Raw genomic sequence first — 57,671 nt, forward strand, 5'->3', positions numbered from 1 at the left:
CCACCCGCGAGCGCACCTCGGCAGCCGGCGAGGAACTGGAAGAATTCCTCATGGCGCGCGACGCCATCGAAACCTCCTTTCTGGTGCTCGGTTTCAGCTTCTCCGGCATGGGTGAGAATGCCGCCATCGCTTTCCCGTTGCTCAAGGACTGGTCCCTGCGTGACGCCACGCAATCGCCGCAAGCCGAATCGGCCGCGGTGAACGAGCGCTTCGCCAACCTCGACGACGGCGCCATGATGGCCGTGCCGCCACCGCCGATCGAAGGCCTGGGCAACTCCGGCGGTTTCGCCCTGCGCTTGCAGGATCGCGCCGGCCTCGGCCGCGATGCCCTGCTCGCCGCTCGCGACGAGGTGCTGGGCAAGGTCAACGGCAATCCGAAGTTCCTCTACGCCATGATGGAAGGCCTGGCCGAGGCGCCACAACTGCGCCTGGTGATCGACCGCGAGCAGGCGCGCACCCTCGGCGTCAGCTTCGAGTCGGTCAGCACCGCGCTGTCCACCGCCTTCGGCTCATCGGTGATCAACGACTTCGCCAATGCCGGGCGCCAGCAGCGCGTGGTGGTGCAGGCCGAGCAGGCCGAGCGGATGACGCCGGAAAGCGTGCTGCGCCTGCACGTGCCCAATGACAGCGGCAGCCTGGTGCCACTGAGCGCCTTCGTCACCACGCACTGGGAACAAGGCCCGGTACAGATCGCACGCTACAACGGCTATCCGACGATCCGTATTGCCGGCGACGCCGCGCCGGGCGTGAGCACCGGCGAGGCCATGGCTGAACTGGAGCGCATCGCCGCCGACCTGCCGGCAGGCATCGGCTACGAATGGACCGGTCTGTCCTATCAGGAGCGGGTCGCCAGCGGCCAGGCCGTGATGCTCTTCGCCCTGGCCATCACCGTCGTGTTCCTGCTGCTGGTGGCCCTGTACGAGAGCTGGGCGATACCGCTGGCGGTGATGCTGATCGTGCCGGTCGGCGCCCTCGGCGCGGTGCTGGCGGTAACCGCCATCGGCCTGCCCAACGACGTCTACTTCAAGGTCGGCCTGATTACCGTGATCGGCCTGGCGGCGAAGAACGCCATCCTCATCGTCGAGTTCGCCAAGGATCTGTGGGAAGACGGCTACTCGCTGCGCGATGCCGCCATCGAAGCAGCACGCCTGCGTTTCCGCCCGATCATCATGACCTCCATGGCCTTCATGCTCGGCGTGGTACCGCTGGCCATCGCCACCGGCGCGGGCGCCGCCAGCCAGCGCGCACTGGGTACCGGCGTACTGGGCGGCATGCTCAGCGCGACCCTGCTCGGGGTGATCTTCGTGCCGATTTTCTTCGTCTGGGTGCTGTCGCTGCTGCGTACCAAACCTCAGCAAACCGACAACCATCCCCTGCACAAAGCGGAGTAATGCGATGACCTCTCACCTCATGCTGCGCCCCGCTCTGCTGACCCTGGCCGTCGCCCTCGGCGGCTGCTCTCTGGCGCCTCACTACGAGCGGCCGGAGGCGCCGGTCGCAGCCAACTGGCAGGTGGCCGACGCCAATGGTACCCGCGCACAAGCGCTGGACTGGCAGACCTTCATCGTCGATGCCGACCTGCGCCGCGCAGTGGATACCACGCTGAACAACAACCGCAGCCTGCGTCAGGCGCTGCTGGATATCGAGGCGGCCCGTGCGCAGTACCGCATCCAGCGCGCCGACCGTCTGCCGACGATCAACGCCAATGCCAGCGGCAACCGCCAGCGCCTGCCGGCCGACCAGTCACAGACCGGGCGCTCGGAAGTCACCAGCGTCTATCAGGTCGGCCTGGGCCTGGCGGAGTACGAGATCGACCTGTTTGGCCGCGTGCGCAACCTGTCCGAGGCGGCGCTGGAGACCTACCTGGCCACCGAGCAAGCCACCCGCGCCACGCAGATCAGCCTGATCGCCGAAGTGACCCAGGCCTATCTGACCCGCGACGGCGCGCTGCGGCGCAAGGCCCTGGTGGAACAGACCCTGGACAGCCGCCTGGCCTCGCTGGAGTTGGTCAGCAAGCGGCGTGAAGTCGGCGCCGCCACCGCACTGGACTACCAGGAAGCGGTCGGCCTCGCCGAGCAGGCCAAGGCCGAACGCGAGAGCACCGAACGCCAGCTGCGCCAGGCGGACAACGCCCTGGTGCTGCTGCTCGGCACAGCCGACGCCGGACGCCTGCTGCCGGCCGCGCCGCGTGACGCGCTGATGCTGCTGCAGGACATCGCCCCCGGCACCAGCTCCGAACTCATCGAACGGCGCCCGGACATCCTCGCCAGCGAGCACCGGCTCAAGGCGCGCCATGCCGATATCGGTGCGGCGCGTGCGGCGTTCTTCCCGCGCATCAGCCTGACCGGTTCGCTGGGCAGTTCCAGCACCGAGCTGTCCGGCCTGTTCGAGGGTGGCTCGCGGGCCTGGAGCTTTGCCCCGACGCTATCGCTGCCGATCTTCGCCGGCGGGCGCAACCGCGCCAATCTGGATCTGGCTGAAGTGCGCCAGGACGCGGCAGTGGCCAACTACGAAGGCACCATTCAGACCGCCTTCCGCGAAGTGGCCGACGCCCTCGCCGCCAGCGACACGCTGCGCCGTGAAGAAGCCGCGCGGCGTGCCCTGGCTGAGTCCAGCCGAGCGGCCGAAACCCTGGCCGAAGCCCGCTACAGGGGCGGAGTGGATGATCATCTGCGCTACCTGGATGCCCAGCGCAGCAGCTTCAACGACCAGGCCACGCTGATCCAGATAAGCACCGACCGCCAACTGGCGCTGGTCGACCTGTTCAGAGCATTGGGCGGCGGTTGGCAGCGCTAACCTGCTCGCCTGCCACGAAAGACAACGCCACGCATAAGCGTGGCGTTGTCTTTCTGAGAAACGTATCGCGGCGTTCAGCCAGAACCCAGAAGGTCGTTGGCATCGAGCAGGCGCCAGGCGATTTCCGGCCTTTTCTCCATGGCCCGGCGGATCGCCGCCGGAATGCTCTGGCGCGTCTTGCGGCACAACCCCGGATGCGCGTCGAAGCGCATGTGGATGCCACGCATGCTGCGAACTTCGCCATACGCCGGTTCGATGTGCAGGCGTATGCCCAACTGCTCGTACATGCGCCGCTGCATGCGCTCGAGTTCATCCAGGCTCTGCAGGTTCTCCAGACGTTCGAGCAGGCGCTGCTCCTCCTGGCGGGTCAGCAGCAGGACGCGCGTGTCGGCGCCCGGCCTGTCCAGCAACTCGTCGCGCTGACAGTCGCAGGCACCCGGTGGGCAGGGGTTACGCAGGGGCAATGGTGAATTCATGGACCCGATCATAGCCATAGCCAGGCGTGCTGCCCATCCACGCCTATCGTCTGGCTTGTCAGCACCGCAGACTCCGTTAAGCTCACAGCACTTTCCCCGATACAAGGAAGAACCCATGCTGCGCCTCACCACGTTCGCCGCTGGCCTGCTGCTCTCGGCCAACGTCTTCGCTCTATCCCTCTCTGATCTGAGCCAGCAGGACGCCAGCGGTGGTCTCAAGGACGCGCTGATCCAGGGCGCCCAGGTGGCCGTCAAGCAACTGGGCACGCCCGGCGGCTTCAGCAACAACCCGGACGTGCGCATCGAGCTGCCGGGCAAACTCGGCAAAGCCGCCAAGACCATGAAGATGATGGGCATGGGCGCTCAGGTCGATCAGCTCGAAGCGAGCATGAACAAGGCCGCCGAAGCGGCTGTACCGCAGGCCCAGGCGCTGCTGGTCGACGCCGTTAAGAAGATGACCGTGGCAGATGCCAAGGCGATTCTCAGCGGCCCGCAGGACTCGGCCACACAGTACCTGAACAAGAGCAGCCGCGAGCAGATCCGCGCCAGGTTCCTGCCCATCGTCAAGCAGGCCACCGACCAGGTGGGTCTGGCTCAGCAATACAACGCCTTCGCCGGCCAGGCCGCCAGCTTCGGTGTGGTCGATGCCAAGAGCAGCACAGTGGAAAGCTACGTGACCGAGCAGGCCCTCGATGGCCTGTTCGAGATGATCGCCAAGCAGGAAGCCAACATCCGCCAGAACCCGGCCGCTGCCGCCACCGGCCTGGCGAAGAAGGTATTCGGCGCACTCTGAGAAAAGCTGCAATTTCCTGCGCCCCGGTGGTCGTTGGCTATCGGGGCGTTTTCTTTTCCGTCAGGGCAGGCAGAGCCGGTCCAGCGCCGGACGCGCGAAGAGAAAGCCCTGCATGTAGCGAACGCCCAATTCGCGCAGGGCATCACGCTCCCCTGCACTTTCGATTCCCTCGGCGATGATGCGGATATCCAGCCGACTGGCCACCAGCACGATACCGGCGACTATCGCCTGGCGCACCGGGTCCTGGTCGATACCACGGGTCAGTGCCATATCCAGCTTGAGCACGTGTGGCTGGAATTCGGCCAACAGGTTGAGCCCTGAATAGCCGGCGCCGAAATCATCGATGGCGGTGGTGAAGCCCTGTTTGCCGTACTCGGCGAAGATCCGCTTGAGGTGCTCGGCATCGTGGATCTGCTCGCCCTCGGTCACTTCGAACATCAGCCGCTCGCGCGGGAAGTCGAAGCGCTGCGCCGCCTCCAGGGTGGCGCGGATGCAGGTCTCGGCGCGATACACCGCGTTGGGCAGAAAATTGATGCTGAGCAGACAATCCGGCACATCGAGCAGCCCGAGCGTTGCCGCCTGCTCGATGGCCTTGACCCGACAGGCCTGGTCGAAGCGATAGCGGTTGCCATCGTTGACCCGCCCCAGCACCTCGCCGGCCGACTCTCCGTTGCAGCCACGCACCAGGGCCTCATAGGCGAACGGCCGGTGTTCCTGTACATCGACGATCAGCTGGAACGCCATAGTGAAGTCGAACCCCAGGGCCTCGGCGTTACGACATTCGGCGCAGCCTACGGCGCGAAATGGCTGCGGAAAAATGCTCTGGCTGGCGATACCCATCGACGCTTCCTTATAGAACAAGACTTGGTGACCCTCCATTGTCAGCCTAGTCAAAATCTGAAGGAGGCGACCTGTTTTTCCAGAGACAAGGCCAACGTTTGCAGCCCCTGCGCCGTGCGCGAGGTTTCGGCCACCGCCTCGCTGTTGTGCATCGACATCTGCGCGATGCGTTCGACGTTGCGCGCCACGTCCTGGCTGGCCACGGTCTGCTCGCGCAGCGCCAGGGAAATCTGATCGACCACATCGACCACGCGCCCAGATGCCTGGCGAATGGCGACGATGGCATCGCCGGCCTGGCTGGCCTGCTCCACGCCGCCACTGACCTGCTGCACGCCCACCTCCATGTTGCTGACCGCGTTGCGCGTTCCCACCTGAATTTTCTTGATCATCTCGGTGATCTCCTGGGTGGAGTTGGCGGTGCGCTGCGCCAGCAGGCGCACCTCGTCGGCCACCACGGCGAAGCCACGCCCCTGCTCGCCGGCCCGCGCCGCCTCGATGGCCGCGTTGAGCGCCAGCAGGTTGGTCTGATCAGCGATTTCCTTGATCACGTTGACGATCGAGGAGATCTGATCCGAATGCTGGCCCAGCTCGGCGATCTGCGCCGCCGCGCCCTGCACGGTGTCGGCGATACGCTGCATGCTGACGAGGGTTTCCTGGATGACCGCGCCACCCTCGGCCGACTGCCGGCCCGAATCGCTGGACAGCCCATGCGCCTCGTTGGCGTTGTCAGCGACGTGATTGATGCTCACGGTCAGCTCCTCCACCGTCGCCGCCATGCTCGAAGCCGCTTGTGATTGCTCCTGAGTGGAGACGGACAACTGGGTGGAAGCACTGGAAATGTTCTGCGCCGCCTCGACCAGCTGGACGGCACCGGCACGGATCTGCCCGATCATCTCGCGCAGGCGCTGCTGCATGGTGTCGAAGGCATCGAGCAGCACACCGATCTCGTCGCTTCCGGCACGCTCGATCCGCGAGTCCAGGCGCCCCTGAGCAATGTCTCGCGCCACTTCGACAACCTGTTGCAGGCGCCCGGCGATGCTGCGCGAAAGCAGAAAGGCGACACTGACGGCCAACGCAGTGGCGATCAACCCGCCGACCAGCAGAATCACCAGTGACAGGGATTTGGCGGCATTCATCGATCCCGTACGCTGCTCCAGCAACGCGCGCTCTTCGGCCTGGACCTCACCCAGGATGCGGCGCATGGCGTCCATCCTGACCTTGGCATTGCCCGCCGAGATCCGTTCGACCAGCGCATCGAAGTCCCGTGACGCGGTACTGACCTGGCGCCGCAATTCGATATAGCCATTGATGTCCTCGCTCAGCCACTGGTCATGCAGCGCCTGCAGTTCGTCGAAGCGCCGCTGCTGGGCGGGGTTGTCACGGGTCAGCTGGCGCACATGGGCCATATGCTCGCGAAAGTCCTTCTCGCCGGTCTGCATGGGGCCTAGGAACTGATCACGCCCGGTGATCACGAAGCCTCGTGCACCGGTTTCGATGTTGATCAGACTGGCCAGCAAATCGCCCGATTCGATGATCACGTCATAGGTATGAATGTTCAGCCGCACCGCGCGCTCGACCTGGTCGAAGCCGCGCCAGGTGGACAGCACCAGCAGGAGAATGATCAGCAGGACGACGCCGAAACCCGCGTACAGCTTCTGGGAGATATTGAGATTGGCAAGCATGTGAACCTCTGAGTCGTCAGGGATGAGCGGACAGAGGTGCGTAAGTCGACCGCACCGGCTGGCAGTGCGCCATTATGCATATCGATACAATAACTGTACAAACAAAATCTTATGTACAACTTTTGCCTGCTCCGGCAGCCGGAAAAGAAAAACCCCGCCGGGCTTTTGGCCGGGCGGGGTCTTCGCAGATGCCGTTGCCGGTCAGGCGCAGGCGGATTGCATCTGGCGATGCGTATCGATGAGGTGCTGCACCACGCCAGGATCGGCCAGCGTGGAGATGTCGCCGAGTGCATCGTATTCGGCGGTGGCGATCTTGCGCAGGATACGGCGCATGATCTTGCCCGAACGGGTCTTCGGCAGGCCAGGCGCCCACTGGATCACGTCCGGCGTGGCGATCGGGCCGATCTCCTTGCGCACCCAGTTGCGCAGTTCCTGACGCAGCTGCTCGGAGGGTTCCTCGCCAGCGTTCAGGGTGACGTAGACGTAGATGCCCTGGCCCTTGATGTCGTGCGGCACACCGACCACAGCGGCCTCGGCCACTTTCGGGTGGGCGACCATGGCGCTCTCGACCTCGGCAGTGCCCATGCGGTGGCCGGAAACGTTGAGCACGTCGTCGACGCGACCGGTAATCCACCAGTAGCCATCTTCGTCACGGCGCGCACCGTCACCGGTGAAGTACATGCCCTTGAAGGTCTTGAAGTAGGTATCGACGAAACGATCGTGGTCGCCGAACAGGGTGCGCGCCTGTCCCGGCCAGGAGTCGATGATCACCAGGTTGCCTTCGGCCGGCCCCTCGATGATGTTGCCCAGATTGTCCACCAGCGCCGGCTGCACGCCGAAGAACGGACGCGCCGCGGAGCCCGGCTTCATCGGGTGAGCACCCGGCAGCGGAGTCATCAGGCACGCGCCGGTTTCGGTCTGCCACCAGGTGTCGACGATCGGGCAACGGCTCTGACCGACGTTCTCGTAGTACCACTGCCAGGCCTCAGGGTTGATCGGCTCGCCCACCGAACCCAGCAGACGCAGGCTGGAGCCATCGGCCCCTTCGACTGCGGCCTTGCCCTCGGCCATCATGGCGCGAATCGCGGTCGGTGCGGTGTAGAGGATATTGACCTTGTGCTTGTCGATGATCTTCGCCACGCGGGTGACGTCCGGGTAGTTCGGTACGCCTTCGAACATCAGGGTGGTGGCGCCGTTGGCCAGCGGCCCGTAGATCAGGTAGGTGTGTCCGGTGACCCAACCGATGTCGGCGGTGCACCAGAACACCTCGCCGGGGCGGTAGTCGAATACGCGCTCGTGAGTCAGCGAAGCGTAGGTCAGGTAGCCGCCGGTAGTGTGCAGCACGCCCTTAGGTTTGCCGGTGGAACCGGAGGTATAGAGGATGAACAGCGCTTCCTCGGCGCCCATTTCCTTCGGCGCGCAGACGCTGCCGGCGACCTTCATCAGGTCTTCGTACCAGATGTCGCGGTGCTGGTTCCACTTGATCTGGCCACCCGTGCGGTTGACCACGATGATCTTCTGCACGCTGTTGGTTTCAGGGTTGGTCAGCGCATCGTCGACGTTGGCCTTCAGCGGCACTTTCTTGCCGCCACGCACGCCCTCGTCCGCGGTGATCACTACCTTGGACTTGCAGTCGATGATGCGACCGGCCAGCGCCTCCGGGGAGAAGCCACCGAACACCACAGAATGGATCGCGCCGATCCGGGCACAGGCCAGCATGGCGACGGCCGCTTCTGGAATCATCGGCATGTAGATGGTCACCACGTCGCCGCGGTGCACGTCCTGGCCGCGCAGAGCATTGGCAAGCTTGCACACTTGCTCGTGCAGCTCGCGGTAGGTGATTTCCTTGTGCTCGGACGGATCGTCGCCTTCCCAGATGATCGCGACCTGATCACCGCGCTCTTCCAGGTGCCGGTCGAGGCAGTTGTAGGAGACGTTCAGGGTGCCGTCGGCGTACCACTTGATATCGACGTGGTGATCGTCGAAGGAGGTCTGCTTGACCTTGGTGTAGGGCTTGATCCAGTCGATCCGTTTGCCCTGCTCGCGCCAGAAACCCTCGGGGTTGACCACGGACTGTTGGTACATGGCCTTGTAGGTGGCCTCGTCGGTCAGGGTCCGTGCAGCCACTTCAGGGCGCACAGGGTAAAGAGACGCAGCACTCATGGAATCACCTCGGCGGGTAGTTGTTTTTGTATGCTGCCTTTTGTATCCCCCGCCCCTTCGTGAGGCCATTCGACCATGGTCTTACCGCTCTAAGACCATGGTCTTGCAACAGTTTCCGGCGCTTGCCAAGCCAATTCGGCAGCGCCAGGGATACGTCGACACGGCGCAAAAAACCCGGCACTAGGCCGGGTACAGAGGTAGACGCAGAGTCAACGGCGGGTAAAAGACCGCCCCGGGTGCGTGGGCCCGGGACGGTCATGGGGCTCACCGTTGATTGGCGGCCTGCGCGGCCTCGATCACATCAAGACCGATCTCCGCTTCGAACTTCTTCCAGGCCGGGCGCACCGCATCACGCCAGGCGGCGCGCTGCTCGGGCGTCAGGGTGATGATCTCGCTCTTGCCGGTATCGAGAATCGCCTGGCGCGCTTCGGCGTTCAGCGCCTCGGCCTGTTTGTTCACCTCGACGGTCACCTCGTCGACGATCTGCTCCAGCTCGCTACGGATGTCCGCCGGCAGGCCGTTCCAGAACTGGGTATTGGTGATCAGCAGGTAGTTGCCGATGGCATGGTTGGACTCGGTCATGTACTTCTGCACCTCGAAGTACTTCTGCGAGTAGATGTTCGACCAGGGATTGTCCTGGGCGTTGACCACACCGGTCTGCAGGCCCTGGTAGATTTCGGCGAAGGCCATCTTGCGCGGCACCGCGCGCAGGGCGCTGTACTGCGCGGCCTGCAGGTCGGACGGCTGCACGCGGAATTTCTGCCCACGGGCGTCGCTTGGCTCCACCAGCGGCTTGTTGGCGGTGAGCTGACGCATACCGTTGAGCCAGTAGGCCAGGCCGGTGATGCCCTTGCCCTCCATCGACTTGAGCAGCGCCCTGCCCTTTTCCGAGGACTGGAAGCGCTGCGCGGCAGCCACGTCATCGAACAGGAACATCAGGTCGAACAGCTGCAACTGCTTGGTGTACTGCTCCAGCTTGGAGGGTGCCGGCGCCAGCATCTGCACCTCGTTCAGCAACAGCGCCTCCATTTCCTTGCCGTCGCCATAGAGTGACGAGTTGGCGTAGACCTCGACCTTGACCTTGCCGGCCAGGCGCTCCTCAACCAGCTTCTTGAACATCAGCGCGCCCTGGCCCTTGGGCGTGCTGTCGGCAGTGATATGGGAGAACTTGATCAAGATCGGATCGGCTGCGTGGGCCGTCAGCGCGCCGAGCAGTGCGCAACCGGCGAGCACACCGGCCAGGCCACGGCGGACGAATGAGAACTTCATGGAGAGCTCCTGTTGTTTTTGTCTGAGCGTCGAAGGAGAAACCCTTCGATTGGCCCGGACTCTACTGCGCCCTTGCACAAGCTGAAATTCATATTTGAACAAGCGAGCCTTCGGCATTCACGAAGGCAGCGCCGAAGGCCCCTCTACCCATGAGCTGTTACGCAGATGATCGAGCATCTGCTTCGCGGTCAGCGAAAGGTTGTCCTGGTTACGCACCGCCACCTTGAGTTCGCGCCGGGCCCAGGGGTCGTACAGCGGGATCACCCGCACATCCAGCGCCGGCAGGTAGGTGCGCACCGCCAGATCCGGCAATACGCCGACACCCATGCCGGTGTGGATCATCCGGCAGATGGCCTCGAAGCTGCGTACCTGGATGCGCAGGCGCAAGGCCACACCCTGGCTGTGCGCCGAGTGCTGCAGCAGGCTGTGCAGGGAAGCGTCCTGCTGCAGGCCGATGAAGTCGAAGCCCACCGCCTCGCGCAGGAACAGGCCGTCGCGTTCGGCCAGGGGATGCTCGCGCGGAGTGACCAATACCAGCTGGTCGTGGCGGTAGGTGAACACCTGCAGATCCTCGGCCGGCACATGCCCGGCGAAGATGCCGATATCGGTCAGCCCCTCGCGCACGGCGCGGATGGTTTCGCTGCTGACCCGCTCCTCCAGGTCGATCTTCACCTGCGGGTGAAGGCGGCTGAAGCTGGCCAGGTCCTCGGGCAGGAACTCGATCACCGCCGAGGTGTTGGCATGGATGCGCACATGACCCTTGACCCCCTCGCTGAACTCGCTGAGATCGGCATTGAGCTGTTCGAGGTTGTCCATCATGTTGCGCGCGTGGTGCAGCAGCGCGTGGCCGGCCGGGGTCAGCTCGACGCCCTTGGGCTGACGATAGAGCAACGCGATGCCGAGCTGGTTTTCCAGGTCGCTGACGCGCTTGCTCACCGCCGCCAGGGCCAGGTGCTCGCGCTCGGCGGCGCGGGTCAGGCTGCGTTCGTCGGCGATGGCGACGAACAACTTGAGGGTGACGAAATCGATGCGGCGCATGGGTTCTCCATTTCGTGCCTGGCGAAGCGAAGCTGCCAGAAGGCTGATTTACAGCATGCCACTTCGCGATACGCGAAGCCCAGCTTGGCCATTGAGCAATTGTCGGCATCGCGCCGCTGCGCCATTCTGCGCACCACGAGAAACGCACAGGCAAATCGGGTGCAGCCATGACTCAGAGCAACACCAGCAACATGGCCCTGCAGGGGCTCAAGGTGATCGAGATGGGCCAGCTCATCGCCGGTCCCTTCGCCAGCAAGCTGCTCGGCGAATTCGGCGCCGACGTGATCAAGATCGAGCCGCCGGGCGTCGGCGACCCGCTGCGCAAGTGGCGCAAGATCAAGGACGGCACCTCGCTCTGGTGGCACGTGCAGTCGCGCAACAAACGCTCGCTGACCCTCGACCTGAAACAGGCCGAAGCCCAGGACATCGTCCGCAAGCTGGTGGCCGAGGCCGACGTACTGGTGGAGAACTTCCGCCCCGGCACGCTGGAAGGCTGGGGCCTGGGCTACGAGGCGCTGAAGGCGATCAACCCGCGGCTGATCATGCTGCGCATCTCCGGCTACGGGCAGACCGGCCCCTACCGTGACCTGCCGGGCTTCGGCGTGATCGGCGAAGCCATGGGCGGCCTGCGCCACCTCTCCGGCTACCCCGGCCAGGCGCCGGTGCGCGTGGGCATCAGCATCGGCGATTCGCTGTCCTCGCTGTACGGCGTGATCGGCGTGCTGCTGGCCCTGCAGGAGCGGGCGCGCAGCGGTGAAGGCCAGGAAATCGACGTGGCGCTGTACGAGTCGGTATTCGCCATGATGGAAAGCCTGATTCCCGAATACGACGCCTTCGGCTACATCCGCGAGCCGGCCGGCAGCGCCCTGCCCGGCATCACCCCGTCCAACTCCTATCCCTGCAAGGATGGCAGCTACGTGCTGATCGCCGGCAATGGCGACAGCATCTACAAGCGCCTGATGAGCCTGATCGGCCGCGACGACCTGGGCAACGACCCGCGTCTGGCGCAGAACGACGGGCGCAGCCAGCACGCCGAGCTGATCGACGGCGCCATCGCCGAGTGGACCGCCCAGCGCGGCCGCGATGAAGTGATCGAAGCGCTCAAGGGCGCCCGCGTGCCGGCCGGCTACCCCTACACCGCCGCCGACATCGTGCAGGACCCGCACTACCTGGCGCGGCAGATGATCGAGCAGGTGCAGACCAGCGTCGGCCCGCTCAAGGTGCCGGGCGTGCTGCCCAAACTCAGCCGCACACCGGGCCGCATCGGCAGCGGCGGCCCGCAACTGGGCGAGCACAACGACGATATCCTCGCCGGGCTTGGCCTGAGCGCGGAACAGGTCGCCGGCCTGCGCGAGCGCGGCGTCATCTGAACCACGCGGAATGGATAGCCCGTAGCCCGGATGAAATCCGGGGATCGCCGACGCATTTCGCGGATTGCATCCGGGCTACAAGGGCTGCCGAGTACCCGTAGGGTGGACCGGGGCGCGTAGCCAACGCGAAGCTTGTCCACCACCCACCCCATAAAAGCGGGTGCGCACAGCGCATCCTACGTCGCTTGCCGCTCATCTTGAGGGTTTACCATGAGCAAACGCCTTTACATCCAGGACGTCGCCACCCGCGACGGCTTCCAGATCGAAGCCACCTTCGTGCCCACCGAAGACAAGATCGCCCTGATCGACCGCCTGTCCCACACCGGCCTGGCCAAAATCGAAGTCACCTCCTTCACCTCGCCCAAAGCCATTCCCAACCTGCGCGATGCCGAAGAGGTGATGCGCGGCATCCAGCGCGTGGTGGGCGTCGAGTACACCGTGCTGGTGCCTAATGTGAAGGGCTGCGAGCGCGCGCTGTCGTGCGAAGTGGACGAGATCAACCTGGTGATGTCAGCCAGCGACGCCCACGGCCTGGCCAACCTGCGCATGACGCCGGAGCAGTCCCTGGCGCAGTTTCGCGAAATCATCGAGGTCACACGCGGCAGCGGCGTCTTCGTCAACGCCTCGCTGTCGACCACCTTCGGCTGCCCTTTCGAGGGTGAAGTACCCGAGGCCCGCGTGTATGAACTGACCGAGCGTCTGCTGGAGACCGGCGTGCAGGGCGTGACCCTGTGCGACACCACCGGCATGGCGGATCCGGCGCAGGTCGAGCGCATCTGCCGCGAGGCTTTGCAGCGCTGGCCTGAAGCAGTGTTCACCGCGCATTTCCACAACACCCGTGGCATGGGCCTGGCCAATGCCCTGGCGGCGCTGAACGCCGGCATCGACCGCTTCGACGCGTCCCTCGGCGGTCTCGGCGGCTGCCCCTACGCACCGGGTGCCAGCGGCAATATCTGCACCGAGGACCTGGTGCACATGTTCCAGCGCATGGGCCTGGAGACCGGCATGAATCTCGATGCCCTGCTCGAAGCCGCCGCCACCCTGCCCGAGCTGATCGGCCACGATGTGCCAGGCGCCATCCTCAAAGCGGGCAAAGCGGATCGCCGCTATCCGAAACCGAAGTGGATGCAGGAAGCCGGGCTCTGAATTCGTGTCGTCAGGTTGAGCAAAAAAAAGGGCGACCAAATTGGTCGCCCGCCCATTCAAGGCATTCCTCGAGAGAAATGCGGAAACGCTTGCACCCATATCACGCAGGATGATCGGGACGCGCTCAGTGTCGCCGTGCCTTCCCACCCTGCCTATTGCACCAAGGTCGTAGGGCACCGGCCAAATGGCAGGCCATACTCCGCCGACACCTCGCCGGTCTGGAAACGCCATGAACCCCGAGCATCTCGCCCTTCTGCAGCAAGCGCCTGCCAGCACCCATGCCGATGACACCTGGGCCAGGCTGTGTTGCGAGCAGGCCCTGCTGGCCATTGAAGAAGGCTGTTACGCAGTCGGCGCCGTGCTGGTGGACGAGGCAGGCGAACTGCTTTGCAGCGGTCGCAATCAGGTGTTCGCCTCGGCCTACGCCAGCGCCGCTCACGCCGAGATGCAGGTGCTCGATCAGCTCGAAACAGAGCATGCACAGGTCGACCGGCGCAGGCTGACTCTCTACGTCAGCCTCGAACCCTGCCTGATGTGCTACGGACGTATCCTGCTGGCCGGCATAACCCGTGTGCGCTATCTGGCACGCGACCGCGAAGGCGGCTTCGCACTGCGCCACGGGCGCCTGCCACCGGCCTGGGCCAATCTCGCCTCAGGCCTTTCGCTGGTTCAGGCCGAGGTCGATCCCTACTGGCTCGACCTGGCCGAACAAGCCATCGGCCGCCTGCAGGACCGCCAAACCTTGCGCCAGCGCGTCATCCAGGCCTGGCGCGGTCAGCGGCAATCCTGACCGACGATTTTTCTTCTACCAAACGCCCCTACTCCGGCTGAAGTGATTATTCCAGCCCGCGCTGCCCGGCTTGGTTGAGCGACAGGACGGGCAGTAATGCGCTAGCGCCAAAGCCGTCACATCAATGACAGGCATGGCTGGCAAAATGCCTCGTCGGATTTTAGAATCGCCAGCGCAGGAAGCACCCCGCACCCGTCTCCCGGGTTGGCGTCATGGATCGACTCATCAAGCGCTTCGCCCAGTACGCGCAACAACGTCCTTAGCGTCCCATCTCGTGGAAGTGTCCGGCGGTCTTCTGCCCGTTACAGGCTCGCCCTGCCCATTTTCAAACGAGATCCGTATGAACAAGATCCTCACCGCCAGCCTCGCCGGCATGCTCGTGCTGCTCGCTGGCTGCGCCACCGAAAGCTCGCGTACCCTCGAAGTCGCCAAGGTCAACACCGCCACCAGCCACTACAGCGGCCCGCGCAGCCCTATCGCCGTAGGCAAGTTCGACAACCGCTCCAGCTACCTGCGCGGCATTTTCAGCGACAGCGTCGACCGCCTTGGCGGGCAGGCCAAGACCATCCTGATCACCCACCTGCAGCAGTCGAACCGCTTCAACGTGCTCGACCGCGACAACCTCAGCGAGCTGCAGCAGGAGTCGGGCTTCTCCAAGCAGGCTCAGCAGATCAAGGGCGCCAACTACGTGGTCACTGGTGACGTGACCGAGTTCGGCCGCAAGGAAGTCGGCGACCATCAACTGTTCGGCATCCTCGGCCGTGGCAAACAGCAGATCGCCTACGCCAAGGTGAACCTCAACATCGTCGACGTCGCCACTTCCGAAGTGGTGTATTCCAGCCAGGGCGCCGGCGAATACGCCCTGTCGAACCGCGAGATCATCGGCTTCGGCGGCACCGCCAGCTACGACTCCACGCTGAACGGCAAGGTCCTCGACCTGGCGATTCGCGAGGCGGTGAACACCCTGGTCAATGGCATGGACAGCGGCGCCTGGCGCCCGGTCAAGTGAGCGAGGAGCGCACGATGAAATCCCCACTTCTGCTCACCACCTTGCTGGCCACCGCCCTGCTGGCGGGCTGCGCACAGCAACCCAAATCCCTCTACTACTGGGATGGCTATCAGCAGCAGGTCTACCAGCGTTTCGAAAACACTACCGGCACCGAAGAACAGATCGCCGCGCTGGAGGCCAGCGCGCAGAAAGCCCGCGCAGCCGACCGCACCCTGCCGCCGGGCTTCCATGCCCACCTCGGGATGCTGTACGCGGAGATCGGCAAACCCGATCAGGTGCGCCAGCAATTCGAAACCGAAAAAGCTCTGTTCCCCGAGTCCGCTCAGTACATGGACTTTCTGATGCGCAATGTAGCGAAGTGACCGACATGCCTCTAATGAACTCGATCAGAACATTCGCGGCACTCGCCGTACTCGCCCTGGTGACGGGCTGCGCGACTCAGCAGCCTTATGACTACAGCGCCTTCAAGGAAAGCAGCCCGGCTTCAATTCTGGTGCTGCCGCCAGTCAACAAGTCGCCGGACATCAAGGCGACCTTCAGCGTTTATTCGCATATCACCGCGCCCCTGAGCGAAGCCGGCTACTACGTGCTGCCGGTGGCGGTGGTCAACGAGACGTTCAAGCAGAACGGCCTGCTCAACGCCGAAGAAATCCGAGAAGTCCCGCCGAACAAGCTCTACGAGATTTTCGGCGCCGACACGGTGCTGTACATCGACGTGACCGAGTACGGCAGCAGTTACAAGGTGATCAGCAGCGAGGTCGTGGTGGCCGCCAGCGCCACTCTGGTCGACCTGCGTACCGGCAAGGAACTGTGGAAAGGCGTTGCGCGGGCCAGCAGTGCCGAGCAGCAGCAGAACAACGGCGGCGGCCTTGCCGGCATCCTGATTACCGCCCTGGTCAATCAGGTGATGAACACCCTGAACGATCGCGGCCATGAGATCGCCGGCATTACCAGCGCCCGCCTGCTGAACAGCAATCCGGTCAATGGCATTCTGCCCGGCCCACGCGCACGGCCCGTCAGCGCTCGCTGAAACGCCTTGGGCGAGCCCGGATCATCGGGCTCGCCTCATCTTCCTAGTCCTTGCCCAGCCCGTGCTGCCGAAGCTTGTTGGCGATGGTGGTATGGGAAACACCGAGACGCTTGCCCAACTGGCGGCTGCTCGGGTGATCGCGAAACAAGCGCTCCAGCACCGCCTTCTCGAAGCGCCCGAGAATATCGTCGAGGCTGCCGTCGACCGAAAACTCACCGAGCGGCTGCGGCGCGCCGTAATCCGGCAGGCGGATATGCTCGGCCTTCACCGTGCCGCCGTCGCATAGCGAAACCGCCTGAAACAGCACGTTCTCCAGCTGCCGCACGTTGCCCGGCCAGTGGTAATGGGCCATGCGCTCGAAGGCCTGTGGCGCCAGCTTCGGCAGCGCACAGCCGATCTGCCGACTGGCCGAATCGAGAAAGTGCTCGACCAGCGGCTCCAGCCCGTCGAGGCATTCGCGCAGGGGCGGAATATGCAGGCTGAGCACGTTAAGGCGGTGATAGAGATCCTGGCGAAACTCGCCACGGGCGCAAAGCTCGGAAAGATCGACCTGGGTGGCGCAGATCACCCGCACATCGAGGTACACCTCCTCGTCGCTACCGACACGGCGGAAGCAGCCGTCCTGCAGAAAGCGCAATAGTTTGGCCTGCAGGCGCGGGCTCATCTCGCCGACGCCGTCGAGAAACAGCGTGCCGCCAGCGGTCAGCTCCAGCAGGCCCAGCTTGCCTTCCGAGCGTGCGCCCTCGAAGGCGCCGGGGCCGTAGCCAAACAGCTCGGTTTCGGCCATGGATTCGGGCAGGCCGGCGCAGTTGAGCGCCATGAAGGGTGACTGCCCACGCGGGCTGGCCAGGTGGCAGGCGCGCGCCAGCAACTCCTTGCCGGTACCGGTTTCGCCCTCGATCAGCAGCGGTGCATCCAACGGCGCCATGCGTCGCGCCTCCTTGACCACCGCCGCCATCACCTTCGAGCTCTGGAAGATCGAGTCGAAGCCGCGCAGCTCCTGCTTGCGCACATGGTAGATACGCTCACCGACACGGTCTGCGCGGTGCAGGGTCAGCACGGCGCCGGCCAGCGCCTCGCTGTCGTCATGCTCGTTCTGCAGCGGTGCGATATCGGCGAGAAACACATCGCCCTTGATCTTCACCCGCAGGCCGTTGATCCGCGTCTTGTTGGCGCGCACCAGTTCGGGCAGATCGAAATCCTCGGCGTAGCGCGACAGGGCCATGCCCGGCACCTCGTCCACGCGTACGCCGAGCAGCTGCGCCGCGCTGCGGTTGGCCGCGACGATGCTGCCGGCCATGTCGATGGACAGCACCGGGAAGTCCAGCGCACCGAGCAGCGCATTGAGCTCCAGATGGCGCCGCTCGCTGGGCATCAGCCCCACACGCTTGACGCCGAATACGCCGGGAATTGCTTCGAACTTCGGCCTCAGCGACTGGAACTGCAGATTGATCAGATTCGGGCAGTGCAGGTAGATGGCATTGCCCTGCTCGCCCCCGACTTCGCCACGGGCGACGTTGATGCCGTAGTCGACCAGCAGGTTGAGGATGTCACGCAGGATGCCGACACGGTTCTGGCAGTGGACCTTGATACGCATGGCTCAGGCTCTTGTTGTTATGGCCGCCGAGTCATTGAAATCGGAGGTGGCGGCATAATTTTCGTCAAGAATATGTGACAGCCAAGCACAGCAGCAAGCCGATAGATCGCGATATAGGCAACATCGTAATCAAAACTTTACATTTCCCTAGGGCGATCCTCGGCTGCGCTGCTTCTGGCCACCGTTTCAACCCGAGCGATCAGCGGCATGCTCGGGTCAAGACAAGAACAACAGACCCTAAGAGGGAGGCAGCGATGAAGAGTACGCAGTACGTGGCCCGGGAACCGGACGAGAGTGGCTTTATCCATTACCCGGAAAGCGAGCATCAGGTGTGGAATACCCTGATCACCCGCCAGCTGGAGGTGATCGAAAACCGCGCCTGCCAGGAATACCTGGACGGTATCGAACAGCTCGGCCTGCCCTTGGAGCGCATTCCGCAGCTCGGCGAGATCAATCGTGTGCTCGAATCCACCACCGGCTGGCGTGTAGCGCGGGTACCGGCGCTGATTCCCTTCCAGACCTTCTTCGAGCTGCTGGCCAGCAAGCAGTTTCCTGTCGCCACCTTCATCCGCACGCCCGAGGAGCTGGACTACCTGCAGGAACCGGACATCTTCCACGAGATATTCGGCCACTGCCCGCTGCTGACCAACCCCTGGTTCGCCGAATTCACTCACACCTACGGCAAGCTCGGCCTCAAGGCCACGAAAGAACAGCGCGTGTACCTGGCGCGGCTGTACTGGCTGACCATCGAATTCGGCCTGCTCGACACCCCGGCTGGCCGGCGCATCTATGGCGGCGGCATCCTCTCCTCGCCGAAGGAAACCCTCTACGCCCTGTCCGACGTGCCCGAACACCAGGCCTTCGACGCACTGGAGGCAATGCGCACGCCGTATCGCATCGATATCCTGCAACCGGTGTACTTCGTTCTGCCAGAGCTCAAGCGCCTGTTCGAGTTGGCTCACGAAGACATCATGGCGCTGGTGCACCAGGCCATGCAGATGGGCCTGCATGCACCGAAATTTCCGCCGAAAGCGGCCTGAGCGGTGGCAGTTGATGCAACCTGCGGCTTACCGGTTCGCCGAGAGACGCGGCTCCTACACCTGGGTGTCGATATTCCCACTGTAGGAGCGTCGCCCCGGCGCGAAACGATCGCGGCTTTACGCCACCATCGACGTCGCCCTCTCGATTCGCCGCGGGGGCGCGGCTCCTACTCTCGATGGTCAACTGATAGCCCGCTGCCTGATTCACTCACATTTCTTACACAGGAGAATCCCATGAGCCTTGCCCAAGCCCAATGCGAAGCCTGCCGCGCCGATGCGCCGAAGGTGTCCGATGAAGAACTGGCCGAACTGATCCGCGAGATTCCCGACTGGAACATCGAGGTACGTGGCGACCATATGGAGCTGGAGCGCGTGTACCTGTTCAAGAACTTCCGCCACGCTCTGGCCTTTACCAATGCCGTTGGCGCCATCGCCGAAGAAGTCGGTCACCATCCGGCCCTGCTCACCGAATGGGGCAAGGTCACCGTCACCTGGTGGAGCCACGAGATGCGCGGCCTGCACCGCAACGACTTCATCATGGCCGCACGCACCGATGTGCTCGCCGCCAGCGCCGAGGGCCGCAAGTGAGTCACTTCGACCAGGTCGCCCGCGTACCGGGCGACCCCATCCTCAGCCTGATGGAAGCCTATCGACTGGACAACAACCCGGCGCGTCTGGACCTTGGCGTCGGCGTGTACAAGGACGCCCAGGGGCTGACGCCGATTCCCCGCGCAGTGAAGCTGGCCGAGCAACGCCTGCTCGACAGCGAGCAGACCAAGACCTACGTCGGCGGCCACGGCGATGCGGCCTTCGGCCAGTGCCTGAGCCAGCTGGTGCTGGGGGCCAACTCGCCGTTGCTGAGCGAGCAGCGTGCCGGCGCCACGCAGACGCCCGGCGGTACCGGTGCGCTGCGCCTGGCGGGCGATTTCATCCGCCACTGCCTGCCCGGACGCGGCATCTGGCTGAGCGATCCGACCTGGCCGATCCATGAAACCCTGTTCGCCGAAGCCGGGCTCAAGGTCGGCCACTATCCATACGTCGGCGCCGACAACCGCCTCGACGTGGAGGCCATGATCGCCGCCCTCACCCACCTGCCCAAGGGCGACGTGGTGCTGCTGCATGCCTGCTGCCACAATCCCACCGGCTTCGATCTCACGCCGCGCGATTTCAAGCGCGTGCTGGAAGTGGTCAAGGCGCGCGAACTGCTGCCGCTGATCGACTTCGCCTACCAGGGCTTCGGCGACGGACTGGAAGAGGATGCCTGGGCCGTGCGTCTGTTCGCCGCCGAACTGCCGGAGCTGCTGATCACCAGTTCCTGCTCGAAGAACTTCGGCCTGTATCGCGAGCGCACCGGCGCCCTGATCGTCTGCGCCGGCAACGCCGAAAAACTCATCGACATCCGCAGCCAGCTGGCCTCCATCGCCCGTAACCTGTGGTCGACGCCGCCCGCCCATGGCGCTGCGGTGGTGGCGCAGATACTCGGCGACGACGAGCTTAAAGGCCTCTGGCAGGACGAGCTGGAAGGCATGCGTCTGCGCGTGGCCAGCCTGCGCCGCGGCCTGGTCGAGGCACTGGCACCACATGGGCTGAGCGAACGTTTCGCGCATATCGCCGAACAGCGCGGGATGTTCTCCTACACCGGCTTGTCGCCGCTGCAGGTGCAACGCCTGCGTGAGGAATTCAGCGTGTACATGGTCGGCAGCGGCCGCGCCAACGTCGCCGGGCTGGATGCTGGCCGGCTGGATCAGCTGGCTGCAGCCATTGCCCGAGTCTGCGTGAACTGAGATAGGCAGGCGGCGGTCTTTATCACCTGCCGCCTGCCCCCTTCCCGACTATAGTGCGGTCATCGCCATTCACGACGGATTCGCCAATGGCCGTACCCAGCAACATCCTCTTTCGCGCTTACCAGCGCATCACCCACAGCCTGGCGTTCTACCCGACGCTGATCGCCGCCGGCTTCTTCCTGCTATGCCTGCTGACCATGGCTGCCGAGTACCAGCCCTGGATGATGGCATTCAAGAAACGTTTCGATCTCGGCCTGGTCAGCAATGCAGACAATGCCAGGCTGATCCTCGGCACGCTGGTAGCGGGCATTCTGTCCCTGATGGTGTTCAGTTTCTCGATGGTCATGGTGGTGCTCAACAACGCCGCAGCATCGCTGTCACCACGAGTGATTCCCGGCCTGGTCAGCAGCAAGGCGCACCAGAAAACCCTGGGCTTCTACCTCGGCACCATCCTCTACGCCCTGCTGCTGATCACCACCATCGAGCAGGGCAACGACGATCGCATACCCAGCTTGGGCGTGCTCATAACCCTGGCCCTGGGCATCGTCTGCCTGGGCCTGTTCGTACACTTCATCCGCTCGATTTCGCAGTCGATTCAGGTCGAGTACATTCTCGGCAACCTCTACAGCGCCAGCCTGAAAAAGCTCGACGCCTGCACTGGCGGCCCGGCATCGCGCGACGCCCAGCCGCACTGGCCAGACGACAGCGAGTGGCTCATCGTCCATGCGCAGCGCAACGGCTACTTCAAGGCACTCAACGTCAAGGAGGTCAACACGCTGCTGCAGCGTCATCAGGTACGGATGACGGTACTCGCCCACCGCGGTTTCTTCGTCAGCGAAGGCCACCCGCTGTTTCGCCTGGAACGCCCGCTGGATGAAGCGGTGTGCCAGCAGTTGCTCGACTGCTTCGATTTCTTCATCGAAGAGTATGCCAGTACCCATTACTTCTTCGGCTGCCGGCAGATGGCGGAAATCGCCGTTAAGGCACTGAGCCCCGGCATCAACGATCCGGGCACGGCGATCAAAACCGTGGACCTGCTCAGCGTGCTTCTGAGCAGACGCCTAGCGCTGTCCGAGCGAGATTTCGCCTGCCTGCCCGACGAGCCGCCGCGGCTGTGCTATCTGGAGCTGTCGCTGGACCAGTTGCTGCTGCAGCTGCTGGGGCCGATTCGCACCTATGGCGCCGCCGATGTCTGCGTTCTGGTCAGCCTGCTGCAGGCCTTCAAGAACCTGCTGCATCGCCCTGCCAGCCCGCAGCAACGCGCTGCCCTGCTGCGCCATGCACGCAGCGTGCGCGACACCGCCGAGCGCCACCTGAGCGAGCGGCGTGATCGTGAGGAAATCAATGATTTCATCGCCCGCATCAATCGCACGCTGCAGGAGTCAGACCAGCCCCTGGTGCCCCTGCAGGTTGCAAGCGAAGCACCATGATAAGGCGAGCCCTGGCCCGAAAAAAACTGGGCAACCGTTCATCAGTAAAAATATCCATTCAAAATCAATAACTTAAAAGCGAAGCCCCAAAAACATGGCGTGCTTCATGCTTGCCATCAGAGTCACAGTTCCCTAGGGTAGTTTGCATGTGGTCTCTCATTGCCCCCATCAGTTCATTGCTGAGCGGGGTCGCGTTACTCCTGCTTGGCAATGGTCTGCTCAACACCCTACTGACCCTGCGTGGCGTCGCCGAAGGCTACTCCACGACGATGCTCGGCCTGATCATGTCCGGGTACTTCGTCGGGTTCCTCCTCGGCACCTGGCTGGCGACACCGCTGGTCAGACGCATCGGGCACATTCGCGCGTTCGCCTGTTGCGCCGCCCTGGCCGCCATCGCCGCCCTGCTCCATTTACTGCTGATCGATCCGTGGGTCTGGCTGCTGTTGCGCGTGCTCTATGGCCTGGGACTGGTGACGCTGTACATGGTAATCGAGAGCTGGCTCAACGCCCAGGCGCCCAACGAGAAACGCGGCCAGGTCTTCGCCGTGTACATGGCGGTCAACCTCGGCGCCCTGGCGCTGGCTCAGCAGCTGCTGCACCTGGCCGACCCGGTGCAGTTCACCCTGTTCGCCATCGCAGCCATCCTGATCAGCGCCGCGCTGATGCCCATCACCCTCACCCGCCAGGCACAACCGACGCTGCCCGAGTCGCCGCCGACCAACCTGCGCCAACTTTGGCAGATCGCACCACTGGCGATCATCGCCGCGGCTCTGTCCGGCCTGGCGATGGGTGGCTTCTGGGGCATGGCGCCGGTCTATGCCAGCCTGGCCGGCTTCGATACGTCCGGCGTCGGCCTGCTGATGACCGCCACCATTCTCGGCGGCGCCCTGCTGCAATGGCCCATCGGCATTTATTCGGATCGCCACGACCGGCGCCAGGTGCTGCTGCGAGTGGTGATACTGGCGGTCGTCCTGGCACTGATCATGAGCCTGCTGCCGGCAGGGCCGCTGCTACTCGGCGCGATCTTCATCTGGGGCGGCCTGGCCTTCGCCATCTACCCCATCGCCGTAGCGCAACTGATCGACCAGCTGCAAGCCGACGAAATTCTTTCCGGCTCGGCCAGCCTGCTGATGGTCAACGGCATCGGTTCGGTATGCGGGCCGCTGCTGGCCGGTGTGCTGATGGAGCAACTGGGCGCCAGCGCACTGCCTCTGTACTTCGCCACCACCCTCGGCCTGCTGGCTGCCTATACCTTTTATCGGCTGCGCCATGTCAGCGACCTGGTCAGCGGCGACGCCGCGCATTTCGTGCCGATGCTACGCACCAGTCCCAAGGTGCTGGAGCTGATGCCCGATGCCCCCGCGCAAGAGCACGAACAAGTGGAGGGCAACCCGAACCCTACGTCCTGAAGACGTGAACCGGCTGTTTCGGCAAGGCCCCGAGCCTACCCCAAGCAGCCAGAAACCCGGCCCGTCGGCCGCTCACCCCTGAGCGCACCGCACTGGCCACTTCTGGAGAAACAACGATGCTATTAGCCACCGACCTGGATGGAACCTTTCTCGCCGGCGATCCCGAAGACCGCCTGAGCCTCTACCAGACCATCGCCGCCCACCCCGAGATCAAGCTCGCCTACGTCACCGGGCGCAGCCTGGAAGCGGTGCTGCCGCTGCTGGCCGACCCGACACTGCCGCAGCCGGACTACATCATCGCCGACGTCGGCGCGACCCTGGTGCATGGCGACAGCCTGCAGCCGATCCAGCCGCTGCAAAGCGTGGTCGACGCCCGCTGGCCCGGCGAAACCCAGGTGGCCAGCGCCATCGAGCCGTTCGGCCTGGAGCGCCAGGACGTGCCGCAGGCGCGGCGCTGCTCCTACTTCTGCACGCCCGAACAAGCGGCCAACCCACAGCTGCGCAAGGTCGCCGATGAGCTGGGCTGCGACCTGCTCTACTCCGCCGAGCTGTATCTGGATTTTTTGCCCAAGGGCGTGAACAAGGGCAGCAGCCTGCACGCTCTGGCCGACTGGCTGGAGCTGGATCACGACCAGGTACTGGCGGCCGGCGATACGCTCAATGACCTGTCCATGCTCAGCGCCAGCTTCCACGGCGTCTGCGTCGGCCAGTCGGAAGCCGCGCTGCTGGAGGCCACGCGCAGCCATTCGCGCACCCTGCACGCCAGCCGCCCAGGCTGCGGCGGGATTCTCGAGGCCTTCGCCCACTTCGGCTTTCTCGGCGAGCACGGCATCGCCGCCGAACGCCGCCAGGCCGCGCAACCGGGCAAGGCCGAGCTGGTGATGGTCTATCACCGCCTGCCCTACGAGGAATACCGCAACGCTGCCGGCAAGCTGCAGCGCCGTCGCCCCACCTCGCCCAACGGCATCATCCCCACCCTGTTGAGCTTCTTCGGTGACGGCCGCCCCGGCTCCTGGGTAGCCTGGGCCGTGCACGAGGACGGCGACGAGCCGTTCGACAGCCACACCACGGTGGACGCCGAGCGCTACCCCAAGCTCACCGCCGCGCGGGTCAAGCTGAGCAAGGAAGAAGTGGACATCTTCTACAAGCGCTTCTCCAAGGAAGCCTTCTGGCCGACCCTGCATACTTTCTGGGAGCGCGCCACCTTCAACGAAGACGACTGGCTGGTGTTCCTCAAGGTCAACCGTGCCTTTGCCGAACGCACCGCGCTGGAGGCCGCCGAAGGCGCCATCGTCTGGCTGCATGACTACAACCTGTGGATGGTGCCGGCCTACCTGCGCGAGCTGCGCCCTAACCTGCGCATCGCCTTCTTCCACCACACCTATTTCCCCTCGGCTGACGTGTTCAACGTGCTGCCCTGGCGCCGGCAGATCGTCGGCAGCCTGCTGCAGTGCGACTACATCGGCTTCCACATCCCGCGTCAGGTGGAGAACTTCGTCGACGTTGCCCGCGGTGTGTTCCCGCTCAAGACCCTGGAACGGCAGAGCTGCGCGCCGCGCTTCATCACTTACGGCTGCGCCGTCGGCTTGGAACGCATGACCACCGCGCTGGATACCGGCACCCGTCAGGTCAGGCTCGGGGCGCACCCGGTCGGCCTCGACATCGACCGTGTTCGCAATGCCCTGGCGGCGCCGAAAATCCAGGAGCTGATGGCGAACCTGCGCGAGGAAATGAAGGGCGTGAAGCTGATTCTCGCAGTCGAGCGCCTCGACTACACCAAGGGCATCCTGGAAAAGCTCAACGCCTACGAGCGTCTGCTCGACGACAACCCCGAGCTGCTCGGCAAGGTCACCCTGGTCACCGTCTGCGTGCCGGCAGCACGCGAAATGAGGGTCTATGACGAGTTGCAGACGCAGATCGAGCAGGCCGTGGGCCGCATCAACGGCCGTTTCGCCCGCATCGGCTGGACGCCGCTGCAGTTCTTCTTCCGCAGCCTGCCGTTCGAGGAAGTCAGCGCCTGGTACGCCATGGCCGACGTCATGTGGATCACCCCGCTGCGCGATGGCCTCAACCTGGTCGCCAAGGAGTTCGTCGCCGCGCAAGGCCTGCTGGGCGGGCGCGGTGTGCTGGTACTGTCGGAGTTCGCCGGTGCCGCCGCCGAGCTCAAGGGTGCATTGTTGACCAACCCGCACGACCCCGCCGATCTGGCACAGACCTGCTACCTGGCACTTAACCTGCCCAAGAGCGAGGCCCAGGCGCGTCTGCGCGAGCTGTTCGATATCGTCAGCTTCAACGATATCCGCCGTTGGGGCGAGGACTTCCTGGCGGGCGTGCAGGTAGAGGAAGAGCGCGAGCCGCTGACGCTGGTGGGCTGAAAAACAGCGTTCGCGGCTGAAACGGAATGCCGCCCAACCGCTCCTACCCAACTATTAGTCTGTAGGAGCGGCTTCAGCCGCGAATACCCGATCCCGCGCCTCCGTGGATTGCATCCGGGCTAGGCTTGGACGCTCGTAGTCAGCCCTCCTGACTATCGATCACACAGTTGATCATCCACGGCACGCCGAAGCGGTCGGTGAGCATGGCGAAGCGGGTTGCCCAGAAGGTGGCCTGCAGCTCCATCTGCACTTCGCCACCGGCCGACAGCGCTTCATAAAGGCGCTCGGCCTCCGGCACGTTGTCCACCTGCAGGGAGATCGAGCAGCCTTTGATACCCTCGTGCGGATATTGCGGAATGGTATCCGACGCCATCAGAATCTGGTCACCCGCCGTCAGGCACACATGCATCACCCGGTCGTGATACTCCGGCGGCACCTCACCGGCATCCGGGCTTTCGCCGAAGCGCATCAGCTCCAGCTTGCCGTCCAGCAGTTCGGCGTAAAAATTGAAAGCTTCCTCGCACTGGCCGTCGAACATCAGATAAGCATGTATCTTCATCGCTACTCTCCTTGATTTTCACTGCTGATGCGCGCGCGAATACGGTCTTCCTGCTCGCGCAATTCGGGGGTGAATTCGGCGCCGAAATCCTCAGCCTCGAAGATCTGCCGAATCTCGATATCGGACTCGCCAGGCATGGGATTTGGGCAGCGCTTGACCCAGTCTATGCACGCCTGCAGCGACTCGCACTGAAAGATCCAGAAGCCCGCCACCAGCTCCTTGGTTTCCATGAACGGACCATCGATCACCGTACGCTGCGTGCCGGAAAAACGCACCCGCGCGCCTCTGGAGCTGGGGTGCAGTCCTTCGCCGGCGAGCATCACGCCAGCGGCCGCCAGCTCTTCGTTGTAACGGCCCATCGCCGTTAGCAGCTCTTCGCTGGGCATTACGCCGGCTTCGGAATCCGCGGTGGCTTTGACAATCACCATGAAACGCATCGCCTTTCTCCTTGTTCGAGTCGAAGTCGCGCGCAGGGTGTCTCCCTACGGCTGACAGTGAACCCGGGGTGGGGTTCTATGCAGTAGTCGAAGGAGTGAAGAAAGAATCGACAGGCGAAGGGAATATTTTTGTCGGGTCGCCAGATACGACCCGCGGCAGGAGCGAGTTGCGCGGCGCCTCAGGAAGCACGCCGCGCAGGCAGGATCACACGCGGAAGCGGCTGACCAGCGATTGCAGCTGACCACCCAGGCGCGCCAGCTCAGCTGAGGACTTGGCCGTTTCGTCGCTGGCGGTGGCGGTCTGTTCAGAAACATCGCGCACACTGAGAATGCTGCGGCTGATTTCCTCGGCCACGGCGCTCTGCTCTTCCGCGGCAGCAGCGATCTGCTGGTTCATCGACTGGATGTTGGACACCGCCTGAGTGATGCTGCCCAGCGAATCCCCAGCCTTGCGCGTCAGCTCGACGCTGCTGTCGGTCAGGTTGCGACTGTTGCGCATCACCGCGGCGACCTGCTGAGTGCCGCTCTGCAGGCCGGCAATCAGCGCTTCGATCTCTTCGGTGGACTTTTGCGTGCGCTGCGCCAGGCCGCGCACCTCGTCGGCGACCACGGCGAAACCACGCCCGGCCTCGCCGGCACGTGCCGCCTCGATAGCGGCGTTAAGCGCCAGCAGGTTGGTCTGCTCGGCCACCGACTTGATCACGTCCATGACGCTGCCGATCTTGTCGCTTTCCTGCTGCAGGCCATTCATCGCATCGCTGGAGCGGCTGACCTCGGCGGCCAGACGCTCGATCTGCGTGATCACCTCGGCGACTACCTGGTCCCCCACGCGGGCCTGGCCATCGGCCTGGTTGGCCGCCTGCGACGCCTGCTCGGCGTTGCGCGCGACTTCCTGCACGGTGGCCGACATCTCGTGCATGGCGGTGGCGACCTGGTCGGTCTCGCTCTTCTGACTGTTGGCACCGGCGCTGGTCTGCTCGGTTACCGCCGAGAGCTCTTCGGCTGCACTGGCAATCTGCGCCACGCTGTCGCGGATGCCGGCGATCAGCTCGCGCAGGCTGCTGGCCATACTCTGCACGCCTTGCTGCAGCACACCGATTTCATCGCGGCGGGTCACCTGCAGGCTATGCGTCAGGTCACCTTCGGCAATGCGCTCGACGGCGTCGAGAGTATCCTTCAGCGGCCGGGTGATCTGTCGGGTGATGACCCAGGCAGCCACTATACCGAGAAGCAAGGCCAGCAATGTGGCGCTGAGTTGCAGGATACGGGCGTTGGCACTTTCGCTGTCTCGACGGGTCATCTGGATCTGCGTCAGCTCTTCGCTGGCCTTGACGATCTGATAGCCCTGTTCAGTCAATTCCTTGCGGGCCAGAGCGACATCCTCATTCGCCGATTTGAACGCAAGTACTCCGTTACGGTAGTCGTTCAGAGCACCTTCCGCCCGGGTGATACGCTCCGGATACTGGCCACCGAAACGTTCGCGAAACTGGCCAAGGGCAGCGAGGCTCGCATCGATCTGCGCCATGGCGGTACGCTCCGTTTCCGCGTTGGCATTAAAGATGTAGCCCCGTACGTGGTAACGCACCACCTGCCAGTCGTCCTTGATCTTGGTGATAGCCTGGAACTGGGCAAAGCGACTTTCATCGTAGTCCGGCAGGGCCACGATCGCCGCATTGATCTCATCGAGCAAGCGCCCGACGTTGCCGCCACTGCTAACCATGCTCTGGCGAGCGTCGTTGATCCCACGGTAGCCAGCACGCATGGCGTTCAGGGAGATCTGATAAGCCTTGATCTCGCTCTGCTGCATTTGCAACAGGCGCACGTTTTCCGGACTTTTGAAGGTCGACAGCACCTGCTGATGCTGAGCCGAGAATTCATCCAAGGTTTTCTGCACGTTCTGGGCAAGCTGCTCATCGCCGTTGGCGAGCATATATTGCAGGCGCACGATACGCAGATTGGTCAGCGAATCGTTCAATCGACTGATATCGCTCATCCAGTCGCTGCGCTGTATCAAGCTGCCCAGACTGGTCCAACCAACCAGGGCGAGAACGATCGTCAGGGCGAGCACAAGGCCGAACCCGAAAACGAGTTTGAGGGTGACGCTGATATTCGCGAACCAGCTATTCATAGGATTCTCCAACCTTCTATAGGGTTACATGCGGCTGGAGAATTGTTTTTGTGGCCAGCGAAAGGCCCGGCATTCTAAGGAAATGACCACCCACCCGCCAAGCCTATGACGCCACTAAATCGCCACCCATCTGACGAAGGGCGCACCCCAGCAAGGCGGCGCCTCGGCATGGCCCCTAGAGGCTGACGTTCTACTCTCTTGGTCGCAGCTCTTCTCGGCGGCTGTACTGGCAAAACGCATACCCTATAGCGAACGCTGGAAGCCTGTTTTTGCCGGTGCTCGCGCTTCTGCAACTTGACGGTGGCTGGACGCTTGAAATTACTCAACATGCAGCGGCTCTGCACAGATTCGGGCGAGCAACTGCAACGCCTCGGCACTGGATTGCTGGATACGCGCCCAATCGCCTCCAGACCATGCTCAGAGCGCAGAGTCACTTCCAGTACACGTAAAAAACCACCCGCGGCCAGGGCATCGGCCAACGGCAGGATGTCCGCCTCAAGGACGATGGTGATCAGCAGCATGATCCGCGCCTTCGCACGCCCTCTCGGTCCACGAAAGCAAGTGCGCGCAGCACACCCTACGGGGTGAGCGACGCCCCTGCGGCGTGCGCCGCTCACTGTTGCAGCGCTTAGGATCAAACGCGGAAGCGGCTGACCAACGACTGCAGATGATTGCCCAGGCGGGCCAGCTCCACCGAGTTGGCCGCCGTTTCTTCGCTGGCGGCGGCACTCTGCTCGGCTACGTCGCGCACGCTCAGTACGCTGCGGCCGATCTCTTCGGCGACCGCGCCCTGCTGCTCGGCAGCGGCAGCGATCTGCTGATTCATCGATTGAATGTTGGACACCTTCTGATTGATCACCCCCAGCGCCACACCAGCCTTGCGCGCCAACTCGACGCTGTCGTCGGTGAGGCTGCGGCTTTCGTCGAGCACACCTGCCACCTCCTGAGTACCGCGCTGCAGGGCACCGATCAGGTTCTCGATTTCTTCGGTGGACTGCTGCGTGCGTCGCGCCAGGCTGCGCACTTCGTCGGCGACCACGGCGAAGCCACGGCCCGCCTCGCCCGCACGCGCGGCCTCGATGGCCGCGTTAAGCGCCAGCAGGTTGGTCTGGTCGGCCACCGCCTTGATCACGTCCATGACGCTGCCGATCTTCTCGCTTTCCTTCTGCAGCAGATTCATGGCGTCGGTAGAGCGCGCCATTTCGCCAGCCAGTGCCTCGATCTGGCCAATCGCCTCGGCTACAACACGATCTCCCTGGTTCGCTTCGGCATCTGCGTCGGCCGCGGCCAGCGAGGCCTGCTCGGCATTGCGCGCGACTTCGTTGACCGTCGCGGACATTTCCTGCATGGCGGTGGCCACCTGATCGGTTTCCAGCTTCTGGCTGTTGACCCCGGCGCTGGTCTGCTCCGTCACTGCCGACAGCTGCTCGGCGGCGCTGGCGATCTGGCTGGCGCTGTCGCTGATGCCGCCGATAAGCTCACGCAGCGACTGCCCCATGCGATGCACACCTTGTTGCACCTCGCCGATCTCGTCGCGGCGGCTGGTTTCGGGCAGATGGCTCAGGTCACCGGCGGCGATGCGCTCGACCACCTGCAACGTCTCGCCCAGCGGCCGGGTGATCTGGCGTGTCATGACGACCGCCGCACCGATACCGATGAGCAATGCCACCAGCGTGGAGATCAACTGTATGGACTTGACTGCCGAGCTATCGCTGTTGCGCTCCGCGATCTGATTGGCAACGAGCTGATCGCTCAGCTCGACGATCGCATTACCGGTTTCATCGAGCTCATCACGCGCCTTGAGTGCTCGGGTATTGGCCTGCTGGAACGCCTCCACGACTGCGCGGTAGCCATCGAAGCCCCGGCGGATGGCAGCGACCTGCGCCGCACTTTCGCTGCCCATCGCCACGTCCAGCTGGGTCAGGCTGTCGGCAGTTCGCTGCAACTGCCTAGTCACGGCTGCTTCGGTGGCGGCGTTGACCTTGGCGGTATAGCCACGCACCTCGTAGCGCATCAGCTGAATACCTTCCTTGGCATCACGCATTGCGCGATAACGAACCTGCCGCTGCGGATCGTATTCCGGCATGCGCTCTATGGACTCGGCGAGCGTCTCGATCTCGGCGAACACATTACGCGCCAGGCTGCCCATCTCGTTGCGCGCCGCCGCAGCATCGGCATAAGCGCGTTGCATGGTCGAGAGTGACTCCTGGTATCGAGCGATCTGCGCATGCTGCTGCTTCAGCAAACGGAGGTTCTGCGTCGAGCTGAAGTTGTTGATGCTGCGGTCATGCGCCTCGCGATAGCGGTCGAGCGCCTGCTGCATCGCCTCTGCAAAGGCCGTGTCGCCATTGCTGAAGACGTAACGAACGCGGCTCACCCGCAGATCGTTGAGCAGGGTATTGACCTGATTGATCTCGATCACCCGCTGGCCACGCTCAGTCATGCGGCTGATGCCATCCCAACCGGTGATCGCCAGAACCAGAGTAAGTACAAGTACGAGGCCGAAGCTCAGGGCAAGCTTCCAGGTGACGCTGACATTACCGAGCCATTTGCTCATGAAATTCTCCATCCGCGAAAAAACGATCGGGCATCCGCTGGAGAATTGTTCTTGTTGTCAGCACGCTAACCTACGACACCCGGTTATTGATTAGCGTACGACGATATCATGGCGCCAGCATTAAGTCATCAGTCAACTATATGACTGGATCTTTTCAACTCCACTCAGCCCAGCAGTTTCAACGCCTCGGCACTGGCTTGCTGGATACGCGCCCAATCACCGTTTTCCACCCATTCCCGCTGGAACATCCAGGTGCCGCCGACGCACATGACGTTCGGCTGCGTCATGTAGCGCTGCAGATTGTCCGGATTGACGCCGCCAGTTGGGCAGAAACGCACGCCACCGAAAGGTCCGGCGAGCGCCTTGAGCGCCGCGACGCCGCCGCATAGTTCCGCCGGGAACAGCTTGAAGCGGCGATAGCCAAGGGCGTAGCCGACCATCAGCTCCGAGGCACTGCTCACGCCCGGCAGCAACGGCAGCGGGTTGTCCAGCGCCGCCAGCAGCAACTCACGGGTACTGCCCGGCGTGACGATGAATTGCGCACCGGCTGCAGTGGCCGCCGCCAGCATGTCTTCATCGAGCACAGTGCCGGCGCCGACGCACAGCTCGGGACGCTCGGCACGCAGGCGACGAATTGCCTCCAGGCCGTGCTCCGAGCGCAGGGTCACCTCCAGCACGCGCAGGCCGCCGGCGGCCAGGGCGTCGGCCAACGGCAGGATGTCCGCCTCACGGGCGATGGTGATCACCGGCATGATCCGCGCCTGCGCGCAGATGCGGTCGATCTCGGCGATTTTGTCGGCCATGCGCGCGCGCTGGTCTTGGTCGAAGCTGGTCATGTCAGGGGCACCAATGAATTTCGAGAGGGGAATGCAGGAACGCGCGGATCGGCAGCTCGGCGATCTTGCCGGGCTGCAGCGCCGCGCTGAGTGTGTTCAGTTTCGCCTGGCCCTGGATCGCCAACAGCGGCAGGCGCGCGCTGGCCAGTAGCGGCAGGGTCAGGGTCAGGCGCTGCGCCGGCTCGCTCGGCGCCAGCATCGGCAACACCCGGCGTGCGCAATCTGGCTGTAGCGCCTGGTGCAGATTGGGGCTGTGCGGAAACAGCGAGGCAGTGTGGCCGTCATCGCCCATGCCCAGTACCAGCACGTCGACAGGCGCCAGTTCGGCGACGGCCGTGTCGGCCAGGTCGGCCGCTCGCTCCAGGTTGCCGGCAACCTGATAAAGACCGATGAAACGCCCCTCGGCCGCAGGCCCCTGCAGCAGATGACGACGCACCAGTCCTTCGTTGCTGCCTGCGTGGTTGACCGGTACCCAGCGCTCGTCGGCCAGGCTGACCAGTACCTGCGCCCATGGCAGCTCCTGCTGCGCCAGCGCTTCGAAGAACGGCACCGGGCTGCGACCGCCGGACACCACCAGGGTGGCCTGGCCGCGACTGGCAACGGCTTCACGCAGCGCATCGGCTACGCGCATCGCCATCGACTGCGCCAATTGCTCGGCGTCGTTATGCGCGCAGGCCTGTACGCCCTGCGGCAGTTTCAGTTCAGAGATCGCCATACCAGCTCCTGCCATCGCGGGTGATCAACGCCACCGAGGCCATCGGGCCCCAGCTGCCGGCGGTGTAGGGTTTCGGCGCTTCGCCGAGGCGCTGCCAGCCGTCGATCAACTGATCGCACCACTGCCAGGCGTATTCGATTTCGTCCTTGCGCACGAACAGGTTCTGGTTGCCGCGCATCACTTCCAGCAGCAGTCGCTCGTAGGCATCGGGAATGCGCGCACTGCGGTAGGTATCGGAGAAACTCAGCTGCAGCGGGCCGCTGCGCAGCTGCATCCCCTTGTCCAGGCCCTGATCCTTGGTCAGCACCTGCAGGGCGATGCCCTCGTCCGGCTGCAGGCGGATGATCAGCTTGTTGCCGATCAGCTGGCGCTGCTCCGGGGCGAAGATGTAGTGCGGCGGTGCCTTGAAGTGGATGACGATCTGCGACAGTTTCTGCGGCATGCGCTTGCCGGTGCGCAGGTAGAACGGCACACCGGCCCAGCGCCAGTTACGGATGTCGGCACGCAGGGCGACGAAGGTTTCGGTATCGCTCTGGGTGTTGGAGTTCTCTTCCTCCAGATACCCCGGCACCGGCCGCCCATCGCTGCTGCCGGCGACGTACTGGCCGCGCACCACGCGCTGGCCGAGCTGCTCGACACTGATCGGCTCCAGCGCCTTGAGCACCTTGACCTTCTCGTCACGGATGCTGTCGGCGGACAGATCGCTGGGCGGGTCCATGGCGATCAGGCAGAGCAGCTGCAGCAGGTGGTTCTGGATCATGTCGCGCAACTGCCCGGCCTGATCGAAGTAACCCCAGCGCCCCTCGATGCCGACCTTCTCGGCCACGGTGATTTCCACGTGGGAAATGTGGTTCTGGTTCCACTGGGTCTCGAACAGGCTGTTGGCAAAACGCAGGGCGATGAGGTTCTGCACCGTTTCCTTACCCAGGTAATGATCGATGCGATAGACGCGATTCTCCGGGAACACCTGAGCCACGGCGTCGTTGACCGCACGCGAGGATGTCAGGTCGTGGCCGATCGGCTTTTCCAGCACCACCCGAGTGCCCTCGGCCAGCCCGACGGCAGCCAGGTTGGCGCAGATGCCGCCATACACCGACGCCGGCGTAGCGAAGTAGGCGATCAACTGATCCTGCGGGCTGACATGCTCGAGCAGCGCGGCGTAGTCCTCGGCCTTGAGAAAATCCATCGTCAGGTAGTTCAGCCGCGCCAGGAAACGCGCCAGATCGGGCTCCGTCAGCTCCTTGGCCGGCACGTACAGGCGCAAGGCCTGCTCGATGGCAAGCAGATGCCGACTCGGCTCACCGGCATCACGCGCCAGCGCAAGGATGCGCGTGGCATCGTGCAGCAAACCGGCGCGATCGAGCTGGTAAAGCGCGGGAAATAGCTTGCGCAACGCCAAATCGCCCAGCGCGCCGAACAAGGCCAAGGTGCAGGATTCAAGTTTCATCGCAGGCATGAGTTTGTTCTTTTATCAAGATGAACTAGAAATACCGGGTGATACTGCATTTATCAAGAAAAAATATTGTTATAGCAACAACATTTTCCTAGACAACCAATAAGTCAGTGGTCGCCCGGGGGCGTCATCAGTAGGATAGGCCGGCCGCTTGGCTGCCGATCGCCTGCTGCCGAGCCCGTCAAACCGCTGTTAGGAGCCCCTATGGACCGAGTGCGCAACCTGCTGGAACAGATCCAGAGCCGCCTGGACGACCTGAACAAGGCCGAACGCAAGGTCGCCGAAGTGATTCTGCATGACCCACAGCAGGCCACTCGTTTCAGCATCGCCGCCCTGGCACAGGCGGCCGGGGTCAGCGAGCCGACGGTCAATCGTTTCTGCCGCTCGTTCGGCGCCAACGGCTACCCGGAGCTGAAGATGCAACTGGCGCAGAGCCTGGCCAGCGGCGCCGCCTATGTCAGCCGCGCAGTGTCGGCCGACGACGGCCCCGAGGCCTATACGCGCAAGATCTTCGGCAGCACCATCGCCTCGCTGGACAGCGCCTGCCAGAGCCTCGATCCGCAGCACGTCAGCCGCGCCGTCGACCTGCTGATCCAGGCGCGGCAGATCCACTTCTTCGGCCTCGGCGCTTCCGCCTCGGTGGCACTGGATGCGCAGCACAAGTTCTTTCGCTTCAACCTCGCCGTCTCGGCCCACTCCGACGTGCTGATGCAACGCATGATCGCCTCGGTGGCGCACACCGGTGATCTGTTCGTGATCATTTCCTACACCGGGCGCACTCGCGAACTGGTGGAGGTGGCGCGCCTGGCACGCGAGAACGGCGCCTCGGTACTCGGCCTCACCGCCGCCGGCTCGCCACTGGCCAGGGCCAGTACCCTGAGCCTGGACATTCCGCTACCGGAAGACACCGACATCTACATGCCGATGACATCACGCATCATCCAGCTCACCGTGCTCGATGTACTCGCTACGGGTGTCACCCTGCGTCGTGGCGTGGACTTTCAGCCGCATCTGCGCAAGATCAAGGAAAGCCTGACCGCCAGCCGCTATCCGGCGGATGAAGAATCACTGTAAAGGTTCGGACAAGGCATCTGCGCCTAGGTTGCGCCGATGATGCCTGAGCTCACCTGCATCGTGCCGTTCAGGCAAATCGCGTCGCTTCTGGTAGGCTTGCCGGCTTTCCCGAAAAGCCCAGGCCTCATTCCATGCAAGCACTGATCGCTTTCAGCCGTTTCATCGGCAACACCTTCGCCGTCTGGGTGTTGCTGTTCGCCGTCATGGCCTTCTTCCAACCCAGCTGGTTTCTGCCGCTGACCGCCTGGATCGTCCCGCTGCTCGGGCTGATCATGTTCGGCATGGGCCTGACCCTGAAGGGCGCGGACTTCCAGGAAGTTGCTCGGCGCCCGCTGGCGGTGCTGCTGGGCGTGCTGGCCCAATTCAGCATCATGCCACTGGTGGCCTGGGTGCTCTGCCAGCTGTTCGCCCTGCCACCGGAGATTGCCGTGGGCGTGATTCTGGTGGGCTGCTGCCCCGGCGGCACCGCCTCCAACGTGATCACCTGGTTCGCCCGTGGCGATCTGGCGCTGTCGGTATCGATCACAGCCGTCACCACCCTGCTCGCCCCGCTCGTCACCCCGGCACTGATCTGGCTGCTGGCCTCGGAATGGCTGCCGGTCTCCTTCAGCGCCATGTTCATCTCCATCCTCAAGATGGTGCTGCTGCCTATCGTCCTTGGCCTGATCGCCCAACGCCTGCTCGGCGAGCGGGTCAAGACCGCCGTCGAAGTACTGCCGCTGATCTCCGTGGTGAGCATCGTTGCCATCGTCGCTGCCGTGGTGGCCGCCAGCCAGGGCAAGATTGCCGAATCCGGCCTGCTGATCATGGCCGTGGTGATCCTGCACAACGGCATCGGTCTGGGCCTGGGGTATCTGGCCGGCCGCCTGTTCGGCATGTCACTGGCGCAGCGCAAGACGCTGTCCATCGAAGTCGGCATGCAGAACTCCGGCCTTGGTGCCGCGCTGGCCAGCGCGCACTTCAGCCCACTGGCCGCCGTGCCCAGCGCCCTGTTCAGCGTCTGGCACAATCTGTCCGGCCCGCTGCTGGCGACCCTTTACCGCCGGATGGATCAAACCGCCAAAGACAGTACAGACTGATTCAGCACTGCACGAAGCCGGGGCGCCTTGCCCCGGACGCGCCAATATGCACAATAACGGTGCGCGCGAGGACGACCTCCACACCCTGAACCCAGGGTGGCTCATCCGGGGACGGCCCCTTCAACCACTGGAGGTGACCATGTCCTGGATCATTCTGTTTCTCGCCGGCCTGTTCGAGGTCGGCTGGGCCATCGGCCTGAAATACACCGAAGGCTTCACCCGCCCCCTGCCAACGCTGCTGACCGTCTGCGCCATGCTGGTCAGCCTGGGCCTGCTCGGCCTGGCCATGAAGGAGCTACCGCTGGGCACCGCCTACGCCATCTGGACCGGCGTCGGCGCCGTAGGCACGGTGATCGCCGGCATCATCCTGTTCGGCGAGTCCATGGCGCTGCTGCGCCTGGCCAGCGTGGCGATGATCGTCTGCGGGCTGGTCGGGCTCAAGCTGAGCCACTGAGAAAGCCGGAATCCAGCTTTATGGGAGGCGCTTTAGCGGCGAATCGCGGCTGCAACTGCAGGGATGCAGGAGGTAGAGCGAAGCAGGATGCCCGAGCCGAAAGCCTCTCCCACAAGCTCAACGCCAATCTCCGCGCAACTCGGCCACCTGAGCCTGCAACGCCTCGCGCTTGGCCTGCTCGGCCACCACCGGCGTACCGGCCACCAGGCACACCCGCGACCAGAACCGCTTGAACAGGCCCTTGTGCGGCGCACGACTGAAGAAACTGCCCCACAGACCCTGCAGCGCCATGGGAATCACCGGCACCGGGTTCTCTTCGAGAATGCGCTCGACCCCGGCCTTGAACTCGTCGATCTCGCCGTCGCCGGTCAGCTTGCCCTCGGGGAAAATGCACACCAGCTCGCCGTTACGCAGGTACTCGGCGATCTTCTTGAACGCCGCGTCGTAGATCAGCAGGTCCTCGCTGCGCCCGGCGATCGGCACCGTGCCGGCAGTGCGGAAGATGAAATTGAGCACCGGCAGGTCGTAGATCTTGTAGTACATGACGAAACGCACCGGCCGGCGAATGGCCCCGCCGATCAGCAGCGCATCGACGAACGACACGTGGTTGCATACCAGTACCGCCGGGCCCTCGTCGGGGATCACGTCGAGGCCCCTGTGCTCGACGCGGTACATCGAATGCCCCAGCAGCCAGATGAGAAAGCGCATGCTGAATTCGGGGACGATCTTGAAGATGTAGCTGTTGACCGCGATGTTCATCAGCGACACCACCAGAAACAGCTGCGGAATCGACAGCCCGGCGACGCTCAGGAACAGGATCGCGGCGATGGCCGAGGCGACCATGAACAACGCATTGAGGATGTTGTTGGCGGCGATCACCCGCGCCCGCTCGTGCTCGGCGGTGCGCGACTGGATCAGCGCATACAGCGGCACGATGTAGAAGCCGCCGAACAGACCGATACCGAGAATGCAGCCGAGAATCCACCAGGCCTGACCATGGCCCAGCAGCGCCAGCCAGTCATGCGGCGCAGCGCCCTGCGGGAAACCGCCGGAGAACCACCACAGCAGCATGCCGAACAGGGTCAGGCCGATGGAGCCGAACGGCACCAGGCCGATCTCCACCTTGTGCCCGCTCATGCGCTCGCAGAGCATCGAGCCCAGGCCGATGCCCAGCGAGAACACGGTGAGAATCAGCGTCACCACGCTCTCGTCGCCATACAGCCATTCCTTGGCATAAGCCGGAATCTGTGTCAGGTAGATCGCGCCGAGAAACCAGAACCAGGAGTTGCCCACCAGCGAGCGTGAAACCGCCGGGCGCTGGCCCAGGCCAAGCTTGAGGATGGCCCAGGACTGGCGAAAGATGTTCCAGTCCAGCGGCAGTTCCGGCATCGCCGCCGAAGCCCTGGGAATGCCGTGGCTGGCCAGGTAGCCAAGCAGCGCCACGCCGACCACCGAGCCGGCGACGATGGGCGCATAGCTGCTGCTGGCCATCATGATGCCGGCGCCGATGGTGCCGGCCAGAATCGCCAGGAAGGTGCCCATTTCTACCAGGGCGTTGCCGCCCACCAGCTCCTCTTCCTTGAGGTGCTGCGGCAGGATCGAATACTTCACCGGGCCGAACAACGCCGACTGCGTGCCCATGGCGAACAGTACCGCGAGCATCAGCGGCAGGCTGTCGAGCAACACCCCGGCAGCGCCGGCGAGCATGATCAATATCTCGGCAGCCTTGATCTTGCGGATCAACGAATCCTTGGCGAACTTCTCGCCGAACTGGCCGCCGAGGGCGGAGAACAGAAAGAACGGCAGGATGAACAGCAAGGCGCAGAGATTGACCAGCAGATCGCGGTCGACGCCCGTGTTGAGCTTGAACAGGATGGCGAGAATCAGCGACTGCTTGAAGATGTTGTCATTGAAGGCGCCGAGCAATTGCGTCACGAAAAACGGCAGGAAGCACTTCTTGCCGAGCAGGGCGAATTGCGATTGTTGGGTCATCGTCCATGGTCCTCGCGGGAGTCGGTTTTGCCCGCTCAGGCATTTGACTGCAAATCCCCCCACGAAAGCCACAGGGCAAATGCGAACGCCTTGGCGATACGCGACAGCGTGGGGAGGGCTTTAGCCGCGACAGCAATTGCACAAAGCTCGCCGCTGAAGCGCCTCCCACAGCTTCCCGCAGACGCCACTCATCGGTTCGCACGGCGCACCCTACGAAACTGGATACCAACGCCCCGGGCGATACGCCACAGCGTGGGAGGGGGTTTTAGCCGCGACAGCAATTGCACAAAGCTCGCCGCTGAAGCGCCTCCCACAGCTTCCCGCAGACGCCACTTATCGGTGCGCACGACGCACCCTACGAAACCGGATACCAACGCCCTGGCGATACGCCACAGCGTGGGAGGGGCTTTAGCCGCGACAGCAATTGCACAAAGCTCGCCGCTGAAGCGCCTCCCACAGCCGGGTACATCGTGACGACTCGGTCCGGTAGGGTGCGCCGCGCGCACCGAGGCGCCGCCGATTCCCCGGCACTCACCGCTCATCTCCGAGGCGCCCAACCACGTCGCCAAACGCAGCGCAAAAAAAACGGCAGCCCAATCGGGCTACCGTTCTCGAACTCGGAGAAAACGTCAGTGCCCTCGCACTGACTACAACCTCACCTGCATTCCCTGGGGAATGCCAGCGCAGTCTGACAAAAGCCAGGACCAGCGTCCGTTTAGCTTTGTTACCTGCCTGCAAAGAAATGTAAACGGCGGATGACTGCACGGTCCGCCGCGCGGCACAATCGCGCCCATGAACGCCTACCACCCTGCCTGCTGCAGCCCTCTCGACACGCACAACCCGCTGCCAAACGTGCTTGCCGGCGCGCAGCTGATCAGCACACGCTTCGACCCGGCCCTGCTGGCAGAAGACGACTTCGCCCGCTGCGGCATCGCGCCCGTGCGCGGCGTCGCCAAGCGACAGGCCGAATACCTGGCCGGGCGCCTGTGCGCACGCGAAGCGCTGCGCCGCGTGACCGGCCAGGCCAGCGTGCCTGCAGTCGGTGAAGACCGCGCGCCGCAGTGGCCGCGTGGCGTGGTCGGCTCCATCACCCATGGCGACAACTGGGCTGCTGCGCTGGTCGCGCCTGAAGATCGATGGCGCGCCCTGGGCATGGACGTCGAACGCCTGCTGCCGGCCGAACGCGCCCAACGCCTGCAGGGCGAAATCCTCACCCCCGCCGAACTGCTACGCCTGCAAGACCTCGACGAGAACGCTCGCGCCCTGCGCATCAGCCTGACCTTCTCGGTCAAGGAAAGCCTGTTCAAGGCGCTCTACCCGCTGACCCTGACGCGCTTCTACTTCCATGACGCCGAGCTGCTGGACGTCGACGACGACAGTGTGCGCCTGCGCCTGCTGATCGACCTCAACGCGCACTGGCGCTCAGGCGCCGAACTGGACGGCCAGTTCGGGCTGTTCGACGGCAAGGTGCTGAGCCTGGTGGCAGTGGCGGCGTGATCATGCAGCTACGTAGGGTGGATGACGCCTCTTCCATCCACCCTCCCGGCAGCCCTGGTGTATCGGTCGCGCCGCGCATTTGAAGCGCGATCCACCTACACCTAGCTGGCGGCGGTCATGCTGCTCACTTGAGGTCGCACTCGTTTGGCTCCCCTCTCCCATTCATGGGAGAGGGGCTGGGGGAGAGGGTGAAAGTACCGCAAACCGCAATTTCCCCCTCTCCGAACGCGGCCCGCCCTAACCCTCTCCCCAAAGGGGCGAGGAGACTGATCGCGCTCAACCGTTTCTTGGGTGAACGACATTGCACTGATGGCGGGGCTGTTGTAGCCCGGATGCAATCCGGGAACAGGTAGCCGGTCAGCCCCGGATTGCATCCGGACTCCAAAAACTCGCTGCGCACGGCGCACCCTACGGAACAGCGCCCTACTCCCCCTGGCGCCGCGGCCACACCAGGCTGAAACGCGCGCCGCCGAGGCTGTCGCTGCGGCCGATCTGCGCGCGACCGCCGTGCCAGTAGATGATCCTGCGCACGATGGACAGGCCCAGCCCGTGCCCGCCGGACGCCCGCGTGCGGCTGTCATCCAGGCGCAAAAAGGGACTGAACAGACGTTCCCAGGCTTCCTCCGGCACGCCTGGCCCGTCATCCTCGGCATCGATGCGACAACGCTTGTAGCCGACCTGACAGCTGATCAGCACCCGCCCTTCGGCGTAACGCATGGCGTTGCTCACCAGATTCTGCAGCGCCCGATGCAGGTAACGCGGCTCGGCTTCGACCCAGCAGGCGCCGTCGGCCTGCACGCTGAGCACCGCACCGCATTCCACGCGCACCTTGTTGCTCAGCGGCGCCAGTTCCTCGATCACCTGATCGATCAGCGCCCTGAGCTCCACCTGCTGAAAGTTCAGCGCCGGCGAGCCCTGCTCCAGACGCGCATAGGTCAGCATCTCGTCGACCAGCTTGTCGAGGTCCTGGATATCGCTATCCATGCCATCCATGTACTTGCGCCGGGCACTTTCGTTGGGCGCATCGGCGATCATCTCCAGGCCGAAACGCAGCCGCGCCACCGGCGTGCGCAGCTCATGGGACACCGCACGCACCAGTTCGCGCTGGGTGCTCAGGGAGGTCTGCAGGTGCTCGGCCATGGCATTGAAACTGCTGGCCAGACGCCCCACCGAGTCCGCGCCGCGCGTCGGCACGCGTGCATCCAGGCGGCCGCTGGCGATATGCGTGGCCGCGCTCTCCAGGGCACGCAGGCGCTGCTCCAGCGAGCGCACCAGCAGGTAGACGATCAGGCCGATCAGGCTCAGGCCCAACGCGCCAATCAGCACCAGCAGCTGCGGCGGATAGGGGTTCATCTGGTACAGCGGGCCGATTTCCAGCACCCAGGGCGTATCGACGATGCCGGAGAAAACATAGATGGAGTCGCCGCCCTTGCCCAGCGCCATCACCGTATCGCCCTCATCGATACGCCGACGCTGGTCGAGGTCCAGGGTTGCATCTTCGAGCCGTGTCAGTTGCAGGTCGAAGCCGAACTGCTTGGCCGCCTTCAGTTCGGCCAGGCGCTGCGGCTGCTCATGCACCGGGTAGCGCACCAGCTCATCAATCAGCAGGTAGTTGGTGGCCCGCGCCAGCTGCTCGCTGATCTGCTGGATCTCCCCCGTCAAAAGCAGCGGCTGCTTGCCGTCGAGCAGGCCGTAGACCTTGGCCGAGTGCGGGCCGGTCTGGCGCACCAGCACATGGCCGCGCTGCAGGCGATTGCGCTCGCTGCTTTCCAACGCCACCTCGCTCAGCGCCTGCAGCTCCAGGGGGATGCCGAGCAGGCGCGACCACACCACCAGGGCGCGCTTGCGCTCCACCTCGTTCATCGGCAGCAGGTTGTCCGCCATCAGGCGGAAGGTGCCGCGCGCCAGCCCCTCGCGGTACTGATCGCCACGCACCTCGTTGACCAGGTGCAGGGTGCCGACGCCCAGCAGCGCCACCAGCACCAGCGCAGCGAGCATGCCGCCGTAGATGCGCAGGAAGATCGAGTTCATGGCCGCCCGATCAATCGCGCAGGAGCGGCGGCACATCACCGAACGGCAGCGCCTCGGCGGCCTCGGCGACGAACAGATAACCCTTGCTGCGCACCGTCTTGATCATCCGCGGGTGCATCGGGTCATCACCGATCTTCGGACGGATACGCGAGATGCGCACGTCGATGGAGCGGTCCTGGCCGTCGTACTCGATACCACGCAGGGAATTGAAGATTTCCTCGCGCGACAGGATGCGCCCGGCGTTGACCGCCAGCAGCCACAGCAGATCGAACTCGGCGCTGGTCAGCTCGATGCCCTGCTCGCCCAGCCAGGCCTCACGCATGGCACTGTCGATGGCCAGCGCGCCGAACTGCAGCCGCCGCGGCTGACCTTCGTCGCGCTCGCTCTCGCTACCCTCGCGGCGCCGTAGCAACGCGCGAATGCGCGCCAGCAGCACGCGGGGGCGCACCGGCTTGCACACGTAATCATCGGCGCCCATCTCCAGGCCCAGCACCTGGTCCATGTCGTCGGTTCGCGCGGTGAGCATCAGGATCGGCCCCTTGTAGCCGCCGCGCACCTTGCGGCAGATGCTCAGGCCGTCCTCCCCCGGCAGCATGAGGTCGAGAATCACCAGGTCCGGCTGCTCGGCGAGAATCCGCGCTGCCGCACGGGCGCCGTCGGCCTCGACGGCCACGCGCAGGCCGTTGCCTTCCAGATACTCGCGGGTCAACTGCGCCAGGCGCTGGTCATCCTCGACGATGAGAATCTGCCACGCTTCTTGTTCCACACCCTCTCCCCTTTGCATACCGGCAAGCGCCGCAAATACCGCAGCCATTCTAGGGGCTGTGCGCATCTCGGCGCGAGCGGCAAACCCGTGCCCGAGCCTGAGCGTCTCGGCAAGCACAGCACATGCCAAAAGCACTATATATAGTGGTAGTCTGTGCACCGCCGAACAGCTTCGCCAAGTCGCGGGAATCCCGCCTCCAAGGGCGACGAACGGTCAGCATTGGCCAGAGCCAGAGACCACGCGGGCTACGCCGCAGGCGCCCACAAGACACTCACATCTTATCCACAGGCTGTTCTGTTTCTAGCGCCTTGCAATGCCTCCAACAGCGCACTATCTTGTATCCCCATTGCGCGGCAGCTACCAGATGTTGGGTTACCGCGAAAAACCGGACACAAAAAGAACGAATCGCGCAAGCCCTTTTCACAGGGTTTTCCAGATGCTCCGGCCAATCGTTTTGCCCTAACCCAGGCCTGGCCTGGGTTACAGCCACGCCGCAATGTTCCACGTTGCGCGTGAGCCGGTCAGACAGCGGCCTTACCCGCCAGTCGACCACTATATGTAGTAGGCGGGGTGTGGTAATGCCCCGCTGTGACTTATGCGCCAGGACGGCACTTGAAGTCGTGCCCACCCTGCCAGCTGTTGCGACACCCCGTACCCGGCCCCGCTGCCGCGTGCGGCTCAGTTGTTAATGGAATGAACGGCGGACAGGGCGCGGTTTCCAATCGTGACGTCCAACCAAAAATTACAGAACACGGAGATCTCCATGCATACCGACACTACTCGCGAGAACCCGCAGGCCGTGGCGCCGCAGGCCGCTGAATCCTCCCAGGATCTGGCTGCCACCGCGCCCGGCCAACTGCGTGTGATCAAGCGCAACGGCACTGTCGTCCCCTACACCGATGACAAGATCACCGTCGCCATCACCAAGGCCTTCCTCGCAGTAGAAGGCGGCACCGCTGCCGCTTCGTCGCGTATCCACGACACCGTCGCGCGCCTGACCGAACAGGTCACCGCCACCTTCAAGCGCCGCATGCCGTCCGGCGGTACCATCCACATCGAAGAGATCCAGGACCAGGTCGAACTGGCCCTGATGCGCGCCGGCGAGCAGAAGGTTGCCCGCGACTACGTGATCTACCGCGAAGCCCAGGCCAACAAGCGCAAGGCCAGTGCCGGCAGCGAAATCGCCCAGCCGCACCCGAGCATCCGCATCACCACCGCTGGCGGTGAGCTGCAGCCGCTGGACATGGGCCGCCTGCAGACCATCATCACGGAGGCCTGCGAAGGTCTGGCCGAAGTCGACGGCGGTCTGATCGAGCGCGAAACCCTGAAGAACCTGTACGACGGCGTCGCCGAGAAGGACGTCAACACCGCCCTGGTGATGACCGCCCGTACCCTGGTCGAGCGTGAGCCGAACTACAGCTACGTCACCGCCCGCCTGCTGATGGACAACATCCGCGCCGAGGCCCTGAGCTTCCTGAACATTGCAGGCAGTGCCACTCACCACGAGATGGCCGACCTGTACGCCAAGGCTCTGCCGGCCTATGTCGACAAGGGCGTTGAGTTCGAGCTGCTGGACGCCAAGCTGAAGGAGTTCGACCTGGAGAAACTGGGCCGTGCCATCAACCACGAGCGCGACCAGCAATTCACCTACCTCGGCCTGCAGACCCTGTACGACCGCTACTTCATCCACAAGGACGGCATCCGCTTCGAACTGCCGCAGGTGTTCTTCATGCGCGTGGCCATGGGCCTGGCCATCGAAGAGCCGAAGAACCGCGAAGACCGCGCCATCGAGTTCTACAACCTGCTGTCCTCGTTCGACTACATGGCGTCGACCCCGACCCTGTTCAACGCCGGTACCCTGCGTCCGCAGCTGTCGTCGTGCTACCTGACCACCGTGCCGGACGACCTGTCGGGCATCTACGGCGCCATCCACGACAACGCCATGCTGAGCAAATTCGCCGGCGGCCTGGGCAACGACTGGACTCCGGTGCGCGCGCTGGGCTCCTACATCAAGGGCACCAACGGCAAATCCCAGGGCGTCGTGCCCTTCCTGAAAGTGGTCAACGACACCGCCGTGGCGGTCAACCAGGGCGGCAAGCGCAAGGGCGCGGTGTGCGCCTACCTGGAAACCTGGCACATGGACATCGAGGAATTCCTCGAGCTGCGCAAGAACACCGGTGACGACCGTCGTCGTACTCACGACATGAACACCGCCAACTGGATTCCGGACCTGTTCATGAAGCGCGTCTTCGAAGACGGCAAGTGGACCCTGTTCAGCCCGAGCGAAGTACCGGACCTGCACGACCTGACCGGCAAGGCCTTCGAAGAGCGCTACGAGTACTACGAAGCCCTGATCGAGTACGGCAAGATCAAGCTGTACAAGACCATCCAGGCCAAGGACCTGTGGCGCAAGATGCTCTCGATGCTGTTCGAGACCGGCCACCCGTGGCTGACCTTCAAGGACCCGTGTAACTTGCGCAGCCCGCAGCAGCACGTGGGCGTGGTACACAGCTCCAACCTGTGCACCGAGATCACCCTGAACACCAACAAGGACGAGATCGCGGTCTGCAACCTGGGCTCGGTCAACCTGGTCAACCACATCGTCGACGGCAAGCTGGACATCGAGAAACTCGGCCGCACCGTCAAGACCGCTGTGCGCATGCTCGATAACGTCATCGACATCAACTACTACAGCGTCGACCAGGCACGTAACTCCAACCTCAAGCACCGTCCGGTCGGCCTCGGCCTGATGGGCTTCCAGGACGCCCTGTACCTGCAGCACATCGCCTACGGTTCGGACGCGGCCATCGAGTTCGCCGACAAGTCGATGGAAGCCATCAGCTACTACGCCATCCAGGCCTCCTGTGACCTGGCCGAAGAGCGTGGCAGCTACTCAACCTTCGAAGGTTCGCTGTGGAGCAAGGGCATCCTGCCGCTGGACTCGCAGCAGATTCTGATCGAAGCCCGTGGCCAGAAGTACATCGACGTCGACCTGTCCGAATCGCTGGACTGGGCGCCGATCCGCGAGCGCGTGAAGAAAGGTATTCGTAACTCGAACATCATGGCCATCGCGCCGACCGCGACTATCTCCAACATCATTGGCGTGTCTCAGTCCATCGAGCCGACCTACCAGAACCTGTACGTGAAATCGAACCTCTCCGGCGAATTCACCGTGATCAACCCCTACCTGGTGCGCGACCTGAAAAACCGCGGCCTGTGGGACCCGGTCATGGTCAACGACCTGAAGTACTACGACGGTTCCGTGCAGCAGATCGAGCGCATCCCGCAGGACCTGAAAGACCTGTACGCCACCGCCTTCGAAGTGGAAACCAAGTGGATCGTCGACGCTGCCAGCCGTCGCCAGAAGTGGATCGACCAGGCTCAGTCGCTGAACCTGTACATCGCCGGCGCTTCGGGCAAGAAGCTGGACGTGACCTACCGCATGGCCTGGTACCGTGGCCTGAAAACCACCTACTACCTCCGTGCCCTGGCCGCCACCAGCACCGAGAAGTCGACCATCAACACCGGCAAGCTCAACGCAGTTTCCGCTGGTGGCGACGAAGGCTTCTCGGCCAAGGCCCAGGCCCCTGCCCAGCAGGCCGCCCCGGCCCCGGCGCCAGTACCGAAAGCGTGTGCCATCGACGAACCCGACTGCGAAGCGTGCCAATAAGCGCGCGCATCTGAGCGGCATTCGCGGCGTTACCTGCCGGAGCGGCCCCCATCACGTACATACGTACGCTCAGGGGCTCCACTCCAGCAGGTGCCTAGCGCTCACTCGCTCAGCTACACGCTCGAAGGTCTGATGTAGTTCTAAAGCAAAGCAACCGTCAGTCCCCTCTCCCGCTTGCGGGAGACGACTGCAGGGATGCAGGAGGTAGGGTGAAGCAGGAAGCCCGAACCGAGGGTTAGGGAGAGGGAAGGCTTTTCGTAGGAGCGGCTTCAGCCGCGAAAATCGCGGATAAATCCGCTCCTACCCAAGCCTTGCCCCTCTCACAAATTCCCGCCTCTCCTCCTTCGGGTCGAGGGGCAAAGGTCAGCCAGCAATCCACCGCCTGCTGACCAGTGGTACCCGTTTACCCTTGCGCGCATCACGCAACGGAACATAATTCAAATTATCTGTATATCCATACAGGCCGGTTCGTTAACCGGCCCTCACGCAGGAGCCAAGCCATGCTGAGCTGGGATGAATTCGACAAGGAAGACGGCGCAGAAGCAGCCGCCGCAAGCAACGCCAACGCACAGAGCGCCGGCACCAACTTCGACAAGCTCGACAGCGAAGCTGCCGGCTCGGTCGAGCAGGCCCGCGCTGTCGACGCCAACGACTCCGACGCCGTGGCCCGCGCCAAGAAGGCCCTGAACGACCTCGACATCCAGGAAGGCCTGGACGACCTCGAAGGCGCCGCCGCGCGCGTGCAGGTCGGCGACAAGCAGATGATCAACGCCCGCGCCGACCTCAACCAGCTCGTCCCCTTCAAGTACGATTGGGCCTGGCAGAAGTATCTGGATGGTTGCGCCAACCACTGGATGCCGCAGGAAGTGAACATGAACGCCGACATCGCGCTGTGGAAGAGCACCGACGGTCTCTCCGAAGACGAGCGCCGCATCGTCATGCGCAACCTCGGCTTCTTCTCCACCGCCGACAGCCTTGTAGCCAACAACCTGGTACTGGCCGTGTACCGCCTGATCACCAACCCCGAGTGCCGCCAGTACATCCTGCGCCAGGCCTTCGAGGAAGCGATTCACACCCACGCCTACCAGTACTGCATCGAGTCGCTGGGCATGGATGAAGGCGAGATCTTCAACATGTACCACGAGATCCCGAGCGTCGCGAAGAAAGCCTCCTGGGGCCTCAAGTACACCCGCTCGATCTCCGACCCGACCTTCAACACCGGCACCCCGGAAACCGACCGTCAGTTCCTCAAGAACCTGATCGCCTACTACTGCGTACTGGAAGGCATCTTCTTCTACTGCGGCTTCACCCAGATCCTCTCCATGGGCCGCCGCAACAAGATGACCGGCACCGCCGAGCAGTTCCAGTACATCCTGCGTGACGAGTCCATGCACCTGAACTTCGGCATCGACGTGATCAACCAGATCAAGATCGAGAACCCGCACCTGTGGGATGCCCAGATGAAGGACGAAGCGACCCAGATGATCCTGCAGGGCACCCAGCTGGAGATCGAATACGCGCGTGACACCATGCCGCGCGGCGTACTGGGCATGAACGCCGCGATGATGGAGGACTACCTCAAATTCATCGCCAACCGCCGCCTGACCCAGATCGGCCTGAAGGAAGAATACCCGGGCACCACCAACCCCTTCCCGTGGATGAGCGAGATCATGGACCTGAAGAAGGAGAAGAACTTCTTCGAGACCCGCGTGATCGAGTATCAGACTGGTGGTGCGTTGAGCTGGGATTGATGGCTCGCTGACATCAGAGTAGATTGACCCACACCTGCCAGGGATGTTGGGGTTGAGGGTAAATAAGAAGCCCCGCCTAGTGCGGGGCTTTTTTTGGAGAGATCTATGAGATTCTCGCAATTCTTTCAACTCAATCTCGAACAGCCCTACTTAGACTTCCTTGATATACCACTTCATACAGACGTAGCGGCATTTATAGATCCAACCGGCCTCAAGCAGCTCGATTCTGAGTTCGGCCATATCGCTCAATCCTTGATGCAAACCTTTTTTGACAAAGTTCTTCAAGAAATAGCGAATAACAGCTTGAGCAATGCCATCAACTTACTTTCCCAATTATCAGAAAGCAATGAGTTCCATCTCGGCCTTTCAAAAGGAAAAGCAAGAGGTCATGGTATTGGAGCACACAACGCTCACAAACTAGGATTAGCAATTTCACAAAGCAAAGCTTCTAAAAGCGGCCTCTTGCAAGATTTGGAGGACACTTGTCTTGTAATCGAAGGCATCGGAAGCGACATGATCTCCGACGCAATTTGCAATATCATTCGTGGACCGCTGATAGAATACACACAAGAGATGTGTAACCTTCACAACATCCCCCTTACCCCCGGTATAAAATCAGGCCCAGTCTGGAATGGAGATAAATGGACGCAGTTCCTTACCAATCTTCCCATGACAAGCGAGGGCAAGGTAATACTTATACCGAAAATAATAGCCAGATATAATATTTCATATAGCTCCTCCGAATACTACAGACACTATCTTCTAGAAGATATGCAGAGAGATGAAATCCGCCGTGCTACGACCCTCGTTCACTACCTAAAAGATGGGTCACCAAAAGTCACAAAAACAGACCTCATTAAGAAATACGGAAAAGACAAAAAATCGATTGAAACTCAAACAATAAACCACAGAGGAGCACTTGAAAACTACAAAAAAGATAAGATAAAAACTATAGTTAGCGCCCTAGATCATGAAGACATCTCAGAAATAACAAACACACCAAAACTGGACTGGGAAAAAGTACAGAACGAATTCTCACTCATATCTACCGGCCGCAGCGCCGCTCATGAATATGAGAATTTAATAGAAAAAACCCTTACCGCACTTTTCTACCCGTGCCTTAGCCATCCCAAGAGAGAAAAAACCATACATGATGGCAGAAAGAGAATTGACATCGAATATACAAATAACGCAAAAAATGGTTTTTTTTCATGGCTAGCGCAGCACTATCCCGCAGCCAAGATATTCATAGAATGTAAAAACTATGATGATGACCTAAGCAATCCAGAGGTAGATCAACTATCAGGAAGATTTAGCCCGTCCCGCGGAAAATTTGGAATAATTGTCCATAGAAAATGCAAGAACTCCAACCTTTTACATTTACGATGCAAAGACACAGCAAACGACCAGAGAGGTTATATAATTACCCTATCTGACGAGGAAATAATTGAACTCATCAAAGGAAGAGAATCCGCGCATCCATATAGCTTTCCGCTGCTCAAGAAAAAATTTGATTCCCTTATAGACTGATGACTGATCGCGCGCCCACACTCAAAAGGCGAAAAAGGGGACGGCTTTTTTTCTCCTCTATTCGCTTCTACTGATGTCGCCCTTACGGCGAGTCACTTGACTCGCTTCGCTCGCCCTTCGGGCCAGCCTTAGGCTGTTACTCCGCTGCGTTCCGTTTCTCTTTGCTCGCGCAGAAAGTAACCAAAGAGAAAGCGCGCCCGGCATCCGGGTTTCGCTGCGCGAAACTCCCCTCACTCCGGCGCTGTTCCGAGGGTCGTCGCGAAGGGCCATCCCTGGCCCATCACTCCTCGTTTGGCATCCATGCCAAACGCCCCTCTACACAGCACCTCCACTACTCGCTGCGCTCGCCCTACGGGCCAGCCTTCGGCTGTTACTCCGCTTCGCTACGTTTCGGCCTCCTGACGGAATTCGGAAACCGAGTCGCCTGAACTGTCCGTGTAGGCAAATCCAAAAAGCAGAGCCAAAGCATTGCGGCTTTGCTGCAATGCTTTGGCTCCTTGCTGTTCTGGAGCGCCAATCTCACAGACGACGCCAAGCGCCCCTTCAGGAGGCCGAGCGGAATCGTTGCGCAGGGGGTGAGCCGCATGGATGCGGCGAAAGGCGTAAAGGGCCAGGGACGGCCCTTGTACGCCGACCCCGGAGTGACGATGGAGCGAGGGAAGTCTGGCGCAGCCAGACCCGGATGGCGGGGCTAGACCTTTTGGTTACTTTTGGGGCAATGCCAAAAGTGACCCGCCGTAAGGGCGGAACCGGTATCGGCAACAACATGGAAGCGGCGAGCTCACGCCGAAGGCAAGTAACCCGGCTACCACCGCAATGGTGGATGAAAAGAGCGCCATCCACCCTACGGATCGCCGAAATGCCGGGTGTAGGGAGGACAACGCGAAGCTTGTCCACCGTGGTTCAAATACAGCCATCGCTCAAGGACGAGCCGCAAAGCCCAATTACCGACGCCCCGCCGTTGCTGGCGCCACCTACTTCCTCACCGTCAACCAGCGATCTGCTGATCCGCGAAATCGACTTGCTGCGCGAGACGGTGCGCGCCACCAAACCCCGTCACCCCTTCCATATCGATGCCTGGGTGGCGCTACCCGAACATATGCATTGCCTGTGAACGCTACTGCCAGGCGATGCCAACTCCGCTCGGGAAGGTCATCAAGTTCACCTGCGCAAAGCGCCTGCCCTCTACCGCAGCACTAAGCGCCAGCCACCAACAGGATCTGCAAGACGGTCTTTCCCGAACCGGCCGTGATCATGGGCCAGGTCTGTTCCTTCGTTTTCCAAATTTGCAATTCGATCGTCCATCGTTGTGCGTTTTTCTTTTACCGGGCCGGGGCTAACGTAGGGGCGTGCGTTGCACAACAGCACTCACCCACAGCCGACGCGGCTTCGGCACTCTGTTGCCGCAGCCGCCGTCATGACTCGAGGAGAGCACGATGAAATACAAGACATTAGGCAATACCGGGCTAGTGGTCTCGCAGCTCTGCCTGGGCACCATGACCTTCAGTGATGGCAGCGGCATCTACGAGCACATCGGCGATGTCGGCCAGGCGGCGGCCGACGAGTTAGTCAAGGCCAGCCTCGATGCCGGTATCAATTTCTTCGACACGGCGGATGTCTACTCCGCCGGTGCCAGCGAGCGCACGCTCGGCCAGGCGCTGAAGAATCTGGGGGTCACGCGCAGCGATGTGGTGCTGGCGACCAAGGTCTACAGCCGCATGGGCCAGGGGCGCAACGATGTCGGCGCGTCTCGTGGGCATATCATGGATGCGGTCGAGGCCAGCCTGCGGCGACTGCAGACCGATCATATCGACCTCTATCAGATTCACGCCCACGACAGCGTGACGCCGCTGGAGGAAACCCTGCGCGCGCTGGACGATCTGGTGCGCCAGGGCAAGGTGCGTTACGTCGGCGTGTCGAACTGGCAGGCCTGGCGCGTCGCCACGGCGCTGGGCGTTTCAGCGCGGCTGAACCTGGAGCGCTTCAATACGTTGCAGGCCTACTACTCGGTCGCCGGTCGCGATCTGGAGCGCGAACTCATCCCGATGCTCGAGGCCGAGAAGATGGGCCTGCTGGTCTGGAGCCCGCTGGCCGGCGGCCTGCTATCGGGCAAGTTCAGCCGCGAGAACCAATCGCCGGAAGGGTCGCGTCGCTCCTCGTTCGACTTCCCCATCGTCGACAAGGCGCGCGCCTGGGACGTGATCGACGTGCTGCGGCCCATAGCCGAGGCCCATGGTTGCAGCCCGGCCCGTATCGCCCTGGCCTGGCTGCTGGCCAAGCCCGCGGTCACCTCAATCATCGTCGGCGCGAAACGACTCGGCCAGCTCCAGGACAATATCGCCGCCGTGGACATCACCCTGAGCGAGGAGGAGATCGCCCGGCTCGATGCCGTCAGCGAGCTGCCGCCCGAGTACCCCGGCTGGATGATGGCGACGCAAGGGGTCGACCGCCTGGGGCCCGTGGATCTGTGGGCCGACAAGCTGGCTCAGACCTCCTGATGCCGACGCGGGCGGCCACTCACTGCAGCGCCAGCTCGGCGCTGCCCTGCACCACGCACTCGCTGAGAAAGTCGGCGACGGCCCGTACCCGGGCGGAGGCGACAAGGTCGGCATGGGTCACCAGCCAGAGTTCGGCGCTGAACAACTGCTCGGCCGGGATGACGGCAATGAAGTCCTCCTTCACCGCCAGAAAGTCAGGGATCACGGCCAGGCCCAGGCCGGCGCGCACGGCGGCGATCTGCGTGGGCAGGCTGCTGGTGACCAGCGCGACCTTGCAGCCGGGGTGCTCGCGCGCGAGCCAGGCCGCAGCCGGCATGAAGCCATGGCTGTCGTCCCAGGTGATCAGGTGCCGCCCGCCCAGCGGCTCGCCGTCGATGTGGGGATGACGCTCGAGGTAGCCGCGGCTGCCGTAGACCGAGTAGGTCATATGGCCGATGCGTCTGACCTTCAGGTTGCCCCGGTTTGGCCGCACCACGCGCAGAGCGATGTCCGCTTCGCGCCGGTTAAGCTCCGCCGTGACGGTACTGGTGATGATTTCGAGGCAGATGCCCGGGTAGCGCTCGCGGAATGCCGGCAGGGCGGGAATGATCAGGTCGGTGGCCAGGTTCTCGGAGGTGGCCAGCCGCACGCTTCCAGCCGGTTTCTTGTCCAGCCCTGCGGCGCCCCGCTCCAAGGCCATGATGCTTTCTTCGACGCGCTCGGCATGGCACAGCAGCTCACCACCTTCGTCCGTCACGAAATAACCGGTCTGATGGCGCTGGAAGAGGATGGTGCCGATGCTCTGCTCCAGTTCGGTGATGCGCCGGCTGACGGTGGACTGGCTCACGGCCAGCTCCGTGGCCGCCTGGGTGAGACTCCCGCTTCGCGCCACCGCGAGGAAATACTTCAGGTCGTTCCAGTCCATGCTCGTTAGGTCCTGTAGGCATGGCCCGTATCATTCGCCGTTTTCGACGACGACCGCAACAGCCTCGCCATGCATTGCCGGGATGCACAGCTTGCCTTGGTCAGCGAGTAGCCCGGACGACCGCTGACGGTGGATGAAAAGCGTCACCCACCCTACTGGCTTTTGCCTTTCTTCCTGGCAATCGCCTTCATCCGCGCTGCGGCCTTCTGTACGGCGGCCATCTTCTCGGGGCGTTTCATGCCCCGCCATTTGCGGATTTCCTCGCGCGTGCGCCCGCATCCGACGCACAACTCGCCGTTGAGCTGGCAGAGCGACACGCAGGGGTTCTCAATATCCTTGGCCACGTTTGCCCCCGCCGGCTGCTCCACCGAGAACGCCACATGTTCAGCGATGCTGGAAACGCTGATGCCCACCTCATCGAAAGCGGCTAGGGTCAGCGCCAGCATTCTGGCCTGGTCCGCACTGGCGAGTGCCCGCGCCCTGCTCGCCTCGGTATCGAACACCCAGGTCACCACTAGGCTCTGCGGAAAGTGCTGGTAGTCCACCTCATGGGTCAGCCACTGGAAACCGACGATCTCGCTTTTCGCCGTTTCGCAGGCAAAGGTCAGGGTGCGGATCAGCTCGCGCTCGATGCCTGCGTGTTTTCGTTTCGGCGATGACATAAGGCTCCTCTGGCTCGGTATGCGCTGCGACGCCATGTTACCCGAGGCACTACAGGCCGAGGCCAGGTTGATGGAGCGGCGCTGGCGTTCGTGGCGCAGAGTGTCAGCGGCTGCGGTCTCTAGCGGAGCATGGCAACGTGCAAAACCCGGTTAACTTTACTCAAGACGACTCGGCCGCCGACCCGCCGCATGCCTACAGGCGCAGAGCCTACCTGAGCCAGGCCTGGCTCTTGGTAGGGTGTTTCCCGTCTAGGACGCATCCGGCCTGCCAACACGCGCCAGGCTCGACTCGCCTTCGCTGCGCTCTTCCCTCACCACACTGAACGAGCCATCGGTCTCCAGGACGACCGCGGCCACATCGGCGACCGTTTCGATTCCCGCAGCGCGAATAGCCGACCGTACTTCGTCCTCGGTAACGCGGGCAGCCCGCATGGCGCTACGCAGGAACTGACCATGGTGAAACAACAGCGCCGGCTCCCCGGTGACCAGGCGGCGAACCCAGCCGACCCGAACACTGGTCCAGGTGACGATAAACTGCAGGCCGATCAGCAAAGCCATAGCCAGCGCGCCCTGAGCCAGGGAAACATCCTTGTTGAGCAGGATAGTGGCGAAGGTCGAGCCGAGGGCGACGGTTACGACCAAGTCGAAGGCATTCATCTTGGAGAGAGTGCGCCTGCCCGAAAGGCGCAGGAACGCAACCAGGCAGATATAGGCCAGCACCCCCACCGTCACTGTTCTGATGAGTACCTGCCCGTTATCGAAAAACATCCCATCCATTACCGTTGTCCTTTCACGTTGGCTGCATACGAACTACGACAACGGCGCTGTGATTTCTTCCTGAACAATGCAGGCGGTGTCGTGCGGACAGCGCATGCAGGCGGGTGAACACGGCCGCAGGTTACAATCCTGTCCCACGCCCATCCCCGCGGAGCTTTTCCCCGAATGTTCACCCTCTCTCACCTCAGCAGCCCGCCGCCCGAGTCACTGAAGAATCAGGTGCTGCAGATGGTGGTGGACTACTTCACTGACCTCAGCGCGGTTCCGTTGCTGCCGAGCAATCCGCTTTATCAGCTTTACCAGTACGTGATTGGCTACGAGGTGCATCTGCATCTGCAGACCATGAACGGTGAAACCGAAGGCCCCGCGCAGTTGCTGCTGGCGCTGGACGATGATGACCCGGCCCATGTATTGGGGTTTGCCCTGTACCTGCCCAGCCCGGACGACGCTGACGCCTGCACCCTCGCCTACCTGGCGGTGAATACCGAGTACCGCGGTCATGGCATCGGTCGGGCGTTGCTGCAACGCGTGTTGGCGCATCGCCCGCATCTGGAACTGACCTGCGCTGCGGACAAGGTGCCGCTGTTCGAAGCCCTGGGCCTGCAGGTGCTGGCCGCGCAGGGCGCGCAGGTGGTGATGAACAGCCGCGACTATCGCTCCAGCGGCATGGTGGCGGTCGCCGATCTGGCTCCGGTGTTCGCTTCCACCGAGGTGCGGCAGATTCACGCCTACCTGCTCAAGCAGCACGGTCAACGCGCCATGCACCAGGCAGAAAAACAACGCGATGCCTACCTCGACACGCTCGCCCTGCAGGCTCAGCAACTGGTCGACGAACGCCTGCCTTCTCGCTCACTGCACTGAATTCATCGGCTCGGCGCGCGAATGGCCGAGCGCATCACCTCACCCAGCGAGGGTGGCATTGCTCGTTGAACTGCGGGCAAGTCGCTAACCGCAGCACTCGGGGCGCTTCTGGGCAGGTTCATGGTGCAAAGCGCAGCCATCATCGATGGCGACATCTGGCTGCGCCTTCCGCCCAGCCCGGAACAAAGCGCCGTCAGCGGCTGCCGAGGACACACGGATGAAAGATTCAGCGCGCGGTTTGCTGCTCGTTACCAGCGGCATCACCCTACTCAGCTTCGATGGTCTGCTGGTGCGCCTGGCGCAGGCCGATGGCTGGAGCATCGTGTTCTGGCGCGGGCTGCTGATGTTCCTGGCGCTCGGCGTGTTCTCCCTGTCGGCCAGAAGTCGTGCCAGCGTCCGGGCGCAACCGTTGCTCAGTGCCTGCTCGGCCCTGCTGCTGGCGTTGATCTCGATCTTCTTCGTGCTGGCGGTGATCCATACCCAGGTCGCCAACGTGGTGGTCATTCTCTGCACGGCGCCGTTGTTCGCGGCGCTGTTCACCCGCTTCTTCCTAGGCGAACAGGTGGCCCTGCGCACCTGGCTGGCGATTGGCGTGGCGGCCTTGGGCATCATGTTGGTGTTCGCCGGCGCGTTTGATGCCAGCGACCTGGCCGGCAACGGCTATGCGCTGTTGTCATCGGCGGCGGTGGGCGCCAACCTGACGCTGCTGCGCCGCCACCCGGCCCTGGAGCGCATGCCATTGATCGCCCTCGGCGGACTGGCCGCGGCACTGATCGCCTGGCCCAACGCGCAGCCCTTCGCACTGGGCACTTCGAGCTACTGGGCGCTGGCCATCATGGGCCTGGTGCAGATGCCGCTTGCCACCTTGCTGATCAACAACGCAACCCGCTACCTGCCCTCCGCCGAAGTCGCGCTGTTCTACCTGCTGGAAAGCGTACTGGGCACGCTCTGGGTCTGGTACTTCCTGCAGGAAACGCCGGCCAACGCGACGCTCTACGGTGGCGCACTGGTCATCGCCACGCTGGCCGTGCATGCCGGCCTGACCTTGCGCGTGCGCCAGCCCTTGCCGGCCTGAACGCCATCACGCCCGGCGTGCCGCTACACCGGACACAAACCACCCGGCACCGTCAGGATCCACTCGCGCACGGCCTGAATGCTCGGGTCATTGCGGCGGCTTTCGGGGTACACCAGAAAGAACGGCTTGCCTTCCAGCTCCGGCCCGAAGGGCTGCATCAGGCGCCCCGCCGTCAACTCGTCCTCGATCAGTTGCCGGCTCATCAGCGCCACGCCCTGAGCGCCGACGGCGGCCGAGACGGCGTGAGTCTCGTCGGAGAACACCAGCCCGGCCCCGACATCCAGCCCCGGTATCTGGGCCTGCTTCTGCCAGACCGCCCAATCGATGG

The 57,671-nt window shown here is 63.2% G+C and carries 46 protein-coding genes and 5 pseudogenes (2 of these 51 running past the window's edge); 26 read left to right on the forward strand and 25 right to left on the reverse strand.

What is annotated here, in order from left to right:
- A protein-coding gene (tmexD, locus tag DXK50_RS07075; protein WP_212629806.1) for a multidrug efflux RND transporter permease subunit TMexD crosses the window boundary here: on the forward strand, window positions 1-1,391 show its final stretch. It extends 1,744 nt beyond the left edge of the window; only the last 1,391 of its 3,135 coding nucleotides appear in the window; its start codon lies beyond the left edge, outside the window; the stop codon is at window positions 1,389-1,391.
- A gap of 4 nt (window positions 1,392-1,395) precedes the next feature.
- A complete protein-coding gene (locus tag DXK50_RS07080; RefSeq protein WP_249186706.1) occupies window positions 1,396-2,796 on the forward strand; it encodes an efflux transporter outer membrane subunit in 1,401 nt (466 codons plus the stop codon).
- A gap of 74 nt (window positions 2,797-2,870) precedes the next feature.
- Here the strand turns inward: DXK50_RS07080 and DXK50_RS07085 are convergent, their stop codons facing one another.
- Complete coding sequence (locus DXK50_RS07085) at window positions 2,871-3,272, reverse strand: hypothetical protein (protein ID WP_161866663.1); 402 nt, start codon at window positions 3,270-3,272, stop codon at window positions 2,871-2,873.
- 115 nt (window positions 3,273-3,387) lie between these two features.
- Between DXK50_RS07085 and DXK50_RS07090 the strand changes: the two genes are divergently transcribed.
- Window positions 3,388-4,065, forward strand: coding sequence for a DUF4197 domain-containing protein (locus DXK50_RS07090; protein WP_212629807.1), 678 nt, complete (start codon window positions 3,388-3,390; stop codon window positions 4,063-4,065).
- 60 nt (window positions 4,066-4,125) lie between these two features.
- Here DXK50_RS07090 and DXK50_RS07095 read toward each other — a convergent pair whose 3' ends face one another.
- From DXK50_RS07095 to DXK50_RS07115, 6 genes and pseudogenes are all read right to left on the reverse strand, one after another.
- The gene (locus tag DXK50_RS07095) at window positions 4,126-4,905 is read right to left on the reverse strand and encodes an EAL domain-containing protein (protein ID WP_212629808.1); all 780 of its coding nucleotides are present in this window, start codon (window positions 4,903-4,905) and stop codon (window positions 4,126-4,128) included.
- Between the two features lie 50 nt (window positions 4,906-4,955).
- Window positions 4,956-5,819 carry a methyl-accepting chemotaxis protein gene (locus DXK50_RS25380; protein ID WP_461818591.1) on the reverse strand — a complete coding sequence of 288 codons (864 nt, stop codon included), beginning with the start codon at window positions 5,817-5,819 and terminating at the stop codon, window positions 4,956-4,958.
- Window positions 5,811-6,587: pseudogene (locus DXK50_RS25385) on the reverse strand (CHASE3 domain-containing protein); the annotation flags it as partial. The pseudogene DXK50_RS25385 and the gene DXK50_RS25380, both read right to left, overlap by 9 nt.
- 201 nt (window positions 6,588-6,788) lie before the next feature.
- Entirely contained in the window at window positions 6,789-8,750 is a 1,962-nt protein-coding gene (gene acs, locus DXK50_RS07105; RefSeq protein ID WP_161866666.1) for an acetate--CoA ligase, read from the reverse strand.
- 264 nt (window positions 8,751-9,014) lie between these two features.
- Window positions 9,015-10,019, reverse strand: coding sequence for a TRAP transporter substrate-binding protein (locus DXK50_RS07110; protein WP_212629810.1), 1,005 nt, complete (start codon window positions 10,017-10,019; stop codon window positions 9,015-9,017).
- A 117-nt stretch (window positions 10,020-10,136) separates the two neighbouring features.
- Window positions 10,137-11,057: a LysR family transcriptional regulator gene (locus DXK50_RS07115; RefSeq protein WP_212629811.1), complete on the reverse strand. Its 921-nt coding sequence runs from the start codon at window positions 11,055-11,057 to the stop codon at window positions 10,137-10,139.
- Between the two features lie 167 nt (window positions 11,058-11,224).
- Between DXK50_RS07115 and DXK50_RS07120 the strand changes: the two genes are divergently transcribed.
- The 6 genes from DXK50_RS07120 to DXK50_RS07145 all read left to right on the forward strand — a co-directional run bounded on the left by DXK50_RS07120 (window position 11,225) and on the right by DXK50_RS07145 (window position 16,402).
- Window positions 11,225-12,427 carry a CaiB/BaiF CoA transferase family protein gene (locus DXK50_RS07120; RefSeq protein ID WP_212629812.1) on the forward strand — a complete coding sequence of 401 codons (1,203 nt, stop codon included), beginning with the start codon at window positions 11,225-11,227 and terminating at the stop codon, window positions 12,425-12,427.
- A 210-nt stretch (window positions 12,428-12,637) separates the two neighbouring features.
- Window positions 12,638-13,573 (forward strand): hydroxymethylglutaryl-CoA lyase, encoded by a 936-nt coding sequence (locus DXK50_RS07125; RefSeq protein ID WP_212629813.1) that lies wholly within the window; start codon window positions 12,638-12,640, stop codon window positions 13,571-13,573.
- 229 nt (window positions 13,574-13,802) lie between these two features.
- Window positions 13,803-14,363, forward strand: a complete 561-nt coding sequence (locus DXK50_RS07130) for a nucleoside deaminase (RefSeq protein ID WP_212629814.1) — start codon at window positions 13,803-13,805, stop codon at window positions 14,361-14,363.
- A gap of 340 nt (window positions 14,364-14,703) precedes the next feature.
- Complete coding sequence (locus tag DXK50_RS07135) at window positions 14,704-15,372, forward strand: CsgG/HfaB family protein (RefSeq protein WP_212629815.1); 669 nt, start codon at window positions 14,704-14,706, stop codon at window positions 15,370-15,372.
- A gap of 14 nt (window positions 15,373-15,386) precedes the next feature.
- On the forward strand, window positions 15,387-15,734 hold the full coding sequence (locus tag DXK50_RS07140) for a DUF4810 domain-containing protein (protein ID WP_161866696.1): 348 nt from the start codon (window positions 15,387-15,389) through the stop codon (window positions 15,732-15,734).
- A gap of 14 nt (window positions 15,735-15,748) precedes the next feature.
- Window positions 15,749-16,402, forward strand: coding sequence for a DUF799 domain-containing protein (locus tag DXK50_RS07145; protein WP_212630000.1), 654 nt, complete (start codon window positions 15,749-15,751; stop codon window positions 16,400-16,402).
- 43 nt (window positions 16,403-16,445) lie between these two features.
- Here DXK50_RS07145 and DXK50_RS07150 read toward each other — a convergent pair whose 3' ends face one another.
- Window positions 16,446-17,999, reverse strand: coding sequence for a sigma-54-dependent transcriptional regulator (locus tag DXK50_RS07150; RefSeq protein WP_212629816.1), 1,554 nt, complete (start codon window positions 17,997-17,999; stop codon window positions 16,446-16,448).
- Window positions 18,000-18,073: 74 nt separating this feature from the next.
- Between DXK50_RS07150 and phhA the strand changes: the two genes are divergently transcribed.
- The 6 genes from phhA to ggpS all read left to right on the forward strand — a co-directional run bounded on the left by phhA (window position 18,074) and on the right by ggpS (window position 26,037).
- Window positions 18,074-19,039: a phenylalanine 4-monooxygenase gene (gene phhA, locus DXK50_RS07155; RefSeq protein ID WP_349292092.1), complete on the forward strand. Its 966-nt coding sequence runs from the start codon at window positions 18,074-18,076 to the stop codon at window positions 19,037-19,039.
- 234 nt (window positions 19,040-19,273) lie between these two features.
- Window positions 19,274-19,627, forward strand: coding sequence for a 4a-hydroxytetrahydrobiopterin dehydratase (locus DXK50_RS07160; RefSeq protein WP_024308976.1), 354 nt, complete (start codon window positions 19,274-19,276; stop codon window positions 19,625-19,627).
- Complete coding sequence (locus DXK50_RS07165; protein ID WP_212629818.1) at window positions 19,624-20,823, forward strand: amino acid aminotransferase; 1,200 nt, start codon at window positions 19,624-19,626, stop codon at window positions 20,821-20,823. The genes DXK50_RS07160 and DXK50_RS07165 overlap by 4 nt, the downstream gene beginning before the upstream one ends.
- Window positions 20,824-20,909: 86 nt before the next feature.
- Window positions 20,910-22,253 carry a DUF2254 domain-containing protein gene (locus DXK50_RS07170; RefSeq protein WP_212629819.1) on the forward strand — a complete coding sequence of 448 codons (1,344 nt, stop codon included), beginning with the start codon at window positions 20,910-20,912 and terminating at the stop codon, window positions 22,251-22,253.
- Window positions 22,254-22,399: 146 nt separating this feature from the next.
- A complete protein-coding gene (locus DXK50_RS07175; RefSeq protein ID WP_212629820.1) occupies window positions 22,400-23,662 on the forward strand; it encodes an MFS transporter in 1,263 nt (420 codons plus the stop codon).
- A 116-nt stretch (window positions 23,663-23,778) separates the two neighbouring features.
- Window positions 23,779-26,037 carry a glucosylglycerol-phosphate synthase gene (gene ggpS, locus DXK50_RS07180; RefSeq protein WP_212629821.1) on the forward strand — a complete coding sequence of 753 codons (2,259 nt, stop codon included), beginning with the start codon at window positions 23,779-23,781 and terminating at the stop codon, window positions 26,035-26,037.
- Window positions 26,038-26,176: 139 nt separating this feature from the next.
- Here the strand turns inward: ggpS and DXK50_RS07185 are convergent, their stop codons facing one another.
- From DXK50_RS07185 to zwf, 10 genes and pseudogenes are all read right to left on the reverse strand, one after another.
- Window positions 26,177-26,596 carry a VOC family protein gene (locus DXK50_RS07185; RefSeq protein WP_024308980.1) on the reverse strand — a complete coding sequence of 140 codons (420 nt, stop codon included), beginning with the start codon at window positions 26,594-26,596 and terminating at the stop codon, window positions 26,177-26,179.
- Window positions 26,597-26,598: 2 nt separating this feature from the next.
- Window positions 26,599-27,033 carry a YciI family protein gene (locus DXK50_RS07190; RefSeq protein WP_212629822.1) on the reverse strand — a complete coding sequence of 145 codons (435 nt, stop codon included), beginning with the start codon at window positions 27,031-27,033 and terminating at the stop codon, window positions 26,599-26,601.
- A gap of 205 nt (window positions 27,034-27,238) precedes the next feature.
- Window positions 27,239-28,102 carry a methyl-accepting chemotaxis protein gene (locus DXK50_RS25390; RefSeq protein ID WP_438826168.1) on the reverse strand — a complete coding sequence of 288 codons (864 nt, stop codon included), beginning with the start codon at window positions 28,100-28,102 and terminating at the stop codon, window positions 27,239-27,241.
- Window positions 28,094-29,161, reverse strand: a pseudogene (locus DXK50_RS25395) (methyl-accepting chemotaxis protein); the annotation flags it as partial. The pseudogene DXK50_RS25395 and the gene DXK50_RS25390, both read right to left, overlap by 9 nt.
- 398 nt (window positions 29,162-29,559) lie before the next feature.
- A pseudogene (locus tag DXK50_RS07200) lies at window positions 29,560-29,682 on the reverse strand (bifunctional 4-hydroxy-2-oxoglutarate aldolase/2-dehydro-3-deoxy-phosphogluconate aldolase); the annotation flags it as partial.
- Window positions 29,683-29,795: 113 nt separating this feature from the next.
- Window positions 29,796-30,659, reverse strand: coding sequence for a methyl-accepting chemotaxis protein (locus DXK50_RS25400; protein WP_461818593.1), 864 nt, complete (start codon window positions 30,657-30,659; stop codon window positions 29,796-29,798).
- Window positions 30,651-31,730, reverse strand: a pseudogene (locus DXK50_RS25405) (methyl-accepting chemotaxis protein); the annotation flags it as partial. The gene DXK50_RS25400 and the pseudogene DXK50_RS25405, both read right to left, overlap by 9 nt.
- Before the next feature lie 152 nt (window positions 31,731-31,882).
- Window positions 31,883-32,554, reverse strand: coding sequence for a bifunctional 4-hydroxy-2-oxoglutarate aldolase/2-dehydro-3-deoxy-phosphogluconate aldolase (locus tag DXK50_RS07210; protein WP_283088406.1), 672 nt, complete (start codon window positions 32,552-32,554; stop codon window positions 31,883-31,885).
- Window position 32,555: 1 nt separating this feature from the next.
- Window positions 32,556-33,269, reverse strand: a complete 714-nt coding sequence (gene pgl, locus DXK50_RS07215) for a 6-phosphogluconolactonase (RefSeq protein WP_212629825.1) — start codon at window positions 33,267-33,269, stop codon at window positions 32,556-32,558.
- Window positions 33,256-34,725 carry a glucose-6-phosphate dehydrogenase gene (zwf, locus tag DXK50_RS07220; protein WP_161866684.1) on the reverse strand — a complete coding sequence of 490 codons (1,470 nt, stop codon included), beginning with the start codon at window positions 34,723-34,725 and terminating at the stop codon, window positions 33,256-33,258. The genes pgl and zwf overlap by 14 nt, the downstream gene beginning before the upstream one ends.
- A 210-nt stretch (window positions 34,726-34,935) precedes the next feature.
- On the opposite strand from zwf, the gene DXK50_RS07225 reads away from it, so the two are divergent.
- The 3 genes from DXK50_RS07225 (at window position 34,936) to sugE (ending at window position 37,329) form a co-directional block, all read left to right on the forward strand.
- On the forward strand, window positions 34,936-35,796 hold the full coding sequence (locus tag DXK50_RS07225; protein WP_178101864.1) for a MurR/RpiR family transcriptional regulator: 861 nt from the start codon (window positions 34,936-34,938) through the stop codon (window positions 35,794-35,796).
- Between the two features lie 131 nt (window positions 35,797-35,927).
- Window positions 35,928-36,875: a bile acid:sodium symporter family protein gene (locus tag DXK50_RS07230; protein WP_212629826.1), complete on the forward strand. Its 948-nt coding sequence runs from the start codon at window positions 35,928-35,930 to the stop codon at window positions 36,873-36,875.
- Between the two features lie 139 nt (window positions 36,876-37,014).
- Window positions 37,015-37,329 (forward strand): quaternary ammonium compound efflux SMR transporter SugE, encoded by a 315-nt coding sequence (sugE, locus tag DXK50_RS07235; RefSeq protein ID WP_161866687.1) that lies wholly within the window; start codon window positions 37,015-37,017, stop codon window positions 37,327-37,329.
- 117 nt (window positions 37,330-37,446) lie between these two features.
- Here the strand turns inward: sugE and DXK50_RS07240 are convergent, their stop codons facing one another.
- The gene (locus tag DXK50_RS07240; RefSeq protein ID WP_212629827.1) at window positions 37,447-39,321 is read right to left on the reverse strand and encodes an MFS transporter; all 1,875 of its coding nucleotides are present in this window, start codon (window positions 39,319-39,321) and stop codon (window positions 37,447-37,449) included.
- 792 nt (window positions 39,322-40,113) lie between these two features.
- Here DXK50_RS07240 and DXK50_RS07245 point away from each other — a divergent pair.
- Complete coding sequence (locus DXK50_RS07245; RefSeq protein WP_212629828.1) at window positions 40,114-40,818, forward strand: 4'-phosphopantetheinyl transferase family protein; 705 nt, start codon at window positions 40,114-40,116, stop codon at window positions 40,816-40,818.
- Between the two features lie 423 nt (window positions 40,819-41,241).
- Here DXK50_RS07245 and DXK50_RS07250 read toward each other — a convergent pair whose 3' ends face one another.
- Complete coding sequence (locus DXK50_RS07250; RefSeq protein WP_212629829.1) at window positions 41,242-42,849, reverse strand: ATP-binding protein; 1,608 nt, start codon at window positions 42,847-42,849, stop codon at window positions 41,242-41,244.
- A 10-nt stretch (window positions 42,850-42,859) separates the two neighbouring features.
- Complete coding sequence (locus DXK50_RS07255; protein WP_161866691.1) at window positions 42,860-43,615, reverse strand: response regulator; 756 nt, start codon at window positions 43,613-43,615, stop codon at window positions 42,860-42,862.
- Window positions 43,616-44,378: 763 nt separating this feature from the next.
- On the opposite strand from DXK50_RS07255, the gene DXK50_RS07260 reads away from it, so the two are divergent.
- The 5 genes and pseudogenes from DXK50_RS07260 (at window position 44,379) to DXK50_RS07280 (ending at window position 53,064) form a co-directional block, all read left to right on the forward strand.
- Window positions 44,379-47,285 carry a ribonucleoside-diphosphate reductase subunit alpha gene (locus tag DXK50_RS07260; protein WP_212629830.1) on the forward strand — a complete coding sequence of 969 codons (2,907 nt, stop codon included), beginning with the start codon at window positions 44,379-44,381 and terminating at the stop codon, window positions 47,283-47,285.
- Between the two features lie 500 nt (window positions 47,286-47,785).
- Window positions 47,786-49,036, forward strand: a complete 1,251-nt coding sequence (locus DXK50_RS07265) for a ribonucleotide-diphosphate reductase subunit beta (protein ID WP_212629831.1) — start codon at window positions 47,786-47,788, stop codon at window positions 49,034-49,036.
- A 105-nt stretch (window positions 49,037-49,141) separates the two neighbouring features.
- The gene (locus tag DXK50_RS07270; RefSeq protein ID WP_212629832.1) at window positions 49,142-50,566 is read left to right on the forward strand and encodes a hypothetical protein; all 1,425 of its coding nucleotides are present in this window, start codon (window positions 49,142-49,144) and stop codon (window positions 50,564-50,566) included.
- Window positions 50,567-51,481: 915 nt separating this feature from the next.
- A pseudogene (locus DXK50_RS07275) lies at window positions 51,482-51,774 on the forward strand (transposase); the annotation flags it as partial.
- A 228-nt stretch (window positions 51,775-52,002) separates the two neighbouring features.
- Complete coding sequence (locus tag DXK50_RS07280) at window positions 52,003-53,064, forward strand: aldo/keto reductase (RefSeq protein ID WP_212629833.1); 1,062 nt, start codon at window positions 52,003-52,005, stop codon at window positions 53,062-53,064.
- A 19-nt stretch (window positions 53,065-53,083) separates the two neighbouring features.
- Here the strand turns inward: DXK50_RS07280 and DXK50_RS07285 are convergent, their stop codons facing one another.
- From DXK50_RS07285 to DXK50_RS07300, 3 genes are all read right to left on the reverse strand, one after another.
- Window positions 53,084-53,968 carry a LysR family transcriptional regulator gene (locus tag DXK50_RS07285; protein ID WP_212629834.1) on the reverse strand — a complete coding sequence of 295 codons (885 nt, stop codon included), beginning with the start codon at window positions 53,966-53,968 and terminating at the stop codon, window positions 53,084-53,086.
- 152 nt (window positions 53,969-54,120) lie between these two features.
- The gene (locus DXK50_RS07290; RefSeq protein ID WP_161867997.1) at window positions 54,121-54,312 is read right to left on the reverse strand and encodes a DUF1289 domain-containing protein; all 192 of its coding nucleotides are present in this window, start codon (window positions 54,310-54,312) and stop codon (window positions 54,121-54,123) included.
- Between the two features lie 567 nt (window positions 54,313-54,879).
- The gene (locus DXK50_RS07300) at window positions 54,880-55,407 is read right to left on the reverse strand and encodes a DUF421 domain-containing protein (RefSeq protein WP_212629835.1); all 528 of its coding nucleotides are present in this window, start codon (window positions 55,405-55,407) and stop codon (window positions 54,880-54,882) included.
- A 165-nt stretch (window positions 55,408-55,572) separates the two neighbouring features.
- On the opposite strand from DXK50_RS07300, the gene DXK50_RS07305 reads away from it, so the two are divergent.
- Window positions 55,573-56,268 carry a GNAT family N-acetyltransferase gene (locus DXK50_RS07305; protein WP_212629836.1) on the forward strand — a complete coding sequence of 232 codons (696 nt, stop codon included), beginning with the start codon at window positions 55,573-55,575 and terminating at the stop codon, window positions 56,266-56,268.
- Window positions 56,269-56,485: 217 nt separating this feature from the next.
- Window positions 56,486-57,343, forward strand: coding sequence for a DMT family transporter (locus tag DXK50_RS07310; protein WP_161867993.1), 858 nt, complete (start codon window positions 56,486-56,488; stop codon window positions 57,341-57,343).
- Between the two features lie 23 nt (window positions 57,344-57,366).
- Here the strand turns inward: DXK50_RS07310 and DXK50_RS07315 are convergent, their stop codons facing one another.
- Window positions 57,367-57,671, reverse strand: partial view of a LysR substrate-binding domain-containing protein gene (locus DXK50_RS07315; RefSeq protein ID WP_161867992.1) — the end only. 595 nt of this gene lie beyond the right edge of the window; only the last 305 of its 900 coding nucleotides appear in the window; its start codon lies beyond the right edge, outside the window; it ends in the stop codon at window positions 57,367-57,369.

Source organism: Pseudomonas sp. KB-10 (genome assembly GCF_018221585.1).
GTDB classification, from domain to species: Bacteria; Pseudomonadota; Gammaproteobacteria; order Pseudomonadales; family Pseudomonadaceae; genus Aquipseudomonas; species Aquipseudomonas yangonensis.

Coding starts and splice junctions, on each gene's coding strand:
- DXK50_RS07125 (WP_212629813.1), top strand. CDS start 12,638: ATGAGCAAACGCCTTTACATCCAGGACGTCGCCACCCGCGACGGCTTC.
- DXK50_RS07170 (WP_212629819.1), top strand. CDS start 20,910: ATGGCCGTACCCAGCAACATCCTCTTTCGCGCTTACCAGCGCATCACC.
- DXK50_RS07185 (WP_024308980.1), bottom strand. CDS start 26,596: ATGAAGATACATGCTTATCTGATGTTCGACGGCCAGTGCGAGGAAGCT.
- zwf (WP_161866684.1), bottom strand. CDS start 34,725: ATGCCTGCGATGAAACTTGAATCCTGCACCTTGGCCTTGTTCGGCGCG.
- DXK50_RS07250 (WP_212629829.1), bottom strand. CDS start 42,849: ATGAACTCGATCTTCCTGCGCATCTACGGCGGCATGCTCGCTGCGCTG.
- DXK50_RS07210 (WP_283088406.1), bottom strand. CDS start 32,554: ATGACCAGCTTCGACCAAGACCAGCGCGCGCGCATGGCCGACAAAATC.
- DXK50_RS07110 (WP_212629810.1), bottom strand. CDS start 10,019: ATGAAGTTCTCATTCGTCCGCCGTGGCCTGGCCGGTGTGCTCGCCGGT.
- sugE (WP_161866687.1), top strand. CDS start 37,015: ATGTCCTGGATCATTCTGTTTCTCGCCGGCCTGTTCGAGGTCGGCTGG.
- DXK50_RS07140 (WP_161866696.1), top strand. CDS start 15,387: ATGAAATCCCCACTTCTGCTCACCACCTTGCTGGCCACCGCCCTGCTG.
- DXK50_RS07175 (WP_212629820.1), top strand. CDS start 22,400: ATGTGGTCTCTCATTGCCCCCATCAGTTCATTGCTGAGCGGGGTCGCG.
- acs (WP_161866666.1), bottom strand. CDS start 8,750: ATGAGTGCTGCGTCTCTTTACCCTGTGCGCCCTGAAGTGGCTGCACGG.
- DXK50_RS07230 (WP_212629826.1), top strand. CDS start 35,928: ATGCAAGCACTGATCGCTTTCAGCCGTTTCATCGGCAACACCTTCGCC.
- DXK50_RS07240 (WP_212629827.1), bottom strand. CDS start 39,321: ATGACCCAACAATCGCAATTCGCCCTGCTCGGCAAGAAGTGCTTCCTG.
- DXK50_RS07080 (WP_249186706.1), top strand. CDS start 1,396: ATGACCTCTCACCTCATGCTGCGCCCCGCTCTGCTGACCCTGGCCGTC.
- DXK50_RS07160 (WP_024308976.1), top strand. CDS start 19,274: ATGAGCCTTGCCCAAGCCCAATGCGAAGCCTGCCGCGCCGATGCGCCG.
- DXK50_RS07085 (WP_161866663.1), bottom strand. CDS start 3,272: ATGAATTCACCATTGCCCCTGCGTAACCCCTGCCCACCGGGTGCCTGC.
- ggpS (WP_212629821.1), top strand. CDS start 23,779: ATGCTATTAGCCACCGACCTGGATGGAACCTTTCTCGCCGGCGATCCC.
- DXK50_RS07190 (WP_212629822.1), bottom strand. CDS start 27,033: ATGCGTTTCATGGTGATTGTCAAAGCCACCGCGGATTCCGAAGCCGGC.
- DXK50_RS07090 (WP_212629807.1), top strand. CDS start 3,388: ATGCTGCGCCTCACCACGTTCGCCGCTGGCCTGCTGCTCTCGGCCAAC.
- DXK50_RS07285 (WP_212629834.1), bottom strand. CDS start 53,968: ATGGACTGGAACGACCTGAAGTATTTCCTCGCGGTGGCGCGAAGCGGG.
- DXK50_RS25400 (WP_461818593.1), bottom strand. CDS start 30,659: ATGGGGCAGTCGCTGCGTGAGCTTATCGGCGGCATCAGCGACAGCGCC.
- DXK50_RS07150 (WP_212629816.1), bottom strand. CDS start 17,999: ATGCGTATCAAGGTCCACTGCCAGAACCGTGTCGGCATCCTGCGTGAC.
- DXK50_RS07270 (WP_212629832.1), top strand. CDS start 49,142: ATGAGATTCTCGCAATTCTTTCAACTCAATCTCGAACAGCCCTACTTA.
- DXK50_RS07305 (WP_212629836.1), top strand. CDS start 55,573: ATGTTCACCCTCTCTCACCTCAGCAGCCCGCCGCCCGAGTCACTGAAG.
- DXK50_RS07260 (WP_212629830.1), top strand. CDS start 44,379: ATGCATACCGACACTACTCGCGAGAACCCGCAGGCCGTGGCGCCGCAG.
- DXK50_RS07310 (WP_161867993.1), top strand. CDS start 56,486: ATGAAAGATTCAGCGCGCGGTTTGCTGCTCGTTACCAGCGGCATCACC.
- DXK50_RS07280 (WP_212629833.1), top strand. CDS start 52,003: ATGAAATACAAGACATTAGGCAATACCGGGCTAGTGGTCTCGCAGCTC.
- DXK50_RS07135 (WP_212629815.1), top strand. CDS start 14,704: ATGAACAAGATCCTCACCGCCAGCCTCGCCGGCATGCTCGTGCTGCTC.
- pgl (WP_212629825.1), bottom strand. CDS start 33,269: ATGGCGATCTCTGAACTGAAACTGCCGCAGGGCGTACAGGCCTGCGCG.
- DXK50_RS07120 (WP_212629812.1), top strand. CDS start 11,225: ATGACTCAGAGCAACACCAGCAACATGGCCCTGCAGGGGCTCAAGGTG.
- DXK50_RS07115 (WP_212629811.1), bottom strand. CDS start 11,057: ATGCGCCGCATCGATTTCGTCACCCTCAAGTTGTTCGTCGCCATCGCC.
- DXK50_RS07145 (WP_212630000.1), top strand. CDS start 15,749: ATGAACTCGATCAGAACATTCGCGGCACTCGCCGTACTCGCCCTGGTG.
- DXK50_RS25390 (WP_438826168.1), bottom strand. CDS start 28,102: ATGGCCAGCAGCCTGCGCGAGCTGATCGCCGGCATCCGCGACAGCGTG.
- DXK50_RS07265 (WP_212629831.1), top strand. CDS start 47,786: ATGCTGAGCTGGGATGAATTCGACAAGGAAGACGGCGCAGAAGCAGCC.
- DXK50_RS25380 (WP_461818591.1), bottom strand. CDS start 5,819: ATGCAGCAGCGCCTGCGCGAGATGATCGGGCAGATCCGTGCCGGTGCC.
- DXK50_RS07300 (WP_212629835.1), bottom strand. CDS start 55,407: ATGGATGGGATGTTTTTCGATAACGGGCAGGTACTCATCAGAACAGTG.
- DXK50_RS07130 (WP_212629814.1), top strand. CDS start 13,803: ATGAACCCCGAGCATCTCGCCCTTCTGCAGCAAGCGCCTGCCAGCACC.
- DXK50_RS07245 (WP_212629828.1), top strand. CDS start 40,114: ATGAACGCCTACCACCCTGCCTGCTGCAGCCCTCTCGACACGCACAAC.
- DXK50_RS07095 (WP_212629808.1), bottom strand. CDS start 4,905: ATGGGTATCGCCAGCCAGAGCATTTTTCCGCAGCCATTTCGCGCCGTA.